The 57,671-nt window shown below is 33.7% G+C and carries 57 protein-coding genes, 1 tRNA gene, 1 rRNA gene and 1 other RNA gene (2 of these 60 cut by a window edge); 22 read left to right on the forward strand and 38 right to left on the reverse strand.

Going from position 1 to position 57,671, the window contains the following annotated elements:
• A 16S ribosomal RNA gene (locus tag A9D35_RS03860) occupies window positions 1-1,183 on the reverse strand; it reaches 337 nt to the left of the window's first position.
• Between the two features lie 821 nt (window positions 1,184-2,004).
• Here A9D35_RS03860 and A9D35_RS03865 point away from each other — a divergent pair.
• The 3 genes from A9D35_RS03865 to A9D35_RS03875 all read left to right on the forward strand — a co-directional run bounded on the left by A9D35_RS03865 (window position 2,005) and on the right by A9D35_RS03875 (window position 4,080).
• Window positions 2,005-2,673: a lysoplasmalogenase gene (locus tag A9D35_RS03865; protein WP_066219282.1), complete on the forward strand. Its 669-nt coding sequence runs from the start codon at window positions 2,005-2,007 to the stop codon at window positions 2,671-2,673.
• A 263-nt stretch (window positions 2,674-2,936) separates the two neighbouring features.
• Window positions 2,937-3,431, forward strand: a complete 495-nt coding sequence (locus tag A9D35_RS03870) for an RNA polymerase sigma factor (RefSeq protein ID WP_066219285.1) — start codon at window positions 2,937-2,939, stop codon at window positions 3,429-3,431.
• Window positions 3,432-3,435: 4 nt separating this feature from the next.
• Complete coding sequence (locus A9D35_RS03875) at window positions 3,436-4,080, forward strand: DUF8845 family protein (protein WP_066219287.1); 645 nt, start codon at window positions 3,436-3,438, stop codon at window positions 4,078-4,080.
• 194 nt (window positions 4,081-4,274) lie between these two features.
• On the opposite strand, the gene A9D35_RS03880 is transcribed toward A9D35_RS03875, so the two are convergent.
• Together A9D35_RS03880 and A9D35_RS03885 are read right to left on the reverse strand one after the other, a co-directional pair.
• Entirely contained in the window at window positions 4,275-5,072 is a 798-nt protein-coding gene (locus A9D35_RS03880) for a lysophospholipid acyltransferase family protein (RefSeq protein ID WP_066219290.1), read from the reverse strand.
• 45 nt (window positions 5,073-5,117) lie between these two features.
• Window positions 5,118-5,765 (reverse strand): NUDIX hydrolase, encoded by a 648-nt coding sequence (locus A9D35_RS03885; protein ID WP_066219293.1) that lies wholly within the window; start codon window positions 5,763-5,765, stop codon window positions 5,118-5,120.
• Between the two features lie 187 nt (window positions 5,766-5,952).
• Between A9D35_RS03885 and A9D35_RS03890 the strand changes: the two genes are divergently transcribed.
• Window positions 5,953-6,480: a peptidylprolyl isomerase gene (locus A9D35_RS03890; protein ID WP_141675466.1), complete on the forward strand. Its 528-nt coding sequence runs from the start codon at window positions 5,953-5,955 to the stop codon at window positions 6,478-6,480.
• On the opposite strand, the gene A9D35_RS03895 is transcribed toward A9D35_RS03890, so the two are convergent.
• Window positions 6,470-7,096 (reverse strand): trimeric intracellular cation channel family protein, encoded by a 627-nt coding sequence (locus A9D35_RS03895; protein WP_066219295.1) that lies wholly within the window; start codon window positions 7,094-7,096, stop codon window positions 6,470-6,472. The genes A9D35_RS03890 and A9D35_RS03895 overlap by 11 nt on opposite strands.
• A 132-nt stretch (window positions 7,097-7,228) precedes the next feature.
• The gene (locus tag A9D35_RS03900; protein ID WP_066219297.1) at window positions 7,229-7,711 is read right to left on the reverse strand and encodes a Dps family protein; all 483 of its coding nucleotides are present in this window, start codon (window positions 7,709-7,711) and stop codon (window positions 7,229-7,231) included.
• A gap of 107 nt (window positions 7,712-7,818) precedes the next feature.
• Here A9D35_RS03900 and A9D35_RS03905 point away from each other — a divergent pair, with 107 nt between their 5' ends.
• Together A9D35_RS03905 and A9D35_RS03910 are read left to right on the forward strand one after the other, a co-directional pair.
• Window positions 7,819-8,763, forward strand: coding sequence for a LysR substrate-binding domain-containing protein (locus tag A9D35_RS03905; protein ID WP_066219300.1), 945 nt, complete (start codon window positions 7,819-7,821; stop codon window positions 8,761-8,763).
• A 150-nt stretch (window positions 8,764-8,913) separates the two neighbouring features.
• A complete protein-coding gene (locus tag A9D35_RS03910) occupies window positions 8,914-10,752 on the forward strand; it encodes a MutS-related protein (RefSeq protein WP_066219302.1) in 1,839 nt (612 codons plus the stop codon).
• Between the two features lie 93 nt (window positions 10,753-10,845).
• On the opposite strand, the gene A9D35_RS03915 is transcribed toward A9D35_RS03910, so the two are convergent.
• The 3 genes from A9D35_RS03915 to A9D35_RS03925 all read right to left on the reverse strand — a co-directional run bounded on the left by A9D35_RS03915 (window position 10,846) and on the right by A9D35_RS03925 (window position 12,509).
• Window positions 10,846-11,043 carry a hypothetical protein gene (locus A9D35_RS03915; RefSeq protein ID WP_066219305.1) on the reverse strand — a complete coding sequence of 66 codons (198 nt, stop codon included), beginning with the start codon at window positions 11,041-11,043 and terminating at the stop codon, window positions 10,846-10,848.
• 128 nt (window positions 11,044-11,171) lie between these two features.
• Window positions 11,172-11,969 (reverse strand): TIGR00266 family protein, encoded by a 798-nt coding sequence (locus A9D35_RS03920; RefSeq protein ID WP_066219307.1) that lies wholly within the window; start codon window positions 11,967-11,969, stop codon window positions 11,172-11,174.
• Between the two features lie 84 nt (window positions 11,970-12,053).
• Window positions 12,054-12,509: a DUF4442 domain-containing protein gene (locus A9D35_RS03925; RefSeq protein WP_066225737.1), complete on the reverse strand. Its 456-nt coding sequence runs from the start codon at window positions 12,507-12,509 to the stop codon at window positions 12,054-12,056.
• A 113-nt stretch (window positions 12,510-12,622) separates the two neighbouring features.
• On the opposite strand from A9D35_RS03925, the gene A9D35_RS03930 reads away from it, so the two are divergent.
• The 3 genes from A9D35_RS03930 (at window position 12,623) to A9D35_RS03940 (ending at window position 15,339) form a co-directional block, all read left to right on the forward strand.
• A complete protein-coding gene (locus A9D35_RS03930; RefSeq protein WP_235817844.1) occupies window positions 12,623-13,099 on the forward strand; it encodes a DUF4870 domain-containing protein in 477 nt (158 codons plus the stop codon).
• Between the two features lie 130 nt (window positions 13,100-13,229).
• The gene (locus tag A9D35_RS03935; protein ID WP_066219313.1) at window positions 13,230-13,574 is read left to right on the forward strand and encodes a PadR family transcriptional regulator; all 345 of its coding nucleotides are present in this window, start codon (window positions 13,230-13,232) and stop codon (window positions 13,572-13,574) included.
• Window positions 13,567-15,339, forward strand: a complete 1,773-nt coding sequence (locus A9D35_RS03940) for a PspC domain-containing protein (RefSeq protein WP_066219317.1) — start codon at window positions 13,567-13,569, stop codon at window positions 15,337-15,339. Before A9D35_RS03935 ends, A9D35_RS03940 begins: the two co-directional genes overlap by 8 nt.
• A 162-nt stretch (window positions 15,340-15,501) precedes the next feature.
• Here A9D35_RS03940 and trxB read toward each other — a convergent pair whose 3' ends face one another.
• The 6 genes from trxB to A9D35_RS03970 form a co-directional block, all read right to left on the reverse strand.
• A complete protein-coding gene (gene trxB / locus A9D35_RS03945) occupies window positions 15,502-16,464 on the reverse strand; it encodes a thioredoxin-disulfide reductase (protein ID WP_066225739.1) in 963 nt (320 codons plus the stop codon).
• A gap of 186 nt (window positions 16,465-16,650) precedes the next feature.
• Window positions 16,651-16,812: a DUF1328 domain-containing protein gene (locus A9D35_RS03950; RefSeq protein WP_066219322.1), complete on the reverse strand. Its 162-nt coding sequence runs from the start codon at window positions 16,810-16,812 to the stop codon at window positions 16,651-16,653.
• Window positions 16,813-17,061: 249 nt separating this feature from the next.
• A complete protein-coding gene (locus A9D35_RS03955; RefSeq protein ID WP_066219325.1) occupies window positions 17,062-17,265 on the reverse strand; it encodes a DUF6327 family protein in 204 nt (67 codons plus the stop codon).
• A 3-nt stretch (window positions 17,266-17,268) separates the two neighbouring features.
• The gene (locus tag A9D35_RS03960) at window positions 17,269-17,619 is read right to left on the reverse strand and encodes a hypothetical protein (RefSeq protein ID WP_066219330.1); all 351 of its coding nucleotides are present in this window, start codon (window positions 17,617-17,619) and stop codon (window positions 17,269-17,271) included.
• 3 nt (window positions 17,620-17,622) lie between these two features.
• Complete coding sequence (locus A9D35_RS03965; RefSeq protein ID WP_066219332.1) at window positions 17,623-17,985, reverse strand: YtxH domain-containing protein; 363 nt, start codon at window positions 17,983-17,985, stop codon at window positions 17,623-17,625.
• Window positions 17,986-18,333: 348 nt separating this feature from the next.
• Window positions 18,334-19,035 (reverse strand): NUDIX hydrolase, encoded by a 702-nt coding sequence (locus tag A9D35_RS03970; RefSeq protein ID WP_066219334.1) that lies wholly within the window; start codon window positions 19,033-19,035, stop codon window positions 18,334-18,336.
• A gap of 97 nt (window positions 19,036-19,132) precedes the next feature.
• Between A9D35_RS03970 and galK the strand changes: the two genes are divergently transcribed.
• Window positions 19,133-20,284 carry a galactokinase gene (gene galK / locus A9D35_RS03975; protein WP_066219337.1) on the forward strand — a complete coding sequence of 384 codons (1,152 nt, stop codon included), beginning with the start codon at window positions 19,133-19,135 and terminating at the stop codon, window positions 20,282-20,284.
• A 14-nt stretch (window positions 20,285-20,298) separates the two neighbouring features.
• A complete protein-coding gene (locus A9D35_RS03980) occupies window positions 20,299-21,318 on the forward strand; it encodes a UDP-glucose--hexose-1-phosphate uridylyltransferase (RefSeq protein WP_066219341.1) in 1,020 nt (339 codons plus the stop codon).
• Window positions 21,319-21,406: 88 nt separating this feature from the next.
• Here A9D35_RS03980 and A9D35_RS03985 read toward each other — a convergent pair whose 3' ends face one another.
• The 7 genes from A9D35_RS03985 to A9D35_RS04015 all read right to left on the reverse strand — a co-directional run bounded on the left by A9D35_RS03985 (window position 21,407) and on the right by A9D35_RS04015 (window position 32,286).
• On the reverse strand, window positions 21,407-23,215 hold the full coding sequence (locus A9D35_RS03985) for a hypothetical protein (protein WP_066219348.1): 1,809 nt from the start codon (window positions 23,213-23,215) through the stop codon (window positions 21,407-21,409).
• A 535-nt stretch (window positions 23,216-23,750) separates the two neighbouring features.
• Complete coding sequence (locus A9D35_RS03990; RefSeq protein WP_218017720.1) at window positions 23,751-24,617, reverse strand: Gfo/Idh/MocA family protein; 867 nt, start codon at window positions 24,615-24,617, stop codon at window positions 23,751-23,753.
• 259 nt (window positions 24,618-24,876) lie between these two features.
• A complete protein-coding gene (locus A9D35_RS03995) occupies window positions 24,877-28,356 on the reverse strand; it encodes a PPi-type phosphoenolpyruvate carboxykinase family protein (protein WP_066219349.1) in 3,480 nt (1,159 codons plus the stop codon).
• 584 nt (window positions 28,357-28,940) lie between these two features.
• Window positions 28,941-29,014 (reverse strand) — tRNA-Arg (locus tag A9D35_RS04000).
• A 280-nt stretch (window positions 29,015-29,294) separates the two neighbouring features.
• A complete protein-coding gene (locus A9D35_RS04005) occupies window positions 29,295-29,963 on the reverse strand; it encodes a bifunctional 4-hydroxy-2-oxoglutarate aldolase/2-dehydro-3-deoxy-phosphogluconate aldolase (RefSeq protein WP_066219352.1) in 669 nt (222 codons plus the stop codon).
• 18 nt (window positions 29,964-29,981) lie between these two features.
• Window positions 29,982-31,199: a 6-phosphofructokinase gene (locus A9D35_RS04010; protein ID WP_066219354.1), complete on the reverse strand. Its 1,218-nt coding sequence runs from the start codon at window positions 31,197-31,199 to the stop codon at window positions 29,982-29,984.
• Window positions 31,200-31,239: 40 nt separating this feature from the next.
• On the reverse strand, window positions 31,240-32,286 hold the full coding sequence (locus A9D35_RS04015; RefSeq protein ID WP_066219359.1) for a sugar kinase: 1,047 nt from the start codon (window positions 32,284-32,286) through the stop codon (window positions 31,240-31,242).
• A gap of 227 nt (window positions 32,287-32,513) precedes the next feature.
• Here A9D35_RS04015 and A9D35_RS04020 point away from each other — a divergent pair, with 227 nt between their 5' ends.
• Complete coding sequence (locus tag A9D35_RS04020) at window positions 32,514-33,560, forward strand: LacI family DNA-binding transcriptional regulator (protein ID WP_066219365.1); 1,047 nt, start codon at window positions 32,514-32,516, stop codon at window positions 33,558-33,560.
• Between the two features lie 254 nt (window positions 33,561-33,814).
• Here the strand turns inward: A9D35_RS04020 and A9D35_RS04025 are convergent, their stop codons facing one another.
• Both A9D35_RS04025 and A9D35_RS04030 read right to left on the reverse strand, forming a co-directional pair.
• Window positions 33,815-35,221, reverse strand: a complete 1,407-nt coding sequence (locus A9D35_RS04025; protein ID WP_066219367.1) for a di-heme oxidoreductase family protein — start codon at window positions 35,219-35,221, stop codon at window positions 33,815-33,817.
• A 78-nt stretch (window positions 35,222-35,299) separates the two neighbouring features.
• Window positions 35,300-36,481: an imelysin family protein gene (locus tag A9D35_RS04030; protein WP_066219370.1), complete on the reverse strand. Its 1,182-nt coding sequence runs from the start codon at window positions 36,479-36,481 to the stop codon at window positions 35,300-35,302.
• Window positions 36,482-36,652: 171 nt separating this feature from the next.
• On the opposite strand from A9D35_RS04030, the gene A9D35_RS04035 reads away from it, so the two are divergent.
• From A9D35_RS04035 to A9D35_RS04045, 3 genes are read left to right on the forward strand one after another with little or no spacing between them, the layout of a single operon-like run.
• Window positions 36,653-37,768 (forward strand): imelysin family protein, encoded by a 1,116-nt coding sequence (locus tag A9D35_RS04035; RefSeq protein ID WP_066219372.1) that lies wholly within the window; start codon window positions 36,653-36,655, stop codon window positions 37,766-37,768.
• 6 nt (window positions 37,769-37,774) lie between these two features.
• Complete coding sequence (locus A9D35_RS04040) at window positions 37,775-39,157, forward strand: HTTM domain-containing protein (RefSeq protein WP_066219374.1); 1,383 nt, start codon at window positions 37,775-37,777, stop codon at window positions 39,155-39,157.
• On the forward strand, window positions 39,096-41,567 hold the full coding sequence (locus tag A9D35_RS04045) for a TonB-dependent receptor domain-containing protein (protein ID WP_066219376.1): 2,472 nt from the start codon (window positions 39,096-39,098) through the stop codon (window positions 41,565-41,567). The genes A9D35_RS04040 and A9D35_RS04045 overlap by 62 nt, the downstream gene beginning before the upstream one ends.
• A 161-nt stretch (window positions 41,568-41,728) precedes the next feature.
• Here A9D35_RS04045 and fsa read toward each other — a convergent pair whose 3' ends face one another.
• The 3 genes from fsa to ffs all read right to left on the reverse strand — a co-directional run bounded on the left by fsa (window position 41,729) and on the right by ffs (window position 43,477).
• A complete protein-coding gene (fsa, locus tag A9D35_RS04050) occupies window positions 41,729-42,382 on the reverse strand; it encodes a fructose-6-phosphate aldolase (protein WP_066219381.1) in 654 nt (217 codons plus the stop codon).
• A gap of 109 nt (window positions 42,383-42,491) precedes the next feature.
• A complete protein-coding gene (locus A9D35_RS04055) occupies window positions 42,492-43,295 on the reverse strand; it encodes an SDR family oxidoreductase (RefSeq protein ID WP_066219383.1) in 804 nt (267 codons plus the stop codon).
• A gap of 83 nt (window positions 43,296-43,378) precedes the next feature.
• Window positions 43,379-43,477, reverse strand: an RNA gene (ffs, locus tag A9D35_RS04060) — signal recognition particle sRNA small type.
• Window positions 43,478-43,564: 87 nt separating this feature from the next.
• On the opposite strand from ffs, the gene A9D35_RS04065 reads away from it, so the two are divergent.
• The 3 genes from A9D35_RS04065 (at window position 43,565) to A9D35_RS04075 (ending at window position 46,657) form a co-directional block, all read left to right on the forward strand.
• The gene (locus A9D35_RS04065) at window positions 43,565-44,602 is read left to right on the forward strand and encodes a glutaminyl-peptide cyclotransferase (RefSeq protein ID WP_066219386.1); all 1,038 of its coding nucleotides are present in this window, start codon (window positions 43,565-43,567) and stop codon (window positions 44,600-44,602) included.
• Window positions 44,603-44,605: 3 nt separating this feature from the next.
• Window positions 44,606-44,995: an acyl-CoA thioesterase gene (locus tag A9D35_RS04070; RefSeq protein ID WP_066219390.1), complete on the forward strand. Its 390-nt coding sequence runs from the start codon at window positions 44,606-44,608 to the stop codon at window positions 44,993-44,995.
• Window positions 44,996-45,100: 105 nt separating this feature from the next.
• Complete coding sequence (locus A9D35_RS04075; RefSeq protein ID WP_066219393.1) at window positions 45,101-46,657, forward strand: hypothetical protein; 1,557 nt, start codon at window positions 45,101-45,103, stop codon at window positions 46,655-46,657.
• 53 nt (window positions 46,658-46,710) lie between these two features.
• On the opposite strand, the gene A9D35_RS04080 is transcribed toward A9D35_RS04075, so the two are convergent.
• From A9D35_RS04080 to A9D35_RS04110, 7 genes are all read right to left on the reverse strand, one after another.
• Complete coding sequence (locus A9D35_RS04080; RefSeq protein ID WP_066219396.1) at window positions 46,711-47,253, reverse strand: DUF2867 domain-containing protein; 543 nt, start codon at window positions 47,251-47,253, stop codon at window positions 46,711-46,713.
• Between the two features lie 120 nt (window positions 47,254-47,373).
• Window positions 47,374-47,994, reverse strand: a complete 621-nt coding sequence (locus A9D35_RS04085; RefSeq protein WP_066219399.1) for an FEKKY domain-containing protein — start codon at window positions 47,992-47,994, stop codon at window positions 47,374-47,376.
• Between the two features lie 99 nt (window positions 47,995-48,093).
• The gene (locus tag A9D35_RS04090; RefSeq protein WP_083191603.1) at window positions 48,094-49,455 is read right to left on the reverse strand and encodes a metal-dependent hydrolase family protein; all 1,362 of its coding nucleotides are present in this window, start codon (window positions 49,453-49,455) and stop codon (window positions 48,094-48,096) included.
• Between the two features lie 334 nt (window positions 49,456-49,789).
• A complete protein-coding gene (locus A9D35_RS04095; RefSeq protein ID WP_066219404.1) occupies window positions 49,790-50,680 on the reverse strand; it encodes an arsenite methyltransferase in 891 nt (296 codons plus the stop codon).
• 41 nt (window positions 50,681-50,721) lie between these two features.
• Window positions 50,722-51,021: an ArsR/SmtB family transcription factor gene (locus A9D35_RS04100; RefSeq protein WP_235817845.1), complete on the reverse strand. Its 300-nt coding sequence runs from the start codon at window positions 51,019-51,021 to the stop codon at window positions 50,722-50,724.
• Between the two features lie 71 nt (window positions 51,022-51,092).
• The gene (locus A9D35_RS04105) at window positions 51,093-51,842 is read right to left on the reverse strand and encodes a Dph6-related ATP pyrophosphatase (RefSeq protein WP_066219409.1); all 750 of its coding nucleotides are present in this window, start codon (window positions 51,840-51,842) and stop codon (window positions 51,093-51,095) included.
• A 9-nt stretch (window positions 51,843-51,851) separates the two neighbouring features.
• Window positions 51,852-53,333: a GFO_1087 family putative carboxy terminal peptidase gene (locus A9D35_RS04110; RefSeq protein WP_066225745.1), complete on the reverse strand. Its 1,482-nt coding sequence runs from the start codon at window positions 53,331-53,333 to the stop codon at window positions 51,852-51,854.
• A 133-nt stretch (window positions 53,334-53,466) separates the two neighbouring features.
• On the opposite strand from A9D35_RS04110, the gene A9D35_RS04115 reads away from it, so the two are divergent.
• The 4 genes from A9D35_RS04115 to A9D35_RS04130 all read left to right on the forward strand — a co-directional run bounded on the left by A9D35_RS04115 (window position 53,467) and on the right by A9D35_RS04130 (window position 55,777).
• Window positions 53,467-53,976: a GFO_1088 family ECF-type sigma factor gene (locus tag A9D35_RS04115; RefSeq protein ID WP_066219412.1), complete on the forward strand. Its 510-nt coding sequence runs from the start codon at window positions 53,467-53,469 to the stop codon at window positions 53,974-53,976.
• The gene (locus tag A9D35_RS04120) at window positions 53,963-54,454 is read left to right on the forward strand and encodes a PG0215 family putative anti-sigma factor (protein WP_066219415.1); all 492 of its coding nucleotides are present in this window, start codon (window positions 53,963-53,965) and stop codon (window positions 54,452-54,454) included. Before A9D35_RS04115 ends, A9D35_RS04120 begins: the two co-directional genes overlap by 14 nt.
• A gap of 39 nt (window positions 54,455-54,493) precedes the next feature.
• The gene (locus A9D35_RS04125; protein WP_066219418.1) at window positions 54,494-55,054 is read left to right on the forward strand and encodes a GFO_1090 family protein; all 561 of its coding nucleotides are present in this window, start codon (window positions 54,494-54,496) and stop codon (window positions 55,052-55,054) included.
• Window positions 55,055-55,228: 174 nt separating this feature from the next.
• Entirely contained in the window at window positions 55,229-55,777 is a 549-nt protein-coding gene (locus A9D35_RS04130; protein ID WP_066219421.1) for a GFO_1091 family lipoprotein, read from the forward strand.
• A 114-nt stretch (window positions 55,778-55,891) separates the two neighbouring features.
• Here the strand turns inward: A9D35_RS04130 and A9D35_RS04135 are convergent, their stop codons facing one another.
• The 5 genes from A9D35_RS04135 to nusB all read right to left on the reverse strand — a co-directional run.
• The gene (locus A9D35_RS04135) at window positions 55,892-56,512 is read right to left on the reverse strand and encodes a GIN domain-containing protein (protein WP_066219423.1); all 621 of its coding nucleotides are present in this window, start codon (window positions 56,510-56,512) and stop codon (window positions 55,892-55,894) included.
• Window positions 56,513-56,683 carry a hypothetical protein gene (locus tag A9D35_RS18655; protein ID WP_159427037.1) on the reverse strand — a complete coding sequence of 57 codons (171 nt, stop codon included), beginning with the start codon at window positions 56,681-56,683 and terminating at the stop codon, window positions 56,513-56,515. It abuts the gene before it with no gap.
• A gap of 101 nt (window positions 56,684-56,784) precedes the next feature.
• The gene (gene yajC / locus A9D35_RS04140) at window positions 56,785-57,078 is read right to left on the reverse strand and encodes a preprotein translocase subunit YajC (protein ID WP_066219424.1); all 294 of its coding nucleotides are present in this window, start codon (window positions 57,076-57,078) and stop codon (window positions 56,785-56,787) included.
• Window positions 57,078-57,575, reverse strand: coding sequence for a DUF1573 domain-containing protein (locus A9D35_RS04145; protein ID WP_066225747.1), 498 nt, complete (start codon window positions 57,573-57,575; stop codon window positions 57,078-57,080). Before A9D35_RS04145 ends, yajC begins: the two co-directional genes overlap by 1 nt.
• Before the next feature lie 45 nt (window positions 57,576-57,620).
• Window positions 57,621-57,671: the 3' portion of a transcription antitermination factor NusB gene (gene nusB, locus A9D35_RS04150; RefSeq protein WP_235817847.1), read on the reverse strand. 894 nt of this gene lie beyond the right edge of the window; only the last 51 of its 945 coding nucleotides appear in the window; its start codon lies beyond the right edge, outside the window — the gene reads right to left on this strand; the stop codon is at window positions 57,621-57,623.

Raw genomic sequence — 57,671 nt, forward strand, 5'->3', positions numbered from 1 at the left:
TGACGTCATCCCCACCTTCCTCACAGTTTGCACTGGCAGTCTTGTTAGAGTTCCCGACACTACTCGCTGGCAACTAACAACAGGGGTTGCGCTCGTTATAGGACTTAACCTGACACCTCACGGCACGAGCTGACGACAACCATGCAGCACCTTGTAAATTGTCCGAAGAAAAGTCTATCTCTAAACCTGTCAATCTACATTTAAGCCCTGGTAAGGTTCCTCGCGTATCATCGAATTAAACCACATGCTCCACCGCTTGTGCGGGCCCCCGTCAATTCCTTTGAGTTTCATTCTTGCGAACGTACTCCCCAGGTGGGTTACTTATCACTTTCGCTTAGCCACTCAATCCGAAGATCGAACAGCTAGTAACCATCGTTTACGGCGTGGACTACCAGGGTATCTAATCCTGTTCGCTACCCACGCTTTCGTCCATCAGTGTCAGTGTATTATTAGTAATCTGCCTTCGCAATTGGTATTCTATGTAATATCTATGCATTTCACCGCTACACTACATATTCTAACTACTTCATAATAACTCAAGACAACCAGTATCAAAGGCAATTTTACAGTTGAGCTGCAAGATTTCACCTCTGACTTAATTGTCCACCTACGGACCCTTTAAACCCAATGATTCCGGATAACGCTTGGATCCTCCGTATTACCGCGGCTGCTGGCACGGAGTTAGCCGATCCTTATTCTTACAGTACCGTCAAGCTCCCTCACGAGGGAGTGTTTCTTCCTGTATAAAAGCAGTTTACAACCCATAGGGCAGTCTTCCTGCACGCGGCATGGCTGGATCAGGCTCTCGCCCATTGTCCAATATTCCTCACTGCTGCCTCCCGTAGGAGTCTGGTCCGTGTCTCAGTACCAGTGTGGGGGATCTCCCTCTCAGGACCCCTATCTATCGCAGTCTTGGTAAGCCGTTACCTTACCAACTAACTAATAGAACGCATGCTCATCTTTTACCGATAAATCTTTAATATAAAAATGATGCCATCTCTATATACTATGAAGTATTAATCCAAATTTCTCTGGGCTATCCTCCTGTAAAAGGTAGATTGCATACGCGTTACGCACCCGTGCGCCGGTCGTCATCTGTGCAAGCACAATGTTACCCCTCGACTTGCATGTGTTAGGCCTGCCGCTAGCGTTCATCCTGAGCCAGGATCAAACTCTTCATCGTTAAATTTTTAAGTGTTTCCACTTTTACTTTTAACAACTAATGGAATTAAATTTTGGTACTCAAAATGGTTTATTCTCTTTTTGTGATATTAACCGTTTCCAGTTAATATCTACGCTGTCAATTCAATATGTTAATGAACTTATTTCTCTTCTTATCTTAACGCGTTTCCTTGTTAAGCGGGTGCAAATATAAAACCCCTTTTTATTCCTTGCAATGTTTTTTGAAGTTTTTTTTAAATTGTTTTTGCAAACTTTCTAATCTCATTAAAACACTAGCCAAAGAACTTCTCTTGTCTAAAAACGTTGCCGTTTTTAGCGGCTGCAAACTTACAACCTTTTTTGTTCTTACAAAGCTTTTTCTAATCTTTTTTAAAACTTATTTTAAATCCGATTTTTTAACCTGTTAATGAACCTTTGCTTACTCTTCTTCCTAAACCCTCTCGCCGTAAGCGGGTGCAAATATACAACCTTTCCTTTTTATAAAACTAACTTTTTATAAGGTTTTTTTTGATTTGTTTTTAACACAAAGGAACACAACAGGTTAAGTAAATTCATCTCATAGTTTTCGATATAGCATATGATTTTTAACCACACCTCTACCTACTATTCAAACTGAAATAATAACAAGTTAGATCTAGATCAATCCATTTAAAAGCATATATATTGTTGTACATTAAATACAATCAACTATAGATTCTTGTTTAATCTCAAAATTCAAACACTTATATATATTAGGAGTTATTTCAAAAAATAATAAAAGAAAGCTCTACACTATTGTAGGTAATTTAAATATATTTGAGATAACCGACTAACCAATTACACATGCTTACTCCCATAGAACTAAAATTTACTAGGGTTTATATATTCATTTTAATATTAGAGATCATCTGCTCTAGCACTCCAAGCTTATACCCTTTGCACTATATTACAAAACCTGCACTTCTTATTAGTTTACTTCTATTCTTTATAAGTACTAATCAAAGATTATCTACTTCTACGAAACGATTAACCATACTAGCTTTAAGTTTTTCATTACTTGGAGACATCTTACTCATGTTTACCAACAACTCTCAAATGTTTTTCACTTTAGGGTTGGTTGCTTTTTTATTCGCGCACCTTATGTATATTTTAATATTTATTAAAGATAGAAGGTCTTTTAAAAAGGGCGTCTTTTTCTTAACCATATGCTTGTTATATGCTTTATTATTTATTCACTTTTTACAACCTCATTTAGGGTCACTTTTAACTCCTGTAATTATTTACATTATCGCTATATTATCGATGGTAACAACTGCTTTTTTGAGACACAAAAAAAACAATCCTCAAGCTTATTATTTCATTTTAACTGGCGCCATATTGTTTATGATTTCGGATAGCATACTCGCCATAAACAAATTTATAGCTCCAATTCCATTTGAAAGTATAGGCATTATGCTGCCTTATGGTTTAGCACAATTACTATTGGTTTTAGGCATAAAAAAAGCACTATAAATAAATTCTATGATTAAATATTAAAATAATATAAATCAAAATATTAGGAGTTAACAAGTAATCTTTTACTTTAACATAAGAACCACAAAAAAACCTTTAAGTAAGTTATCCATTTTTTACTATTTTTCAAGAAATTCATCATAAAAATTGCTAGCACATGGTCTTAAATTTCACAACATGTAATGCATTGCTCTAAACCTTTTTCACTACACTTGTAACAAATTCTAAACTATCTATACTTATAGATTACTTAACCATCTAAATTGAATAAAGAACTAGAACATAGTTTTATAAAATTGCTTGAAGAGCATCAAAATATAGTGCACAAAATTTGCCGATTGTACACCAATAATTATGATGCCCACAACGATTTATTCCAGGAGATTACCATACAGCTTTGGAATGCCTATCCGAAGTTTCGTGGTGATTCAAAATTCAGTACTTGGATGTATCGTGTTGGACTAAATACCGCCATAACCCTATATAGGAAATCGAAACGTAGTATACAGACTCAAGAATTTGATACCGTTCAATTTAAAATCTCTGCAGAAGATTATGACGACACCGAGGAACAACAATTAAAACTATTATACAGTGCTATTCATCAGTTAAACGATATTGAAAAAGCATTGGTTTTTCTGTATTTAGAAGACAAAAAGTATACTGAGATTAGTGAAACATTAGGGATTAGTGAAGTAAATGCCAGAGTGAAGATGAATCGCGTAAAAACAAAACTAAAAACCATTTTAAATCCGTAAGGCTATGGATGAATTAGATTTATTAAAAAAAGACTGGAATAAATCGGAAAACAAAAGTTTTCCGAAACTTTCCTATAACGACATATATAAGATGATTCTGAAAAAATCGTCTTCAATAGTAAAGTGGATTTTTATAATTAGTATTCTAGAATTTGTGTTTTGGACACTTATTTCCTTTGGTTTTAAAGGATTTGAGGGGTTTGAACGCTTTAAAGACACCGATGCTGAGTATATTATTAAAGGCTTATCGGTTATTGGTTACCTTGTTATATTCTACTTCTTTTATTTGTTCTTTAAAAACTACAAACGTATTTCTGTTACAGACAATGCTAAAGTGTTAATGGAAACCATATTAAAAACCAGAAAGACCGTTAGAAACTACGTGGCTTTTAACCTGATATTTACTGTAATTTCTACATGTATAGTTATCGTTATAGAATTTAACCAAGACAATAGATTAATTGCTAAGGTAAATGAAGCCGTAGCTAACGGAAACAAACTTTGGTTTTATATGCAATTTGCCTTAATTACAATTGCCATACTAGCTATAGCTATAGTTATATTATTAGGCTTTTACTATCTTATTTACGGGATTTTACTAAAACGATTAGATAAAAATTATAAAGAATTGAAAAAGATGGATTTGTAACCAGAAAAATCTTGTATTCCATTAACAGATTTGTGATCACTCCGATAATTGAAACTAGAGCTAGATCAATAGTCCAGATTCAAGACTTTACTTTAGAGAACTTTAAATACCTTTAATTTCTATTGAAGGATTGCAAACCTACCCTAAAAGACAATCTTAAAATTCAAGATTTTTTTTTAAACAATAGTTTATAACTAAAATTCTCTCTGCTTATTTAGCTCTTCTATGTCTTGCAGTTGTTCTTTAGTTAATACTTTTAAGAAAGAAGGATGTTGTTCTATGGCGTATTCAATTTTTTCAACAATACTATCTATCGTATCATTTTTATAATCAATCTCTAAAGGCTTCTTAATCTCTATAGATTGTAGGATATTCTTTTTCTTAATTCGTAGTCCTTTTTTATCGAAAGAACGTCTAAAACCATCAATAACCACCGGAACAACAATAGGTTCGTAGCGCTTAATAATATGAGCAGTTCCCTTTCTAATAGGTTTAAAAGGTGTTGTTGTTCCTTGCGGGAAAGTAATAACCCAACCGTCTTTTAAAGCTTTAGCGATACTAGAAATATCGCTCATTTTAACTTGTCGGTTAACATCTTGACCTTGCGCTCTCCACGTACGCTCTATACTAATAGAACCTGCGTAAGCAAACAGTTTTGGCAACAAACCTGCTTTCATGGTTTCTTTGGCCGCAACATAATACATATTAAGTTTAGGATGCCAGATATATCCTATGTTTTTAATAGAATCTTGTCGTCCGCTTAGACTAGCATTAAAAACATGAAACATAGCCACAACATCGGCAAAATAAGTTTGGTGATTGGAAATAAAAAGCACATTGGTATCCGGTAAATCCTTTATTATTTCTGAACCTTCAATTTGAAGCTCATTAAACCCACGAAAACGCCTATGGGTAATAATACCTAAACCTCTAATTATCCATTTTTTAAATAGTAATATATGTCCGAAAGGATTTCGTTTTAACAATCCCATGATAGTTCTCTGTTTTTTAAAATCGAATACAAATGTAGGAAAAACTCAATGATAACGCACTCCTTTTAAAATGTCTTTTATTTCGCTAAGCATCATGGCTGTTGCTCCCCATACCACATAACCTTGTAGCACAAACGCAGGAGCATCGGTTTTTGCTGCGTACGAGGTGGTTACCGATTTCGTTTCAACGTTTTTTTCGTTTAAAAACTCGGTTAAAGGCACTTCAATAATAGCATCTACCTCTTCATCTTGTTTAGAAAATGTAGGCGTTTCTGGTACGACTCCAATAAAAGGTTGTACTATAAAATGACTTGGCGGAATGTAAATATGAGTAAGTTTTCGCCAAACTTCTATATCCTGTTCTGGCACGCCTACCTCTTCGAAGGTTTCACGAATGGCCGCTGTTTTTAGTGAATCGTCTTCTGGCTCTAATTTTCCGCCCGGAAAACCAATCTGGGCAGAATGCACACCTTTGTAGGTATTTCGTAAAATTAAAACCAACATGGTTTCATGAGCTTCGTTAGGGTAAAACAAAGCCATAACCGCTGCTTTTCTAGCCGTTGTCATTTTAATTTTCATAGACTCCAACAGTTCTTTTCTAAACGGTGGCGACATTTTAAACTGAGATGCTTCGGCTGGAAGCGGTATATTTTCTATTTTTGATTTTAATTTTACAAAATCATCAAAATTCATTTATGAGATTCTTAATATACTGTTGTTTATGTATTACTCTTTTCAATTGTGAAGATACGCAATCTAAAAAAAATAATACTACAAATCCTGTAATAGTACCCCCAGTAAAACAAGCCGAAAAAAAGATAGTATTGTAGAACCTGTTGAAGAACAACGTGAATTCCCACTGCTTACAGATGATAATGCCATGGAGTTTTTTCTTCAATACGAAAAAAAGAATAAAGAAAACAAAGTACGAATTACAACCTCGTTCGGAATTATAGATATCTTACTCTTTAACGAAACAAAGTTTCACCGCGCAAACTTTATATTTCTAACGAAGCAAGGCTATTTTACAAATACCCAATTTTACAGAGTAGTGAAAAACTTTATTATTCAAGGCGGTAGTAGCGATGATCCTGAAATTGGAAAACGCCGCTATAATATTGGAAAATACCTCCTCCCAACAGATGCAAAACGCGGCTTTAAGCATGATCGCGGTGTAATTTCTATGCCTAGTAGCGATATAGAAAATCCATATAAATTGGCATCGCCTTATGAATTTTTTATCGTTCAAGCTGCCCATGGAGCTCACCACCTAGATGGTGACTACACTATTTTTGGGAAAGTGATTCGAGGAATGGATGTGGTTGATAAAATTTCGAATGTAGAAACCGATAATGCCGAGTGGCCTCTACACAATGTATATATTGAAAAGGTTGAAATTATAAATTAGCATCCTCGTCGGGTTCGTTTTTATACAAATTAGGTAAACTAATTTTAAATCGCACCGCCAACAAGCGTATAACGATAACTATTAGGCCCGAGGCTAAAAATATAAAATTACCTTCTAGCGGTAAAAGGCGTAATAAGAAATAAGATATCCCGCCAACTATACATGCTGTAGCATATATTTCTTTTCTAAATATAACCGGAATTTCGTTGCATAAAATATCGCGAGTAACCCCACCAAAACAAGCGGTCATGGTACCTAAAGCAATGCAAATAATAGGATGTAAACCTGCAGAAACACCTTTTTCTACTCCAACAAGGGTATATAGACCTATACCAATAGTATCGAACAAAAAAAGTGAAGTTCTTAAATAATCAATTTTTTTCTTAAATAAAACAGCAAAAACGGTAGAGCCTATAATAACGTAAACATAGGTCATATTTTGCATCCACCCCACTGGAGTATTCCCGATCAGTACATCTCTTAAAGTCCCTCCTCCAATAGCGGTTACAAAAGCAATAATTAAAATTCCGAAAGGATCCATGCGTTTACTTAATGCCACTAAAACACCAGAAATTGCAAATGCAATAGTTCCCAAAATATCAAGAGCATAAAACATACGCGACTGTTTAAATTGTACTTTCTAATAAGACATCAAATGTTGAAAATATATTGTGATTTACAAAACCTAAACCATAAAAAAACCCTTTAAAATACATTAAAGGGTTTTTATATTAGATTGATATTAGAATTAAACTGTAGTTTCTCCTAACCAAGCTTTCATCATCCAAACTGTTTTTTCTTGTTCGGTAATAAAGTCACTCATCATAGAGTTTGTACCTTCATCTCCGGCATCGCCAGATTTATCTAATAGATCTCTTTCAATTTGTAATAATACAGAAAGTGAATCTACAATAAGCTGAACTGCTTTTTCGTCGGCAGATACATTTTTCCCTACCGGTACTTTGGCTATAGATGCATAATCTTCAAAAGTATGTAACGGTGTTTCTCCTAATGTTAAAACACGTTCTGCTATTTCATCAACTTTTACATTAGCATCGGTATACAACTCTTCAAACTTAACATGTAATTCAAAGAATTGCTTTCCTTTAATATTCCAGTGAATTCCTCTTAAATTCTGATAATATGTCTGAAAGTTTGCTAATAAGTTATTTAAATCCTTTGCTAAATCTTTGGTTTTAGCAGCATCTAATCCTAATATATTAAGTCCCATAGTTATTTGTATTTATTTATTGTTACTGCAAATTTAGTCTATAATTAACACACATAACAATCAATTTTATCGATAGCTTTTATAACTTTATAGTCTAAATTTATAAGATGACAATTACACAATTATATTATGTTATGGCAGTTGCTGAAAATCAGAACTTCACGAAGGCCGCAGAGAAATGTTTTGTAACACAACCTACTTTAAGTATGCAAATTCAGAAATTAGAAGATGAATTAGATGTACTTATTTTTGATCGTAGTAAAAAACCGATTGAATTAACAGAAGTAGGTAAAAAAATTGTGAATCAGGCTAAAAATATAGTCAACGAATCGTATCGTATTCAAGATATTGTCGATCAACAAAAGGGATTTATAGGAGGAGAATTTAAATTAGGAATTATTCCTACAATTATGCCTACCCTATTACCTATGTTTTTAAATACCTTTATAAAAAAACACCCTAAAGTTAAACTTGTTATTGAAGAGTTAACCACGCAAGAAATTATTTCTAGACTACACGAAGGCCATTTAGATGCTGCCATTGCTGCAACACCTTTAGAATTAGAAAACATTAAGGAGCGTGTGTTATACTTTGAGCCATTTGTGGGTTATATCCCAAAAAACCACCGATTACATAAAGTTGAAAAGATCTCTGCAATTGATTTAGACATAGACGACATGTTACTGTTAGAGGACGGCCATTGTTTTAGAGATGGAATTTTAAATATCTGTAAATCTTTTAAAAAACATACCGACGATAATTTTCAATTAGAAAGCGGTAGTATTGAAACCTTAATTAAACTCTCTAACGAAGGCCTTGGTATGACCTTACTACCCTATTTACACACTTTAGATTTGAATGAAAAAGCCAAAGAAAACCTGAAGTTTTTTACCGAACCATCTCCTGCTAGAGAAGTTAGCTTGATTTACCCAAAAAGTGAACTAAAAATGCAAATTGTAGAAGCCCTTCAAACTGTAATTTCGGGAGTAATTAGAGGCGCCATTGCCTTCCAAAATGTTAAAATTATTAGTCCGATATCTAAAAAGAAGTAACTCATATTTAACGCTTTAAGTTGAAACCACAAAATCCACTGAATTTATAAACATAACGATTTTCATTTATAAATATTTATATATCTTGAGCCTTATACCACTATACTCAAGGCTAAACCTATATTTAAGGCTTAAACAACTATCAACCTAATGAAAATCTATTCGGATAACATAATAAAATACGATGCCAAATTACTACTGTTAACCCAGAAGTTAAAACAAGCATCTTTATTAAGATTATTCACCTTTTTAGGATTTATAGGAGTACTTATTTCTTTGTTTTATCTAAAACTATTTACCGCCTTCTTTATAGCAATTCCTATTAGCATATTAGGATTCGGATACGTTCTTAAACATCATGGGAGATTAGCATTTTTAAAGACACATACGGCCTTCTTAAAAAGGATAAACGAATGCGAAATTCTAAGATTAAATAACGAGTTGGAAGCGTTTGATAGCGGTGAAAAGTTTATAAACCCAAACCATCCCTACAGTTCTGACTTAGATATTTTTGGCCAACATTCTATATTTCAATTGGTGAATCGTACCACAACAGAATCGGGAGAAATACGCTTGTCTGAGTGGCTGTCTAAGCCGGCAAACAAAGCTGAAATATTAAACAGACAACACGCTATTAAAACATTGTCTAAAAAACTAGATTGGAGACAAAACTTTCAAGCATCGGGCATGCACTATTTAAATAAGAAAAGTAATTATGCCGACCTATTACATTGGGTAGAGCAACCTCTTGTCTTACTAAAAAAACAACCTATTTATAGGTTAATAGCCCTAGTTTCTCCAATCCTATTTTTTATAAGTACCTATTTCTTTTATTTGAATTTAGGACTACCGACAGCCTTTTTACATCTAACTTTTATGATAGTAGTTCTAGGCACAAACTATCTCATTATAAACAAATTAAAAAACTTATCTGAAGCCATAGTTGAAACCTCTAGCGCTAATCTAGAAACCTTACACGGATACCTTTCACTTATTAAAAACATTGAAACAGAAAGTTTTGAGGCTAAAAAACTACAAGATTTACAAGCTAAATTAACACAAGGCAATTACTCTGCTCATCACGAAATAAAACAGCTTTGTAGTCTGCTGGAATATGCCCAACAACGCCCCATAAAAAAGATTCCTATTGGAGGAAATTACATGTATCCGCTTTTAAACAGCATCCTACTATTAGATATCTATTTAATTTTAGGTACCGAAAAATGGAAATTAAAAAATAAAGCTATGATAACAACTTGGGCAGATGTGATAAGCGAGTTTGAGGCTATTAATAGTTTTGCTGGATTTCATTATTCAAACCCAACCTACAGCTTTCCAGTGATTACAGACACACAAAATTACGTGTATTTCGAAGCTTTAGGACATCCGCTACTAGAACATACCAAACGCGTTTGTAATGATTTTCACTCGGAAGAAGCTGGAGACGTTATTATGATTACGGGCTCTAATATGGCTGGAAAAAGCACATTTTTAAGAGCTGTAGGTGTAAATATTGTATTAGCATTAGCAGGTGCTCCATGTTGTGCAGTTCAGGGTAACCTATCTATACTTCAATTATATTCAAGCATGCGAATAGCAGATAATTTACAAAAAGGAATTTCTTCATTTTTTGCTGAATTAAAAAGAATTGAAAGCCTATTGAAACTCATTGAAACTAACAATAATGTATTTTTTCTTATAGACGAAATGTTTAAAGGCACTAACTCTGAAGACAGACACTTGGGAGGCTTTTCTTTTATTAATCAAGTTAGTAAACTTAACACTTCGGGTGTTATTGCAACTCATGATATCGAACTTGCTAAACGTGCTGGCAACCAAGACTTGGTGAGAAATTACAGTTTTAATAGCGAGATTAAAAATGAAGCCATGATCTTTAATTACAAACTAGACGCCATGATATGCCATGATTTTAATGCGAGCGCACTAATGAAAAGAAGTGGTATAAAAATTATATCTGAACCGAAGTAAAAGAAACACTAATGATTGGTTTTAAATTGTGACTATAAACTACATTATGACTTTTGAAAACACAAAAAGCAACCAAATGGTTGCTTTTCCTTTTTATGCTTTTAAATAAATTAAACATTTATCCAAATCGGGGTTTTGTTGTACAATAGATTCTATAAAAATCTTAAGTTCTTCAATTTCGTAAGGTAATAATCGTTGAAGCGCTTTTTGTACTTCTTTACAAAACAACGTAGTATCAAAACTAACTTTACTAAGTATCGTTTTTGTATACTCGAACATTGCTCTAGCCATAGGTATTAAGTTTAGGTTTAGTAATTTTTTAAAAGTAGATTTGTTTTATAGGCAACTATAACGTTTTAAATTCCTTCTAAAAATACTTTTTTTTATCTTAATATTATCTTAAAACCGAATATAATTTGTTAAAATCTGTTGTCTCCATCTAGTAAATCACCGAGGCTCCCAAGGATGCTTCCCTCACCTTTTTTATGCTTCCCTTTTGGTAGTGCAGCTAAAACTCTACCTGCCAATCTACTAAATGGTAGAGACTGCACATATACCGTACCCGGGCCCGTTAATGTGGCGAAAAACAAACCTTCTCCACCAAAAATACTATTAGTAATACCTCCTATAACTTCAACATCATAATCGATATCTTTAGTAAAACCAACAATACAGCCTGTGTCGACCCTTAACTTTTCTCCTGCTTTTAAATTTTTGGTTGCTAAAGTTCCACCAGCATGTACAAAAGCCATTCCGTTGCCTTCTAGTTTTTGCATGATAAAACCTTCTCCCCCAAATAAACCTCGTCCTAATCGTTTAGAAAATTCGATACCTACGCTAACACCTTTAGCAGCACATAAGAACGCATCTTTTTGGCAAATTACTTTACCTCCAAACTTAGTGAGATCTACCGCTAGTATTTTTCCAGGATAAGGCGATGCAAACGAAACCGACCGTTTTACCGATTGGGTATTGTAAAATGCTGTCATAAACAAACTTTCGCCGGTTAACAAACGTTTACCCGCTCCAAAGATGGAATCTAAAAGCGTTTGGTTTGGAGTAGAACCGTCTCCAAAAATAGTCTCCATTTTTATGCCTTCCTGCATCATCATAAAACTACCAGCTTCAGCTACAACACCTTCATTTTGATCTAATTCTATTTCAACATATTGCATTTCTTCACCATAAATATGATAATCTATTTCGTGTGCACTCATAATTTGAAACTTTAAGATTAAACAATATCTCGTATAACTAATTTACTGATTTTATTACAACTAAATCCGCAAAACAATCAATTCCTAATTTTTTACTTTTAGTGTCCATTCAAAATTAAAAGTAGATACCTCCACCCCTTCTTCGTTTGTACCAACAGATTTCATCCAAATGGTTTGTCCTTCACCACTAGCAATTGCTTTTTCAATAGCATCATTAATTTTGTAACCTTCGTCGCAAACAAATGTGATACGTCCTGTGGCTTTTTTTGTAAAACTGGCAGTGTTACTTAGTACCAACATGGAAATTTTTTTTCCGCTTTCGCTAATTTTAGACATCACCAATGCGCCCGTGGTTAATTCTGCTGCCATACCCTGGACAGCCCAAAACATAGATTTAAACGGATTTTGGTTTATCCATCTATGCTTTACAGTAACCATACATTTTTCGTTATTTATAAGTTTCGTACGCACCCCACAAAAGTAAGCTGCTGGCAGTTTTAGCATTAAAAAGCTATTTAATTTAGAAGGGGTTATGGCCATAGTAAGAGTTTTAGTTTCGGTAAAAATATCAAAAATAAACCACACTAAACTTGTTAATATTATGTTAAAATACACTACTATGTTTTGCATAATACCTTTTTTTAGACATATATTTGCATAAGAAACTATTATATGCTTTAAACATGTTAGACAACCATCAAAAAAATATAGCCACATTTATCCATCTATCTACCTTTTCAAGGTTTATTTTTCCATTAGGAAATTTTATTGCTCCGCTTGTGCTTTGGATTACAAACAAGGACAAATCGACCTTTATAGATAATCATGGAAAGGAAGCCATTAATTTTCAAATTAGCATTCTGCTGTATACGTTGGTATTAGGTATGATTACCGTTCCTTTTTTCTTATTCAATATATTTAGCGGAATACATTTTATCGATTTTAATCTGTTTGACAGCATCCATATTAATATCGGAAAACCATCTCCCCTGTTATATCTAGGAGGTGCTTTAGGCGGACTTGCAGTCGTTGGATTTATAGTTGAATTGGCGCTAATTGTTAGAGCTAGTTTAAAAGCTAAAGAAGGCGAAGCTTACCAGTACCCTTTTACCATACATTTCATCAAATAACATAACCATCATCAATCAAATCAAAAAATGAACAGTTTAAATTTAAAATGCATTAAAACATGACCCAAGTAATTTTAAATCTTTGTAATCCATCTCAGTGTTTCACACGCACTATTAAATACACAAACAGATGAAAATAGAAAACACAAAAGCACAAATGCGCAAAGGTGTTCTAGAATACTGCATCTTGTCTGTATTAAAAGATGACGACGCCTATGTAGCCGAAATTTTACAAACGCTAAAAGACGCCAAGATGTTAGTGGTAGAAGGTACCATTTACCCTTTACTAACACGATTAAAAAACGCCGGTCTTCTTAATTACCGTTGGGAAGAATCTACTTCGGGACCGCCACGTAAATATTACGGATTAACGGAAACCGGAAAATTATTTCTAAGTGAATTAAATACCACTTGGAGTGAATTACAACACGCAGTAAACCTAGTAACACGTCAAAAAAATAACAGCAATGAATAAAACAGTCAACATAAATTTAGCAGGTATATTTTTTCATATTGATGAAGATGCTTACCAAAAATTGCAACGCTATCTTGAGGCTATTAAACGTTCATTCACCGACTCTCAAGGCCGCTCTGAAATTATAGCCGATATTGAAGCTCGTATTGCCGAACTTTTTAACGAACGTGTTAAACACGACAAGCAAGTTATTGGAACAAAAGAAGTAGACGAAGTCATTTCTATTATGGGGCAACCTGAAGATTACTTGGTAGACGACGAGATTTTTGAAGACGAACCTAGTTACCACTCGCAACCAAAATCGACCAAAAAACTATTTAGAGACACCAGCAACTCTTATATTGGAGGTGTTGCTTCTGGACTAGCACATTATTTGGGTATAGATGCCATTTGGGTAAGACTAATTTGGGTGTTGTTAACTCTTGGTTCGGGCGGAACGTTTATATTTATTTATATCTTGTTTTGGATTCTGGTTCCAGAAGCGCTAACAACTGCCGAAAAACTAACCATGACCGGTGAGCCTGTTAATATTAGTAACATTGAAAAAAAAATTAAAAAAGGATTTGAAGGCGTTTCAGATACTGTAAAAAATGTGGATTACGAAAAATATGGCAGTAAGGTAAAGTCTACTTCAAAATCATTTTTCGATACTATTGGAGACATAATAATGTTTTTCTTAAAATTATTTGCCAAATTTATTGGTGTGCTTTTAGTAATATTTGGTGCCATGGCAATATTCGCTTTATTGGTTAGTGTACTATCCTTAGGAAGCTCATCGTTCTTTCATCCGTGGTGGATGGATTATCCAGATGCTGTTAACACCACAGGACTCCCAATTTGGCTAGGCTCTTTATTAGTATTTTTTACTGTAGGCATACCTTGTTTTTTCATCCTGTATCTAGGTCTTAAAATTCTAATTAACAATTTAAAATCTATTGGAAAACCTGCAAAATTCACCTTACTTGGTATCTGGTTAATTTCGCTAATTGGCTTAATAACTATAGGAATTAAACAAGCATCAGACCATGCCTTAGACTCTGTAGTCACTCAAAAAGATGCTCTTATATACAATACCAAAGACACGTTGCGAATTAGTATGGTGAAAAACAGTAAATTCAATAGAAATATACGTCGAAGTTCAGATTTTCAAATTGTGTATAATGATAACGACCAAAAAGTTATTTTTTCTAGAGACGTTACACTTCACATCCGATCTACTCAGGATAGTGTGGCAATGATTCAAATTGAAAAAGAATCTAAAGGGAAAAACTACTTGGAAGCTAAAGATCGTGCAGAAAAAATTGTGTACAACTATACACTTAAAAATAATCAGCTTTTATTAGACAGTTATTTATTAACCGATTATGAAAATAAATATAGAGAACAAAAAGTAGATATTATACTTTACCTACCGGAAGGATCTTATGTTGATTTAAACAGAAATTTACGATCGTATTTACCAGCATATAACTCGGCAGATAATATAATTACCTACAAACACTCGAACCACATCATGAAAATTTTAAATGATGATGCTTCCTGCATTAATTGTACTGAAGATGAAAACGATGAAGATTTTGACGATGATAACTTTATCGATTTAAATATAAATGATACTAATGGTTCTGTAAAAATTAATAAAAACGGCGTTAAAATTAAAAGTGACGACGTGAATATAGAAATAGACGCGAATGGTGTAAAAGCCAATGGAGAAGATGTAAATGTAGATATTAATGAAAACGGTATTAACATTATATCAGAATAAGTTTTAAGCTTTCATCAATCAAAAATCAATCACTATGGAAACGATCATCAAAATTATCACCACATTAATCCTTGATATCTTGTGTTAATAATTCCGTTTAAACCAAAAAAAACCTAGCAAATAATCGTGCTAGGTTTTTTTGTTTTATATAGTTTTTAAAGCTTAAGCTTCTACTTCAACCTCTTTCGATGCTAAATAACGCTCGGCATCTAACGCAGCCATACAACCCGTACCTGCAGCCGTAATTGCTTGTCTGTAAACATGGTCTGCCGCATCACCAGAAACAAACACTCCTTCTACATTTGTTTTAGCTGAACCAGGCTGATTAATAATGTAACCCGTTTCATCTAGCTCTAAATAATCTTTAAAAATATCTGTATTTGGTTTGTGACCAATAGCTACAAAAAATCCTGTTGCTGGGATTTCTTTTAACTCGTTTGTTTCGTTGTTTTTTACTAAAACTCCAGTAACCACTTGTCCGTCTCCTAAAACTTCTTCGGTTTCTGTATTGAACAAAATCTCTATGTTTTCTGTCTTTTTAACGCGATTTGCCATGATTTTAGACGCTCTAAACTCGTCACGTCTTACTAACATAGTCACTTTTTTACACAGCTTAGAAAGATAATGCGCTTCTTCGCAAGCAGAATCTCCTGCTCCAACAATTACTACTTCTTGGTTTCTATAGAAGAATCCGTCGCAAACAGCACAAGCCGAAACACCACCTCCTAATTGTAGGTATTTTTGTTCTGATGGTATTCCTAAATATTTTGCTGAAGCTCCAGTAGAAATAATTACAGTTTCTGCATGAATTTCATGTGTTTCATTAACCCAAACTTTATGAACATCTCCAGAAAAATCGACTTTAGTTACCCATCCATCACGAATATCAGAACCAAAACGCTTAGCTTGTTCTTGCAATTGAATCATCATTTCTGGACCTGTAATTCCATCTGGATACCCCGGAAAATTCTCTACTTCGTTAGTGGTCGTTAACTGTCCACCAGGTTGCATTCCTTGATATAACACAGGAAACATATTCGCTCTGGCAGCATAAATAGCAGCAGTATATCCTGCAGGACCAGACCCCACTATAAGGCACTTTACTTTCTCGATTGTTTCAGACATAACTTCTTTAAAATTTATTTCAAGCAAAAGTAAAATTTTTAGAGCAATCCTTACGCCTATTATTATTAAAAATTCTTATAATTAAATAAGTACTTATGATTTTAAAAATATTTAGCAATGTTTGAACATAAAAAAAAGGATTCCATAATAAATGAAATCCTTTTTTTATATAGTTTACTCTTAATTTTACTTACTAAGCAATCCTTTTAAAAGGGACAGCACAAAAAGTACAATAAAGATGTAAAACAATATTTTTGCAATTCCGGCCGAAGCCCCTGCAATACCACCAAAGCCTAAAACTCCCGCAATAACTGCAACTATAATAAAAATAATGGTCCAACGTAACATAATAATTTGTTTTTAAGGTTAATTATAATTTCGAATTCATCTTTACGTCATGCAAATATAAATTCAAGGTTTTTGTAATATTAAAGTTACAAAAAAAACAAATCAGATGCTTTATTTTATGTATTTATTTAATACATTCTCAATTATTATCTTAAAAAAATAAAAAAACCTAATTGAAATAAAAATATTACATCAACTAAGTTCCAACAATATCAAAAAAAGCGGTATAAATCAGTGCCTAGCTTTTCCTTATTTAAATAATTTTTTCATAAACATTAAAGACCCAATCTTCCCAGTATAATTAATAGCGGTATGCACCCAATTTAAAGGTTTCAAATCTTCTTGAACATCAATTTTTAGGGCTTTCATTTCTTCCCAAGCAATCTGACGTTCTAGATCTAAACGTTTTAATTCGTATTCAATTTCATCAAATGAATTGTAATCTTTTTTCATAAGCTATTTATCAAAGAATTTTTGTGACACTTTCTTTATAAAAAATTTATCTATACGGCGTCTTAGCAAATAGATTATTAACATGATTAAGATGAAGACACCCCCCATAATTAGCATTCCAATAGCTAAGTTATCTACCCAATAGCCTATAGCCACGGCAGCAGAAAGTGCTAAAAATAAAAGGGCTATAATCATCATGCCCCCTATCAATAACATCTTTCCAAACAAGCTTGAAAAAGAAGTAACTTGCTGGAATACCTTTAATTTTAAATATTGGTGAGAAGTCTCTACATACTTCTCACCAATATCTACTGCTTTATTTGAAGTCTCGTTTAAAGATTCAAAAACATTCATATATTATGATTTTTGAAATTTCTTGTTTTTAGCTTTAAGATCATTTAATTTTTTCTCAAGACTATTTATCACGTCGTCTGCTTTATGCGTAACATCAGTAACAATTTCATCTAATTGCTCATCTAAAGTTCCTTTTTTAGCAGCCATCGCGCTGTTTACTTTATCTTTTAAATCATGCGCACTACTGCTTACTTTATCTTTTAAGTCATTCGCACTATCATTCATTCTATCACGAGCAGCTAATGCCTCATCAGCTAAACGTTTTCTTGTTTTACTTCCTTCGTCTGGAGCATAAAGAATTCCAAATAATGCACCTATTGCTGTTCCTGCTAAAAGCCCTAATACAGCGTTTCCACTTTTACTCATAATTTTACTGTTTAATGGTTAAAAAAATATTTGATTAACATAAATATGTATATCAAATTTACACATTATTAAATGATAAATTATATTCTAATTTACAATTTTAAGTTAATACCTACATAATATTATCTTAAAATCTTAATTCTAACAGAAATGGACAACTTAACAAATCTATTAAAGTTTTTACTTGAAACCTATTTCAATAACACCGTAAGCGTTAGTAAATTAATAGATTGTATTACAATAATTATATTACAAATCCCTATTAAAAGTATATTTTACAATTAAAATTTTAGTTCAACATCGGTTCTATTGGTTTATGAAACTTTAAAAAAACAGACCACTAAAACTCTAAATCTCAAAATGATATCCTGAATTTAATAGTTTTTTATAATTTTTAGGATTGAATTTAAATAAAAACGCGCCACGCTTAGAGTTCGATTTGTCCTTTTCGTCTAATTTTTCTAAGACTTTTAAGGATAACACTTTTTTTCTGAAGTTTCCCGGATCAAAATCACGCTGATAAATAGCTTCATATAACTGTTGTAATTGCGGTATGGTAAACTTCTCTGGAAGCAATTCAAAACCAATGGGCTGATATTTTGCTTTACGTTTTAAAACTTCTAAAGCATCTTCTACCATAACATTATGATCTAAAGTTAATTGTGGTACGGCATTTAAATTACACCAGTACGCCCCGTGTTTCTCTACTAATTCCTTGTCATGATCGTCTATTCTAATTAAAGCATACTGTGCTATAGAAATACATCGCGCACCACTGTCTCTATCTACCTTTGTATAGGTTTTAAGTTGTTCTAAAAACACCTGGTCTAAGCCCGTTATATCTTTTAGAACCCGTTTTGCGGCAGTATTATCGTCTTCCTCTAGCTCTACAAAACTACCTACTAGCGACCAGCTTCCTTTATCGGGTTCTACCCGTCTTTTAAATATAAGTAATTTTAATTCGCCTTCATCAAATCCGAAAACAATACAATCTGAAGCCACATACATTTTATCGTGGGAAGCGTAATAATCTATCTGTTGTTTAACCATAATTATAAATAATACGTTAAAATTAATAAAAGTATAATTTACTTTTATTAATTTTAACTTCTATTTTCAAACATTCAACTAAAATACATCTTATCAAATGAAAAAACCACTATTAGAAGTAATATACACGGACTTTAAAATACGTTTTAAGCAAGAGCCTTTACTCGTATTTTCGCCTGGACGCATAAATATTATAGGAGAACATACAGATTATAATGATGGTTACGTGTTTCCTGCGGCTATAGACAAAGGTATTGCAGCGGCTATTCAAAAATCTGAAACCGACAATTGTATCGCTTATGCTTACGATTTAAATGAAGCTTACGAATTTAGTTTAAACAATATTAAACCTTTAGAAAACGGAGGTTGGAGAAATTATGTCATTGGTGTTGTAGCCGAGATTCAGAAGAAAAGCATTACCGTACCGCCATTTAATATTGTTTTTGGTGGTAATATTCCCGAAGGTGCTGGTTTATCTTCTTCGGCTGCTCTAGAAAATAGTATTGTTTATAGTTTAAATGAACTTTTTAATCTGGGTTTATCTAAATCTGAAATGATCTTAATTTCGCAAAAAGCCGAGCATAATTTTGCTGGTGTACGCTGCGGAATCATGGATCAATACGCAAGTATGTTTGGACAAAAAGACCATGCCTTGCTTTTAGATTGCCGAACACAAAAAGCCACACCATTTCATATCGATTTTAAAGACTATCAATTACTTTTAATAAATACCAATGTAAAACACGATTTATCTGAAGCGGCATATAACGATAGACGTCATGTTTGCGAGACGGTGAGCAGCTTACTAAAAATTCCTGCATTAAGAGACGCTACTGCTAGCGACTTGCTTAAAATAAAAACACAACTTTCTGAAGAAGATTACCAAAAAGCCCTTTATGTTATCGAAGAAAACGATCGTGCCCTAAAAGCTGTAGAAGCTATGAAAGCAAATCAGCTTGATCAATTGGGAGCGTTATTGTTTGGCTCTCATGATGGTTTACAACACCAATATCATGTTAGTTGCCCAGAATTAGATTTCTTAGTAGATTTTGCTAAAACAGATACACATATCATTGGAGCACGAATGATGGGAGGCGGTTTTGGAGGCTGTACCATTAATATAGTATTAAAATCTGCATTAGCCGAAGTTCAAGACACTATTGCAAAAAATTATAAGAATAAATTCAATAAGGACTGCTCGTTTTACAACGTGAATCTATCTCAAGGTACCCACGTAGTTACGCTTTAAATTAATTTCACAAAATGACAAATAATATTCAAGATTACTCGCATAAACGATTAAATATTTTAACTGGAGAGTGGGTTTTAGTCTCTCCACATCGTGCTAAACGTCCTTGGCAAGGTCAAAACGAAGAGGTCGCAAACGATACACGCCCATCACACGACGAAAGTTGCTACTTATGTTCGGGTAACACACGTGCAAATGGTGAAAAAAATCCAGATTATAAAGACGTATTTGTATTTACAAACGACTTTGCTGCCCTTCAAAAAGATTCGGAAACATTTAGCGTAAACGACGGTTTATTTAAAGCACAGAGCGAACAAGGCGTTTGTAAAGTTATTTGTTTTAGTCCAGATCACTCTAAAAGTTTAGCAAACATGTCTGTGCCAGATATTAATAAAGTAGTGAAAACATGGCAAAATGAATTTAAGACCTTAGGCGCTATGGACCTTATAAACTATGTTCAGATTTTTGAAAATAAAGGAGCCATAATGGGATGTAGCAATCCGCATCCTCATGGACAGGTTTGGAGTCAGTCTACGCTACCTAATGAGGTTTTCAAAAAAGACAATCAACAAAAAGCATATTTCGAGAGTAAGAAATCATCTTTATTAGGAGATTATTTAAATCAAGAATTAAACGCTAAAGAACGCATTATTTACGAAAATGATGCCTTTGTTGTACTGGTTCCTTTTTGGGCTATTTGGCCGTTCGAGACTATGATTGTGCCTAAAAAAGCTCAAGAAAACATTTTAGAAATGACCGATAAAGACACTGAATTATTTGCAGACGCTATTTCGGTAATTACTAAAACCTACGACAAGTTATTTAATATATCGTTCCCTTACTCAAGCGGTATTCATCAAGCGCCTACTAATAACCAGGACAATTCGCACTGGCATTGGCATATGAGTTTTTATCCGCCATTGTTACGCAGTGCTACCGTTAAAAAATTTATGGTAGGATACGAAATGTTTGGTTCCCCACAACGCGATATTACTGCAGAATGGGCTGCAAACAAATTAAAATCTCTACTATAAACAAAACTTATTTTATAAAAAAAGCCTTGCAAATAATGCAAGGCTTTATAGTAGAATTAGGCCACTATATAAAACGCTTTAAATAGAATTATGCGATTTGGGAAACTGCTTCTATTTTCACACTAAGCGCTTTTAATCGATTTAATTCTGTTTGTAAACCTTCGTAAATTGCATTTTTAGATGTTTCAAAATAATCTTTAGTATCATCTAAAAGACTTTCATAATAAGCGACTCCAGATTTTAAGTTTTCTATAAAACTTACAAAGTATTTCTCTTCTCTTTTATTAGAAATTACAGGCGTTTCGTTAAACTTGTTTGTAATATAATCGACGTAAATAGTCAATTCTTTTACAAACATATTGGGACGATTTGGCGACACTATATTTTTTATTTCTCCATAAATATGAGAAGTCATTTCTTTTAAACTCAAAATTCTAGAGAAATAAGCCATATTCGGACCAGGACAAACAGACACTCCGGTACCTTCGGTTTTAGTATCTAAATTATACTTTAATAATGCCGATGTTCCTAAACCAACACAAGTACAAGATTTTACTGTAATTTTATCAAGTGCTTTACTGTACTCGGTAACATCTAGATCTTGCTCGTCTAATTGCTTAATTTTTAAATGCTGATATTGTCTTGAAGCCGTACATAAACCTTCTTCGGAAAACTCTTTATTCAGGGCCACAAACTTTTTAGGGCAAGCACTTCCAGGTCTATTTTTATCGATGTTTCTGTATTTCTCTAAATCTTTAGTATTTCCTCTCAAACTATTAAAAGGCACACCTAGCGGCGAAATATCGCTTAAATACAAATCCTTTTCTTTGGCACCAATAAGTTGCTCCATAGTAGCATCGTCTACAGTTGTTGCTTCTGGAACTAATAAAAATGGAGTCCCCCAGCCTACAGAATCTAGGTTATATTTTTCCATTAAAAACTCGTGCTCTTCAGCAGTTCCTACACCACCCTGTGCTGTAATTTTAACAGGTAATACCGCTTCTGGAACAGGGTAATTCTTGGTTTCTAAGGCTTTAGTTAATAACCCGTGAAGCTCGGTTGTAAGCGCGGTTTTATTAACATTAAACTCATTTAAAATAGGTCCCATTAACAAACCATTAGTTGCAAAGGCATGTCCACCACAATTTAAACCTGATTCAATTCTGAATTCTGAAATCCAAATCCCTTTCTTTGCTAATATTTTTCCTTGAATTAAAGCTGATCTATAATCGCTTACCTTAAGAATAATTTTCTTCTTAATATACCCAGTAGCATCAGGATAGAAATCTTTAAAATTTTCTATATAACTGAATAAATGCGGATTCATACCAGCCGATAAAATTAAAGACGAACTTAAATTAGAATTCGCATACCCACGCAATGCTGCATGTGCATCGTTATATTCAACAGGTAATTGTTTTTTATCTTTAAAGTTATCTTTATCAACTTTAGTCATGATGTTTACATCAATACTACCTTTTACTAAATTATCTGATAAAAACTTTTTTGCTTTATCCATACTAAACTTACCAGAAATAGCATTTACAAACTGAGATTTTAGCTCTGAAGTGTTTGGCAATAAGTTTAAATAATTTTTTAAATCTTCTGTATAAGATTTGTTAACCGCTTTAAGTTGATTAAATTTTTCTTCGGTTACTTCGTGAACCATATTTAAATACGAGGTAATACGTTTCGCTCTATGGTCTGTTTCTGAACTGTCAATTTCTTCATAGGGTAATTCAAACATCTTACAGTACATTTTACGAAGTTTTTCAAGTAAAATATCGTCGACTAAAGATATGGCTGAATCAATTCCTAAATGAGATACTTTTAAAGGTGTATCTATGGTAAAACCAATTCCCATTACTGGGATATGGAAGGAATGTAATTTTTTCATTTTAATTGTTTTAGTTACTTTTTAGACAAAAAGATTTACAAAATTCCGATATTCTATTCAAATATTCTATGACATTTATCATGTTTAAAAACAGAATAAACACCATTTTAATTATTTGATTATTAAAAGAATACGAGATATCTTTTTTATTAATAAGTATTGTATTGCTATGAAACATACAAGCATTTAACATGCCAAACTCACTCCACTAAAAATTTATGAACTTAGGTTCAGCACAAAAAGAATCCTACAATTTTAGTTAATACAATTAAACCTATAGTTTATTAAAAAATTGATAGATACTACCTAAGAAAAACATCATGTTTCTCGAAAAAAGACATGAATATGAATGAATTAATAATTTCTACGATTTATAAAGAGCGGATTAAAGTGAAATTATTTTGCTTGAAAAATGTGTTAAAATGACTTTATTATTAAACCGTAAATGCGTCCATAATTTTTGCTACTTCAAAAGCTTCTTCTGCCGAACAGGGATTTTCTGCACGATCTAAAAAATAATCTACTACGGCAGAAATCATAGGTTCTTGTATATGTTCTGGATTTTAAAACGATACACTGTTTCCACACCATTTTTATAACACCTTACAACTTCACCAAAAAACGAAAAGACTATTTTACCTGCTGTACCATAAATTACACACTCATCTTTAGATTCAGATTCTGGCATATTAAAAGACCAAATTCCGCGACATTGCACGCCATTTTTAAACCGGATTATTCCATTAACTAGAGAGGCAGCAAACTCGTTTTCTTCCCTTTTAGAACACCCAAAAGCATCGGTATAGGATCCAAAATACTGCAACATTAAATCGAGTTGATGTGGCGCTAAATCATGAAAATATCCACCTCCAGAAATTGTAGGATTAAGTCTCCAAAATTCATCAGCATTCGCTATTAAATTAGACTTCCTCGCTTGTAAAATTTGAATATCGGCATACAATACTCGTCCTATTTCATGTTTTACAAGTAAGTCTTTCACTTTTAAAAAAGCAGGTAAATGTCTTCTGTAATGGGCTACAGTTAATTTTGATTTCGTGTCTTTTAAAGCTTCTACTATCTGTTTCGCTTCTAAAGCATTTAAAGCCATTGGTTTTTCTAAATACACATGCTTTCCGGCTTCTATGGCAGAAAGCGTATAGCTTAAATGAGACGAAGGCGGAGTTGCTATATATACAGCATTTATTTCGGGATCATTTAAAATAGCCTTGGCATCATCGAAAGCATAGGGCACGTTATGACGTTTGGCAAAATCTTGTGCCTTTGACAAATTACGGCGCATTACCGATTTTAATTCTGATTGTGCTAACTTATAAAAAGCTGGTCCGCTTTTAACTTCTGCAACATCACCACAGCCGATAATTCCCCAAACAATGTTATCCATAATACAGGTTTTATTTTTTATAATGCTGAATTAGCACCAATTTAAAAAGCCTTAATCCTCCATAAATCTACTATAATGATTACAGAAAACGAAAAAGAGGCTGTTCAAAAAGTGTTAAATCCGTCATTCTGAATGTATTTCAGAATCTCATCACATGGAAAACGAAACATGTGAGAACCTGAAACGAGTTCAGGTTGACGAAAACTCAACTTTTTAAACAGCCCCTTTTATAGCTCTGTACTAAAATAAGTATTCAGAATTATTTGCGGTATAACGGATCTGCTCCGATAGTTCCTTCTAATCCTTTTAAATACTCATCTGTATGTGCATCGTTATACAAATCTTTTACTGTTTGTAAACGCTCATGTAATCCCATTTCTTCAACCAATTGTTTGTTTCCTGGGTTAGACATAAATGTTTCTAAATAATTAATTTGTTTTGTATAAAACTTGATGTCTTTTTCTTGTTTAAGTTTCAATCTCTCTTTATACCAATCGCTATTAATTACATAGTCTCTAGTAAAGAATCCTCTTAATTCTGGATCGCTCATTTCTTTACCTTCGTAATGTCCGTAAGCCATCATGTGTAATAGAATTTGTAATGGTGGGATGGCCGCATCAATACTTCCATCTTCAAAATATCTAAGTGCAACTTTTTGTTGTGCTTCAACGATATTGTTAATTCCGTCTACGTAGTCTTCCATACCTTGTAATTCTGGCTTCAACATTTTTTCGTTAAATACAGCATTAGGTTCGTCGAAAATACGGTTTAAACATCTTAAAGAGAATTGTTTAGTAATACGATATCCTAATCTACTGGCTAGAATCTTTTTACCATTATATTCAAAATCTTCAAGTTTTTCTAAAGCCCCATCATTAATTAAGAAATTAGGATCTCTATCTTGTGGTTCTAAACGTGCCCAGATTTCAGGAATTAAAATACTAATATCGTGATCTACTTTATTTTCTCCTCCTACATAACCAGCTGCCGTACTAAATGCATTAGATTCTGTTAAGATATGAGATAGTAAAGCATTATTTAAATCGGTAGTAGGCGTTAACATATTGAAAGGTCCTTTTGTTAAGGCTCCTTCTGAACCAGCTCCTGTTGTAGATGGCGACTTACCTGTTAAGCTACAAATAAAGTCCATAAACAATTCTGGAGTTTCCTGATAATGGATTGGGTTATACACGGCAAGAGCACGAATTCCCGCTTTAGTATCTGCTGGGTTATTACGTCTTCCTGGTAATACTGCATTTACAACATCAATAACAGGATCTTGAGATTCTACTTTTCTAAATAAACGTGTACCTACTTCTGCTAAATAGCTATCTTCAGTTTCATTTTTAAAGATATTTCGCTCTAAATAACGAGGGTTTTTTGTTGGCTCACCACTCACAATTCTTGTATGAGATGGTAATACAAAATACTCCTCATCTTTTTTACTGTTTACAACACTTTCAATTAAATCTTTAACGGGTTGCGTGTATTTATCGAAGTTGATAGTATCTTCATAAATTTCGATAGCATCCTGCTTAGTTAACAATTCGTAGTTAGTTAAGAATACATTATCTCCTACGATATCGCGTTCTGCACCTTTATCGTAACCACGAATAATTGCTTCATCTGGTCTTTGGAATAAATGTGCTTCACAATTTGTTACCACTTTTAAACTCTTATTGGTGTATTCTGGGTTTAAGTTTTTAAAATCTTTACGTGGTAATGTTATAGACGCTGAAATATCGTCTTCTTTCTGAATTTTTAAACTTGCAGAAAAATCTGAACGTAATTTATTTAGTAACCAATTTCCGTCTTGGTTAAAACCTATACGCACATAACTACCTACAACAGGATTATTAAAATACTTAAGACCAGTACCTTTTTGTCCGTTAATAATATCTACAGATACACAATCTTTCCAGTTTAAAGCACCGTGATCTTGACGATATAAACGCTTAATAAACAACACTAAAGATCTGATATGCACAGGAATATTAGTAACAAATTCGTTATATTCATCTGAAAACACATCTAAAGGTTGTAATAATCTTACTGCAGAACCTAATGTTCTTTTAGAACTTAAAAATGGTTCTGAAGGTGGTAACGTTGGATCGAAATTTCTCCATCTTTTAGAGTAATCGTATTCTATAATTTCATCTGCTTTCTTGAAATCTTCATCGATATCTATAATATTAAAAGCACTATAAGTAATAGCATTTTTCATTGATTTAGAAATCTCAGATTTTCCTCCACCAGATACCGTACATGGTTTATGGCAGAATACACCTTCTGGAGCAGTATTCACAATACGCCATAGGGCAATTGTATCGTGTTTTTCTAATTTAAACTTATTACCCGTTGGGTGTACATAGGTTTTTGTTGGATTTAAAACAATTCGTTGATCTTTACCGTTGTATGTCCAAGTAATATCGTTTGTATTGGTGTTGATATAAGCATTTTCTGGTAAGTAAACAATATTTGGATATTTCTTATCTACCGCATAGTATTCCGCTTTCACTTCTATTCTATCGCCTAAATATTTTTTAACATCCTCGAACGTGTACTTATTATTGAATTTTTTAGAGAATCCTTTTCCATCAACAATATCACCCATCACACCTCTTGGGTAAGCAACCGCTCCTCCAGAATGCTCCTCTTCTACTAATCCGAATAGGTTAGCAGAATAACTAATTTGAGTTTTAATTTCTTTCTTAGAATATCCGAAATAGTTATCGGCAATAAGCGTAACAACTACCCCTCTATCATCTCTACATGTTAATTTAAATGCACCACCATCGTTATAAAGTTCATTCTCATCTTTCCAGCACATGCCATCATTTCTTTGGCGCTCGGTAGCATCATCGTAATGTGGTAAACCAACATCTTTCTTCTTTAAAGTTTTTAATTGCGGAGCAAGAATAATACATCCTGTATGCCCTGTCCAATGTTCTGTATCTAAAGCCGCATCATTTTGAACTAACGACGGATCGCCTGCATTTCCAAAAATTGCTTCTACGAAATCTAAGTTACTTACTAAAGACCCTGGAGCGAAAAAACGAACTTCAAGACTCTTTTCTGTAATGACACCTTTAACTTCTGGACATACCACTGGTCTTAATAACATAGACACCATTAATTTGGCTCCATTTTCTTGTTTCGATGTAAAAGGCAATGTTTTTAACTCCTCTGAAGGATTAAAAGCAGCCTTTAAAAAATGAGCAAAAGTAACTTTAGGCACTTCAAACTTATCTAAAGGCACAGGTAAACTTCCTTCTACAATATGAAATGTTCCTTTAGTGGTACGTTTGTCGTGAATTGGATTATTTAAAACCCCTTGCTTCACTCTATACGAAGTGATATCTTCACTTACAAACTTGTCTGCGTTTGGCGGTAAACTTACTTCACGAGCATGTCCGGCCTGATTTAAAACTAAAGTGTCATTCGGAATAGCTAAATCATCATCAAAAGGAACATCCTTTAAATAGTCGTTAATAAAAGATTGAATTCGATTATCGACAGGAGATAAATGATGTGATAATAATCTAGATTTTTCTTTAAAACTCTTGATCAATCCGTTTGTTAATTGCTGAAATTTAGGATTACTAAATTCTACTTCAGCATTTTCATCATCTTGATAGATAGGTTGTCCTAAAGCAGCTAATTGAAGATTAATATACTGAATCGTATCTTTTCTACTTTGCTTTACAGAACTTTTACTCGTTTTCTTTTCTTTACTCATTTTATATGAAAATTTAAATCGATAATACGTTAATAACTATAATAACACACCACAAAACATCCTTAGCAAATGCTTTTTTTTACGTCCAAAATTTAGAACTTTAGAAGCATTCGATTACTGAATTTGTTTTTAAATACAACACTAATTTTTGGTATGAATTTTTCAGGATTCGATTACTATTTTTTTATGCAACTGCACAAAAAAATATTTTATTTTTTCCCATGTAAATTTAGTTAATACTTAAGAAAAAAACTAATAATTTTCACTAATATATCCACGTAAACCTACTAAAAACAAGAGACTTAACTAAATTATAATCATTCTAAATAACAATTATCAAATCTCAAAATCTTTCAATCGTTTGCGTATAATTGATTAAAAAACAACCTTTATTAAACAAAAATTTAACATGATTTTAAGTTCGATTTAGTAGTAAAATTTTGAATATAAAACGTGTAAAATAACTAGCTTTTTTAGATGGAATATTAGAAGCCTTTTGGAGTATTTGGTTTTAAGAAAAAACAATGAAAAAGTTAAACGTAGATAAAACAAAAAAAGCTCCTGATTTCTCAGAAGCTTTTTTGTGATGGCAGAAGGATTCGAACCTTCGACCGCCTGCTTAGAAGGCAGGTGCTCTATCCAACTGAGCTATGCCACCATTCAAGAACACGATGTGTTCTGATTTTGCTTTTTTGAAACATTTTTAATTTCTCAAAAGCTGTGCAAATATAAGTAGGATTACGAAACTACACAAAATAAAAAGCGATTAATTTTAAAATAATTTTCACGCCAAACTTATCCATTTTAATTGCTAAAAAAATTTGAAGTTTAGCTCCTTAATTACGAGGTAGATCCGGGAAACTCACGAGTGTTTTCAACAAAAAAAAAGGACAATCTTTTTACAGATTGTCCTTTTCTAGTTATATGTTGAAAATTAATTATTTTCTAACTTTCTTTACAATAGCCATAGCATTTTTTACATCCTGCTCTAACTTTGCATAATCTTTATTTGCGATTATGTCTTTAGAAATTAATTGAGATCCCATACCAACACAAGTAACACCAGCATCAAACCATCCTTTTAAGTTTTCTTCTGTTGGAGAAACACCACCTGTAGGCATAACGCTTGTCCAAGGTTGTGGGCCTTTAATTCCTTTTACAAATTGAGGTCCGTAAATATCACCAGGGAATAATTTTACGATTTCGCATCCTAATTCTTCTGCTCTAGTAATTTCTGTTAAGGTACCACATCCTGGAGACCATAATACTTTTTTACGGTTACAAGCAATTGCAATATCTTCTCTTAACACTGGAGTTACAATAAAATTAGCTCCTAAAGCCATATATAAAGATGCTGCAGCTCCGTCTGTAACAGACCCTACACCCATAATCATACCTGGTAATTCTTTAACGGCATATTTAGTTAACTCACCAAAAACTTCGTGAGCGAAATCACCACGTGCAGTGAATTCCATTAATCTTGCTCCACCATCGTAACAAGCTTTTAATACTTTTTTACTTAACTCAATATCGCTATGAAAAAATAAAGGAATCATTCCTGTGTCTTTCATTGCCTGAGCAACTTCTAATCTTGAAAATTGTGCCATGTTATTATTTTTAAATTTTTAATTCCAGTTTAAGATCTTTTTGAAATCGTATGCTTCTGGATTTGGTAAATATTTTTTTGCTTTTTCGTAATCTTTCTCCTGAATATAGAACAAATTATTAATAAAAAGCTGCGCCATATCTGAATTGATATCGACTAATCTTGGTGGAATTTTTCCGCTTTCATCTTCAAAATCCTTTAAAAATAAAGGCGTAATATCACCATTAGAATTTGCACTAACTATACAACCCGAAAATCCTTGATCGTATAATTTTTTAACCCCGATTCCTAATAAAGAACAAAGTGTTAAATCGAATGCTATAGGGTTACAACATCTTAATTCGTAACCTAATTCTACAGGTCTTGTTTTTACTTTTAATCCAATCTCTTTTAATTTTAATTGTAGTAAATAATTAAAAATATGAGATTTACTTACATTTCCTAATTCAGGATGACCATGATCGTCGTAAGTGAAATTAATTCCGGAATTTATTATTTCCGATTCATCCATAAAATGAAAAACGCCTTCACTTACCATAGCTACTCCATACTCAACACCTTTAATTTTACATTTAACGATAGAAGACACTATCATATTGATAAGCTTATCGAATGTAATTTTAGTTTTGTTAAACATTTCAGGAATAATCATCATTTGAAAATGACATGCTGAAGCAATTCCGAATGCTAAATGACCTGCAGATCGTCCCATTGCAGATACCACGAACCAATTTTCGCTAGTACGGGCATCTTCATACACTGTATTACCAATTCTAACACCTTCGTCTTTAGCTGTATGAAAGCCAAAAGTTGGATTTCTATCTGGTAAAGGTAAATCGTTATCTATAGTTTTAGGAACGTGTACATGAGCTACATCTAGCTCCTGCGATTGAAGAAATTTGGTTAATCTATTGGCGGTCGATGCTGTATCGTCTCCGCCAATAGTTACCAATAATTTTACATTATTATCTTTGAAAAAATCTGATTTAAAATCACTGTCTTTTGGTTTAAATCTACTCATTATTAAAGTAGAACCTCCACGACTAAAAATACGATCGGCATGATGAAAGTCAAATACTTTAACTTCCGGTTTGTCTGAAAGCAATCCTTGATATCCGTGATGTACGCCTATTACCTTGTAGCCATCTTTCATAAATGTTTTAGCTACTGTACTAATTACTGTATTAATACCTGGTGCAGGACCGCCACCACAAATAATTGCAATTGATTTTTTCATGTACTAATCGTGCTTTTTATAATTTTAAAATTTGAATTTATTATCTAGCAACACGACCTGAAGCGTCTCCGCCCATAAGTTTGTTTACTTCGTCTACTGTTACTAAATTAGCATCTCCTTTAATAGTGTGTTTTAAACAAGAAGCTGCAACAGCGAAATCTAATGCATTTTGATCGTTATCTGGGTACGTTAATAAACCGTAGATTAAACCTCCCATGAAAGAATCTCCACCACCTACTCTATCTACGATATCTGTAATTTGGTATTGACGAGTTTCGAACATTTTAGTACCATCGTATAAAACTCCAGCCCAAGTGTTATGAGATGCAGAAATAGAACCTCTTAATGTAGTAATAACTTTTTTAGCTTTAGGGAATTTTTCCATCATTTGCTTACAAACAGATAAGAACGCTTCAGCTTTTACATCATGACCTTGAGTTTGTACAGTAATACCTTCTGGCTTAATACCAAAGTGCATTTCAGCATCTTCTTCGTTTCCTAAAACAACATCACAGTAAGATGTTAATTCAGTCATGATTTCTTCTCTTTTCGCTGCATCACAGAATTGCCATAATTTAGCTCTATAATTTAAATCTGTAGAAATAGTAATTCCTTTTGCACTAGCAGCTTTAACAGCTTCTAAACAAACGTCTGCAGAACTTTGAGAAATCGCTGGCGTAATACCTGTCCAGTGGAACCACTCAACACCTTCGAAAACAGAATCCCAATCAATCATTCCTGATTGAATTGTAGACATTGAAGAGTATGCTCTATCGTAAACCACTTTACTACCTCTAGATACTGCCCCTGTTTCTAAGAAATAGATTCCTAAACGATCTCCACCCCAAACAATTTTATCAACACCAACGCCTCTTTTGCGCATTTCCATCATGGCACATTCTCCAATATCATTCTTTGGTAAACGTGTTACAAAATCACAAGAAATACCATAATTAGCTAATGATACTGCTACGTTAGATTCACCACCACCATAAACAACATCAAAATTGTTAGCTTGAGAAAATCTTAAAAATCCCTGTGGAGCTAATCTTAACATGATTTCTCCAAACGTTACTACTTTACTCATTTTTTTATTTATTAATTAAGTTTATTTTCTATAAAGAATACTTCTATTCTCCTACTGTTTTTCAATGACAAAATTATAACATTTTAGTCATTAGGACAAACGTTTGAACAAATTTTTAATCTTTTAACCTGTAATACTTTAAAAATATTTAATTTAAAATTTTTATCAGAAAAATATTAAAAAAAGAATACCTTTGTACAAACGATTGAACAAAATTACATAAAATTTTGAAAAACAAAAAAAAAACAACCATAAAAGATATTGCTAATGTGTTAAACATTACGCCTTCGGCTGTTTCTAGAGCGCTACATAACCATCCTAGAATCAGCGACAAAACTAAAGCTGCCGTAAAAAAAGTGGCCGAAGAGTTGGAATATCAGCCTAACCATTTGGCTTCTGCCCTTAGAAGTGGTAAAAGCAAATTGGTTGGTATTATTGTCGCTAAAACGAACAGTTACTTTTTTTCTTCGGTTGTTGAAAACATAGAAAATGAATTAAATAAAAAAGGATATAACCTAATTATTACCCAATCGAATGAGTCTTACGAAAAAGAATGTAGAAATATCGATACACTTTTAAAAACCCAAGTAGATGGTATTATTGCGTCTTTAGCTAACGAAACGGTAGACTTTGATTATTACGAGAAAATTAAGGCCAAAGGTATTCCCTTAATTTTATTCGATCGTGGAGAAAATAATATAGGTGTAGATTATATAGGTATAGACGATTACCAAAGTAGTCATATTGTTGTAAATCATTTAGTAGAACAAGGTTGCAAACGCATTGCGCATATTGCTGGATATAGCCATACCCGTATTTATAAAAACAGAATTAGAGGATATAAAGACGCTTTAAAGGAACATAAACTTCCGGAAGATGACCATTTGTTATTAGAAAGTGGATTAACCATAGAGGACGGAAGAGCAAAAATGGCAGAACTTTTAGAACTTTCTGAATTACCAGACGCCGTTTATGCTGCTGGAGATTATGCCGCCTTGGGTGCCTTACAAGTGTTACAAGAAAACCATATTAAAGTACCAGAACAAATAGCACTTGTGGGCTTTAGTAACGAACCTTTTACCTCTTTAGTGACGCCGTCTATTACCTCCATTTACCAACATAATAAACATATTGGAAAACTTGTTGCTAAACAGTTTTTACTACGTGTTAAAGACAAACATTACAAACCGGAACTCCATAAAATTATCTTAGAACCCGAACTAATTATTCGTGATTCATCAAGAAAAATAAAAGAGGAGGTTGAAAAGGAGTAATAAAACCATGTATTTATTTGAAAATGTATCGATTTGAAGATTTGAAAATGATTAAAACTTTTACTGTCCTTAATTAACAAAAAGCTTTTAAAACTAACTGTTTTCAGAGCTATTTAGTAATCCATATAATGATAGTTTCAAGCTAACCATGTCCTTATTGTAGTTCTTTTTGAACTACATTCTTTTTCATAAAAAAACTCCCAACAAATCAATTAGAATTGAAATATTAGGAGTTAAAATATATGTTTAATTGTTTATAACGAATTTATAAAAGCCAGTACATCTTCTCGGTCTTGAGTAGATAATTGTTTAAATTTTTCTTTTGCAACTTCGGCTTCCCCACCATGCCATAGAATAGCTTCGGTTACATTTCGTGCCCGACCATCATGTAACAAATTAGTATGTTTATTTACAGTATTTATTAAACCTATTCCCCATAAAGGCGGTGTACGCCATTCGCTGCCTGATGCTTGAAAATCGGGAGCATTATCGGCTAAACCATCCCCCATGTCATGCAACAATAAATCGGTGTAAGGTCTAATGGTTTGATTTCTAAATCCGGCAATATAATAATCATTGCCTGTTTCCATTTTAGGAATGTGGCAACTAGTACAAGCCATATCATTAAAAATAGCTTTACCGTTTAATACATTCTGATCGTCGAAATCACGTCGAATAGGCACCGATAGAGATTGAGAATACAAAACGACTCTATCAAAATTGTCATTCGTAATTTCTGGAGACCCTCCATTCGGGATATTATCGCAGTCTACATTTGGTGGACAGTTTTCATTTGGAAATAAATACGATGTAATCCCCATATCACCCAAAAAAGCAGCACCAACTTGTTGTTTTATACTCGGCTGATTGGCTTTCCATCCAAAACGTCCCATTTTTTGTGATTGGCTTTCCTCATCGTACACGTAATTTGGTCTTCCAGAAATGCCGTCTGCATCGGTATCAAATTCGTCTGCAAAAGCAAGGATTGTAGCCTCTGGAACCGCTTCTAGCATCCCCAGTCCAACCATTTGCCCAGCAATTCGCGGCGAGACTAAAACCCCTGGAACTAAAGATCCATATCCCAAATTTTCAATGGTATATATAGGTTTTTGCAAGGTAACGGTAGTACCGTCGGCTAAAGTTTCTGTACTAGTTTCGTATGTTATTCTATAAGTTCCTTTTTTGTCTACCCCCAAAATAGAAGCATCTTGTAATTGGTTACCATACACAGGATCTACATGCGCTGCGCCGTTGTCTTGTGTTCCCGGTAAACTTAAACGCAATAACAAGCCTTCTCCAAATTCACCATCGAAAGCAGGTGGTCTGCCTCGGCCATCTTTAAAATGACAAGACGAACATGTTACAGCATTAAAAAAAGGACCTAGCCCATCTCGTGCCGTTGTAGATGCCGGTGCTGAAACCCAACTCTGCCTAAAAAAAGAATTCCCTACTCCAAAATCTACTTGTTCTCTTGCCGTTAAAGCTTGACTTGCAAACCCGAATGCTTCTTCTGATGCATTTACGACAGTGGATACACCCCCACCGTATTGCTCACCATCTTCTGCAACCAGGACAACATAATCATTTTCGTTAGAATTACATGCCGTTAAGACTAATAATCCTAGTAAAAAAATAATCCCGTTTTTACCTTTAATATTCATGATACCATTTTAAACATCAAAAAAGTGCCACTAAAAATGCAGCACTTTTTTTTCACTAATATATAATTCACTTAAAAATTATCCATTCACTGTAATTCCTATTGCAGAAGCACCTGCTAATAAAAATTTACCAAGATCTTGTAATTCATCAATCGCATCTTGAACTTTAGCGCCTTCAGCAGAATCTTCACCTCCCATAATAGCATAATCAAAAGGAATATACATTTCAGACACTTTTTCTACCGCCTCATCTATAGAATCTGCAGTATCGTTATAAGTTTCTTCATTAGCCTCTTTAACTAAACTTGCTAAAGATGGTCCAGAAATCGTTCCATATTTACCTTCGTAAACATTAATAATCCCTTGAAGATTTAGAGCGATATCTCTATGTGTATTATCGCTAAAACAAGAATGCTCGTCCTCTTGATCGGCATTAATTAAAGCAACAGACATACGTTCTACAGGTAACTCAGCAGAAACCAAAGTAGTAATTCCTAAGTATATATTTTTAAGGGCTTCATCTTCATCTAAATTTAAAAATGTAGCTCTATACTCTCCACTTGGTGCCCAAAGATCTACTAAATACGTCAGGTTATCAATAATTAAATCGGCGCAAATATCAAGATAAGCACGACGTCTGTCTTGGTTTAAAGCTGTACCTCCGTCAACAAAATCGGTATAAGGTCTTTGCCCTGGTAATAAGGCATCTGGCGAAGTTAAATCTTGTCCCCAAAGTAAAAACTCAATCGCGTGATAGCCTACACTAATATTTTTTTCTCCTCCGTTTTCATTTAGACCTTCTAAAACCTCTTTTGTAATTTCTGGATAATCATCAAGACTATTTACAATTCCTCCGTTAACAACAGTACCACCATTATCTACGTAATCGATAAAATTTTCATCTAATGGCCATGCATTTAATAAGCCTTCTGGACCATTTTCATCATCGATTGGACCGTTGGCAAAACGAAAAGCTTCGGTAGTACCATAGCTTTCTCTAGACACTAACCAAGCTGTTTTAGATAGTTCGAATCGCTCTTCTGATGGATTTTCTGTAAATGCATTTATAGCCGTTTTTAAGGCCACGGCATCTTCTAAAGCATCTTGATAATTAGCATATACTATATCTGCGTAATTTTCTACAACTTCGGTTTTAGCTGTATCGTCTGTTGTAGTTCCTGAATCATCATCGTTATTACATGCTACTAAAAAAAGTGCAAGTAAAGCAAATGCTGAACCGGTAAGAATTGTTTTTTTCATATTAATTTTAGTTTATTTAGACTGATTAAAAACAATGCAAATGTAATAACTTTGAAAACCTATCCAAAAAAAACACTAATTATTTATGACAAATATCATAAAAACAGAAATTATTTAGAATAAATAAACATAATAGGATTGAGTTTTATACTTTTGAAAAAATTTTTTTCCATGAAGCATTCACTTTTCTTAATAGCAATTGTTCTGGTATGTTTTGGTTGTTCGTCTGATAACGGCAATAGCAAAGAGCAAAATACTGCCGATTATGATACCCAAGCCATGTTAACGAGTTGGGCCGATAACCTTATTATACCAGCGTTTTCAGATTATCAAGAAAAAACAGAGGCTCTAAACACAGAAGCTTCAGCATTTGTAGCAAATCCAACGCAAACAACTCTTAGTGAATTAAGAAATGCTTGGTTAGCGGCTTACAAAACGTATCAGCATGTTGGTATTTACGATTTAGGAAAAGCAACAGAACTTCACCTTTTAGAAACAGCTAACATCTACCCTACCAATGCCACAACCATTGATGCAAATATTGCTTCTGGCGATTACAACTTGGGTGCACAGACACAATTTGCGAGTCAAGGTTTTCCTGCTCTAGATTATTTATTATATGGTTTAGCTTCTACAGACGAAGATATACTAGCCTTTTACACCACGCACAACAACGCTGCAAACTATAAAGTATATATTACTGATTTAACCTCTAAATTGAACAGCATTGCCGAAGCCATTGTAGCAGATTGGGAGGGAACGTATCGCGATTCTTTTATTAGCAACTCGAATGCGGTAACAGGATCTGTAAATCAGACGGCCAATAACTTTGTTAAAAATTTAGAAAAAGATGTAAGGGCTCCTAAAGTAGGTATACCTGCAGGAGTATTTAGCGACGGTACTCTATTTACAGATAAAGTTGAAGCTTTTTATAAAAACGATATTAGTAAGGACTTATTAATTGAAGCTATCACAGCTTCACGCGACTTTTTTCAAGGAAAAACTTACGGAACTAACACCTCTGGACCAGGCTTAAAAGCATTTTTAGATGCTGTTGATGCGGAAGCCAGTGGGACAAGTTTAAGCAGTATTATAGTAGATCAATATGCTGAAATTCTAACGACTACTTCTGCTTTAGACAATAGTTTTAGCGAGCAAATTACTACCGATAATAGTAAAATGTTAGATACTTACGACGCCATTCAACAAAATGTAGTGTACTTAAAAGTAGATATGATTAGCGCACTTGGCCTAACTATAGATTATGTAGATGGTGATGGCGATTAATTAACCATGAACCATAAAATACAAGCATATCTCAATACCTATACAGATGCTGCCCCTCTAGCCTTTTACAGATTGGCATTCGGACTCATGATGTTTTTTAGCATCCTGCGGTTTGCATATAACGGTTGGATTAGCAAGTTTTATATAGACCCCATTTTTCACTTTACATATTACGGTTTTGGTTGGGTTAAACCTATTGGCGTATACACCTATTTATTGTTTATTATTTGTGGTATATCGGCCCTCATGGTAGCCTTTGGTTATAAGTATCGTTTAGGGATTTTACTGTTTTTCTTGAGTTTCACTTACATCGAACTCATGGATAAAACCACCTATTTAAATCATTATTATTTTATTTCTATAGTGAGTTTTGTGCTACTGTTTTTACCTGCAAATGTGTTGTTTTCTGTAGATGCCAAACAAAATAAAGTCGACCGCAGTCAAGTAGTTCCACGATACACTATAGATATTTTAAAAGTATTATTAGCTATAGTTTACATATATGCTGGTGTTGCCAAACTTAATTCAGATTGGTTGTTTCATGCCATGCCGTTAAAAATTTGGTTACCATCAAAAGCTAGTTTACCTATTATTGGCCACTTGTTAGGTTACGACTGGGTTGCCTATGCTTTTAGTTGGTTTGGTGCCATTTACGATTTGGGCATTGTATTTTTACTCCTTTATAAACCCACACGATTATTTGGATTTATCCTTGTTGTAATATTTCATGTTATGACGCGTATTTTGTTCCCTATCGGAATATTTCCGTTTGTTATGATTATTTCAACACTCTTATTTTTTAGTCCACAATTTCATAGAAAAGCGCTGCAACTTTTTTCAAAAATCTTTAGAATAGATCGCGTAATTTCAGAATCGCCAACTCCTAAAACCGTGGCTTCGCAATCTAACCCAACACGAACTTCGCCTAAATTAGTTCCTATACTGTTAGGTGTATTCCTCATGATACAATTAGTATTTCCATTCCGATATTTACTGTATCCTGGCGAATTATTTTGGACCGAAGAAGGTTACCGCTTTTCCTGGCGCGTCATGCTTATGGAAAAAGCAGGTTATACCGAATTCACAGTTTCCGATAAAGCTACCGGTCAATTTAAAGTTGTAGACAACACAGAATTCTTGACCAAATTTCAGATCAAGCAAATGTCTTTTCAACCCGATTTTATTTTAGAATATGCACACTTCCTTCATGAGTATTATCAGAAGCAAGGCATGACAGATCCTGAAGTAAAAGTAAATTGCCACGTGGCACTAAACGGCAGATTAAGTCAGAAATATATCGATCCTAACGTAAACTTAGCAAAGCAATATGAATCTTTTAAACACAAAACCTGGATACTCCCTTTTAACGATACTATCAAAGGGTTTTAGTTTTATTCTAATACTCTTTAGTTCAACTTTTTTTGCACAAACGTCCTTTCAGGGCCAAGTTCAAAATGAAAATGGCTCTCCTATTTCTGGTGTAGAAGTTATAGAAGTAGCCTCAGGGAAATCGGTGTTAACGAATGCCGAAGGGCACTTCGATATCGCCGTAAACCAGGATAAATTTTCCTTGATGTTTTATAAGGAAGCCTACCCGTTAAAAGAGCAACCATTCACCACAAGCACCAGCAATGTCACTGTGATTTTAGAAGAAATGGTGGTCTTAAATGAGGTTGTCATTCAAAAAAACAGGGAACGTGTTTTTGCTTTAAGGCATTTAAAAGATATTGAAGAAACCGCTATTTATGCTGGTAAAAAAACCGAAATGGTCGACATAAACACCTTGGTAGTAAACAAATCGATTAATACTGCCCGACAAGTTTATGCTCAAGTTGCAGGTATTACGTTTAACGAAAATGCCGATGGCGGATTACAATTAAATATTGGTGGCCGCGGACTAAACCCTAATCGAACTAGTAATTTTAATACGCGCCAAAATGGTTACGATATTAGTGCCGATGTGTTAGGTTACCCAGAAAGTTATTACACCCCACCTACCGAAGGCCTGAAGGAAATTCAAGTGATTCGCGGTGCGGCCTCCTTACAATATGGTACCCAGTTTGGTGGCTTGGTTAATTTTAAAATGCAAGAACCAACTACTAAACCTATCGAATTAATTACCAGAAATACAGTAGGCTCTTACGGTCTTTTTACAAATTTTACGAGTTTAAGCGGCACCAATGGGAAGTTTAGTTATTATACCTTTTTTAATTATAAACAAGGAGATGGTTTTAGACCAAATTCCCAGTTTAACAGTCGTAACTTTTTTGTGAATTTAAATTATCAGTTCAACGAAAAAACCTCCTTACATTTCGATTATACCTTGTTCGATTATTTGGCCAAACAACCTGGTGGACTTACAGATTACATGTTCAATGAAGATATGTTTCAAAGCAACCGCGAGCGTAATTGGTTCGATGTCAATTGGAATTTATTCGCCTTACGTTTTAAACATGAGTTCACAGAACAAGCAAATTTCTCCTTACAATTATTTGGGTTAGATGCTAGTAGAAGTGCTTTAGGCTACTTATCTAATCGCGTGAGTAATGCCGATGTCCCTGGAACCGTTAGAGATTTAATTTTAGGTGATTTTGTAAATTGGGGAGCCGAAGCACGCTTTCTTCAAAAATATAATTTAGGAGGAAAAAGCAGTGCCTTATTGTTAGGTGCAAAGTATTATCAAGCACGAAACACGTCTATTCAAGGTCCAGGAAGTAGTGGTAGCGGACCCGATTTTAATCTGGCAACAGACGAATTTCCCAATTATGCCAACCAGAGTGATTTTACCTACCCTAACAGAAACCTGACTTTCTTTGGTGAAAATATATTCCGATTATCCTCTACATTTACGGTAACTCCAGGATTCCGTTTCGAAAACATCGTAACTCAAGCTGATGGCTATTGGCGAAACATAAATACCGATCAGGCCGGAAATGTAATCTTCGACGAGCTCGTTGATGAAAATGTCGACAAAAAACGAAACTTTCTATTGTTAGGCGTTGGACTAAGTTACAAGCCACTAACTTCGATAGAAGTTTACGGAAACATTTCGCAAAACTACCGCTCGGTAACTTTTAGCGATATCCGTACGGTGAGTCCGAGTTTGGTAATCGATCCTGATATTACAGATGAAAAAGGTTTTACTTCCGATATCGGAATTCGAGGCAAAGTGCGTAATATTCTTAACTACGACACCAGTATTTACGCCTTACTTTATAATGATAAAATTGGTGAATACACCACAAAAAATCCAAATGGCTCGGCTGCAGTAGTACGCTACAGAAGTAATATAGGAACAGCCTTAACCTATGGCTGGGAGGCTTTAGTAGACTGGAGTATTAGTAATACTTTTTTTACCGATAATCACAATTTTTCATGGAATGTATTTTTAAACAATGCCATTACAGGAAGCGACTATTTAAAATCTGATGTAGAACATATTGAAGGTAATAAGGTAGAATTTGTACCGCTATTTAATATAAAAACAGGGACGCGATTGGGTTATAAAAATTTAAAAGTTAGTCTTCAACTCACCTATTTATCGTCTCAATTCAGCGATAGTAATAACACCAAAACCGATGTTAACGAGAATACCTTTGGAATCTACGGTGAAATTCCAGCTTATTATGTTGCCGACTTTTCTGCAGCCTACACCTGGCGTAGATTTACTTTAGAAGCGGGCTTAAATAATTTTACAAACAACTATTATTTTACAAGACGTGCTACAGGTTATCCTGGGCCAGGAATCTTACCTAGCGAACCTATCACCTTTTATACCACGCTACAGATAAAGATTTAAGGGAGATTTAATGAACTGACTTTATATTTTGTAAATGATTCGAAGAGTAGAAAAATTGCCTACAATTCTATTTATTTGAAGTTAAATTAGAAAACTCAAAATCAACAAAAAAATCCCCAACGCAAGCGTTGGGGATTTTAATACTTATTATCTATTAGGAATTAATTTCCTTTTTTATAATCTTCTAAAAATTTTGCTAAACCACTATCTGTTAAAGGGTGCTTTAATAAGCCTTCAATAGCACTTAACGGACCTGTCATAACATCTGCTCCTAATTTAGCACAGTCTATAACATGCATAGTATGACGTACAGAGGCAGCAAGAATTTCAGTTTCGAAATTATAGTTATCGTAAATATGACGAATTTCTGCAATTAGGTTTAACCCATCGGTAGAAATATCATCTAAACGACCAATAAATGGAGACACATAAGTTGCTCCTGCTTTAGCGGCTAACAAAGCTTGACCTGGTGAAAACACCAAAGTTACATTTGTTCTAATTCCTTTATCAGAAAAATATTTACAAGCTTTTACACCATCCTTTATCATTGGTAATTTTACAACAATTTGCTCGTGTAATTCAGCTAATGCTTCACCTTCTCTAATCATCCCTTCAAAATCGGTAGAAATAACTTCAGCACTAACATCTCCTTCAACAATATTACAAATGTCTACGTAATGTTTTAAAATATTATCATGTCCTGTAATACCTTCTTTCGCCATTAAAGATGGGTTTGTAGTCACGCCATCAAGAACTCCTAATTCTTGAGCTTCTTTAATTTGAGCAAGGTTTGCTGTATCAATAAAAAATTTCATTATTTTAAATTTAATTTGTTCAATATTTGGTGCTAATTTACAATAATATGGTATTCTAATCTGTCATTTTAACAAAATAACACCAATTATTTACTTAAACGTTTACGCCCTATAGTTTATAATGATTAATCAATAATTTCTCATACATTTTATCTGGTAAAATGCGTTTTAACACGATGGAAAATTTTTGCATAAACTCCCCTACTTTATAGTGTATTTTTGGGTTTTCGGTTTGTATAACTTTTAAAATAGCCTCGGCCATAATTTTAGGATCTTTACCCGAATCTACATGGCTATCCATTAATTTTAAGGTATTTCCGTATGGCGTTTTATAAGGAGATTCTTGGTTAACGGGCGCATGAAAACGTCCGGCAGCAATATTTGTAGCAAAATCGCCAGGCGCTACATTAGTCATTTTAATATTAAAATCTTTCAGCTCCATTCTGTAAGCTTCGGTCACCAATTCTAATGCTCCTTTACTCGCACTATAAATCCCGCGATACGGTAAACCCATGTATCCTGCAATAGAAGTTACGTTTATTATTAAACCCGATTTTTGTTTTCGCATTTGTGGCAATACGGCTTTGATAACTTCTAAAGGGCCAAAAAAATTGGTATCGAAATGACTTTTCATTTCTTCTAAAGGTATTTCCTCGATTGGTCCCGTTATTCCTACTCCAGCATTATTAATTAGCACATCTAGGCGAGACTCCCGTTCTATGAGAGATTGTACACATAGGGAGATCGTCGCTACGTCCTTAACATCTAATTTTAAAATGGGAAATTTACTTTCTGGATAGCGTTCTGGGGATCGGCTGGTGCCATATACTTTAAATCCGTTTTCGGTTAAAAATTCACCAATAGATTTTCCTATTCCAGAAGAACCTCCTGTAATTAATACAACTTTAGACATAAAATAAGACTGTGTTTAGGATGCCAAAAATACAATTTTAAGATGTAAAGCGAAGAGAATTTTACGAAACTATAAGGCATAAAAAATGGCAAGCTACCTACATCACACCGCTACGACCATTTACCTTTGCTGCGTTCCCGCCCTGGAGGATTCAACAGGAGCTGGTTGTGTAGGACTTGCCGCTGCAAAGATACATTCTTTTTATTTTTTCGCAATGATTTTTTAAACTGATTTTAAATAAATAACTTGCTTAAAATTAATTTTTACAAATGAAAGCAACCAACATATTCATTATCATGTTTTTAACCGCAGCTTTAATTTCTTGCGGTAGTAGCTCTAACGACAAAAAAAGTGACTTTTCTTTAAAAACTAATGCTCCTGGCAACGGAATTTCACTTCATGAGACCCTAAATTTGAGTATAAAAAATCCGAAAAATCTAGAAATCGATTCTATTGCTTACTTTATTAACGACGAAAAAGTTTCAGAAAAAATAGAATTAAATCAACAAAAATTAGGGAAACAACATTTAAAAGCGATTGTTTACACTGCTGGTGAATCGCAAACCGTTACGCAACCCTTACTTATTTTAAACGATAAACACCCTGAAGTTTATACTTTCGAACTATTAAACGCCTTTCCTCACGATATTACTTCGTATACCCAAGGTTTAGAATTTCATAATGGGGTGATGTACGAAAGCACCGGACAATACAAAGAATCTAAACTAAGGAAAGTAGATTTTGAAACTGGCGACGTGATTCAGAATGTAAAATTAGCCGACGAATATTTTGGTGAAGGCTTAACTGTTTTGAATGATAAATTATATCAATTAACCTGGCAAAAGGGTGTCGGATTTGTTTACGATGTGAATACCTTAGAAAAGCAAAGTAGTTTTAAATACAACAATAGTAAAGAAGGTTGGGGCCTATGCAACGATGGCAAGGTATTATACAAAAGTGACGGCACGGAAAAGATTTGGATTTTAGACCCAAACACCTTAGAAGAAAAAGATTATATACAAGTATACACCAATAAAGGTAAAATTGGACGTGTGAATGAATTAGAATGGATCGATGGGAAAATATACGCCAATATTTATCAAAAAGATGGTGTCGCTATAATCAACCCTAGAAACGGTGCTGTAGAAGGTGTTATCGATTTTACTCCGCTTAAAAAGAAAGTGACACAACACCAAGGGCTAGATGTTTTAAATGGTATGGCTTACAACCCGAGTACTAAAACCCTATTTGTTACAGGAAAACGTTGGGACAAATTGTTTGAAGTGACTGTAAAGCCAAAACAATAACCTATGCAAACTTTCCAGCTTAAGGTTACTGTTACACCAGACGATTTAGACGAATTACAGCATGTAAACAACGTTAGGTATGTGCAGTGGATTCAGGATGTGGCCAAAGGTCATTGGCAACATACAGCAACACCAAGCATGCAAGATCTTTATATTTGGGTGGTAATAGAACATCATATTTTTTATAAAGGTGAAGCCGTTTTACACGACAATCTCATCCTTAAAACCTATATTAAAAGAGCTGAAGGTGTAAAATCTATTCGTGTTGTAGAAGTCTATCATGAAGCTACAAACAAGTTACTTTTAAAAGCCGAAACACATTGGTGCCTTATACATAATAAAACCAAACGTCCTACCCGTATTCCCGAAGACGTTAAAGCTATTTTTCAATAATTAAAATTACCAGATTTGTGAAAGAGCGTGGTAATTAATTTCTCGATTATCGCGTAAAAGTTATATTTTTATCAAATATCCCAATTCGGGCATTAGTCTATTATTATGAAGCGTATTTTTTACTTTATTATCTGCTGTCTTTTTTTAACTCTTTGGAGCTCTTGTCGGAAAGATTTTGAGTTTACCCCTAGCAACGGTACCCTAACCTTCTCTAAAGACACCGTGTATTTAGATACTGTTTTTACTAATATTGGTTCTAGTACTTACAATCTTAAAGTCTACAACAACAGTAATGAAGATATACTAATCCCGTCGCTTAAACTTGCTCAAGGCGAAGCTTCATCTTACCGTTTAAATGTAGATGGAATGTCTGGTAAAGTTTTTCAGAATGTAGAAATTTTAGCTAAAGACAGCATGTATGTTTTTATAGAAACAACTATAGATTATAACGATTTTATAAACCCTGAAGGCACATATTTATATACCGATGAAATAGAATTTGTATCTGGAACAAGCTCGCAAAAAGTAGATTTGGTAACTTTAGTTAAAGATGCTGTTTTTATTTATCCGAGTAAAGACGACGAAGGCATCATAGAAACCTTAACATTAGATATAGATGGACAACAGGTTCAAACCGAAATACAAGGGCGTTATTTAAATCCAGATGAATTACACTTTACCAATACAAAACCTTATGTAATTTATGGCTATGCGGCTGTACCTAACTACGAAACCCTAACTATAGATGCCGGATCTCGATTACATTTCCATACTAATTCTGGTTTATTTGTAGGCGAAGGCGCTTCGCTTCAAGTTAATGGAAGCTATAGCCAAGATCGTAAAACCCTAGACAACGAAGTTATATTTGAAGGCGACCGCTTAGAACCTTCCTTTTCCGATATTCCTGGACAATGGGGAACCATCTGGTTATTTCAAAACAGCAGATCAAATCATTTTAATTATGCCACCATTAAAAATGCTACTGTAGGTATTTTAAGCGAAGGCAACCCAAACAGCACCAAACTTACGCTTAATAACACACAAATTTATAACAGTAGTAATTTTGGCGTTTTAGGAAGAAACACCTCTATAACAGCCGAAAATGTAGTCATAAACAACTCTGGACAATCATCGTTCGCAGGTACTTTAGGCGGAACCTATAATGTAACGCATGCCACTATAGCTAATTATTGGACAAATAGCTACAGACAGTATCCAGCATTATTACTTAACAATTATCAACTAGATGAAGATAACACAGCCTTTTTAGCCGATTTAACAGAAGCCAATTTTAACAACTGTATTATTTACGGAAACGATAATCCTGAATTTCTTTTAGATGAATTAGAAGATGAGCAAGTGGTTTTCAATTTTAAATTCACCAATTGTTTGGCGCGGTTTCAGAAAACCTCAAATACAAACTACGAGGGAAAAAACTACGATTTTGAAGATGATACACATTACGAAAACATGATTTTCAATACCGATCCAGAATTTAAAGACACTTCTAGCAATCAATTAATTATTGGAGAAGATTCTCCTGCCAACAATCAAGGAAACATCGAATTTGCAAACCAAGTTCCATTCGATCTGTTAAATAAAAACAGAACGTCGTCTCCAGATTTAGGAGCTTATCAACATACCATTTTCGAAGAAAATTAAGGGCAATTGATTCGTTAAATTATACTTGATATTAGTGTGATTGGGTTATGTTACTAGTTTTGTTTTTCTAATTCTTTAATAATCCCTTTCAACATTATTGGAATAATTAGTTTATGAAACGGATTTACAATTAAAAAGTACAACTTCCCTAGCCTATTATTAAACGCAACTAGAGTTGAAATAATGAATGCTTTAGTTGTAGTGTCTTCGACTTGTAGGTGTAAAAACAACGACACTCTAAAATTTAAATGTTTATCGTCTTCTCCTAAAATAATTTCGTTCTCTGTTTTAGCCAATACTTTAAAAAGACCTAGTTGTGCTCCAACATCACAATTGAAATTTTCTAGTTGTTCTGTTCTATTTTTAATAGGATCAGAAGTTTTTAATCCGAAAATAGAAACTATTTTATTTCGAAGGGCAAATAAATATTCTACCCATTTTGGTCCACTTGAAAAAAAAGCCATCCCCATATCTGTGGCAGTAAACTTGTTTTCTTTATCATGAATAACACCCTGAAAACTGTCTATATGTTTATATTCTTTGTTATAAACATTCAATAAAGACGAACTTGGAAGGTTAGTTCTACTAGTTTTCATACCTTAACTTATGCCACATTTAAATTTATAGACAAACCCATTTTAGTTTTTTAATTTTTAAAAAAACGCCCATTTTTGTCTATAACCTTTACAGCAAAGACCATGTGATTTATACGTTTTTTATTTAATTCCGATGGGTTTTGATTTCAATGCTTTCTGCCATTCGGTTCCATATTTACTATTTAAATACTCAAAAATTAATTGATTATTTTTAGTGGCTTTTTTGAAAGCCAAAGGGTCTATAACACAATTTTCTATTATTAGGCCTATTCCATATTTATTTTTAAAACAGACATATTCTTCCGGTATTGAAGCATTAATTCCGTTCATTATAAAGTTTAAATTTTCAGCTACTATTCGTTTTTCAAATTGTTCATCGGTTAAATTAGTTTCCAAGTATATCGGGAAAGCATAAGTTTCACGATTTTTAAAATTAGGTTTTTCTGTTAATCGTATTGTAATTATGTTATTGCTTTTATTTATTCGTACTGGATAAAAAGTATATGCAATAAAGTCGACACTTGCGAAACTAAAATGGTATTTCCCCTTTTCTGGCAAAGTAATTTTGAAACTTTCATCCGATTTAATTTCAGTCTTTACATTTAAGTCGATGATTGTAAATTCACCTGAAATCATTTCCTTTTTTGTTAAGTTTTCAAAGACAACAGTCACTTCAATTTCAGTCGCAAAAGCTATAGCTGTATATAGTGCTAACGTCAATGTTAAAATTAATTTTATCATAAGTTGTATTTTTCAAAAGACGATATCCAATCTCTTATGTTGCAAAATTAGGTTCACATAATTCCATTCACAATAACATACTCTGTATTGAATACACTACTATTTCATTTTGTTTTTATAAATGACACCATCTTTCATAATGACCAAAAATTTATTATCTGTCTGTGCGAGTAAGTCAATATTAGTAAGCGGATTTCCATCTATTAATATCAAATCTGCTAAAGCACCTGCTTCTATCACCCCAAGTTTTCCTGCATACGGACTTCTTTTTCCTGAAAGCGCTAACAGCTGTGCATTATCATGAGTCACCATTTTAAGAATTTCAAAAGGCGTAAACCATGCTTTTAATTTAACTATATATTCATTTTGCGTATCATTAATTTCAGGTTCAAATAGAAAATCTGTTCCCCAAGCTAATTTAAGTTTCATTTTTTTCGCCAAGGGCCATAATTTTTCTTGCCCTTCTAAAATAGGTTTACGTTTTTCTCTCCTTAAAGGGTCCATGGCTTCTGTATCTGCCATTAAAATTTGAGTGCTTAACCATATATCTTTGTCCTTCATATATTGTAGCGTGGCCTCATCTAATAATTGACCATGTTCCACACATTTTACACCTGCATCTATAGCTCTTTTTATAGCACGTGGCGTATAAGCATGAACGGTAACATAAGTTCCCCAATCCTCTGCGGCTTCTACAGCGGCCTTCATTTCATCGAAAGTATATTGGGTTACATCTACAGGATCGTATGCCGAAGACGTCCCTCCGCCTGCCATTAGTTTAATTTGACTTGCTCCAAAACGTAAATTTTCCCTTGTGGCGGTTAGTACTTCATCCCTACCATCTGCTATAAAGGTTGCTCCAAAAGATTCGGCTTTAGAAGGTTTTCCAAAAAATCGTCTAGATTTTTCATCTGGAGTACGCATATCTCCATGTCCGGCAGTCTGACTTATAGTTGCGCCCGACGGCCAAATACGAGGCCCCTTAATTTGTCCTTTATCAATACCACTTTTTAATAAAAATGAAGGACCGCCAACATCCCGAACTGCTGTAAATCCGCGCATAAGCATTTTTTCTGCCTGTACCGAAGCGTTCTTCATAATTACGTCTTGACTAAGATCTGGAGATAATAAATCACTCATACTCATGGCTGTAAAAATCATGTGCACATGAACATCTATTAATCCTGGAATTAATGTTTTTCCTTTACCCTTAATTACAGTCATACCCGATGTTTTTGTAATGGGTGAAGAAGACATAGAAATAATTTTATTCCCTTCTATTAGTACATTTTGATTCTTAATAAGTTGCGCTGTCTTCCCATCAAAAACATTCACTTGCTCAAACACAATTTTAGTGTTTGTGATATTTTGGGCAACTAAATGATTTTCTACTAAAATAAACTGTAAAACGATTAAGCTGAAAGCACTTACTAATTTTACAATCTGAATGTTATTGAACATAATGTAATTCTTTAAAGGATACTAATAGACTAGTTTATAATGTGATTAAACTTTCGAGAATTAAATTTAACAAATTAAAATAGTAATTAAAATAAGAAGTTTTATGAATTTGAGTTACAAGGCAATACTTTCGAACAAGCCCATATATTCCGGTATTTACACTCTAATGTTTTTCTGTTTACATATAAAATTCACCATTTTACAGATACTATAGTTTATTTATAACACTCCTAAAACTTATCATTTCATTAGGTAAAAAGTTACCTTGCTATAAAAACAAACCCGCCAACTAATACGTTTAGTTGGCGGGTTTCTATAAAATTTCAATTAAAATTTAACAACATCCTGTGCTGGCATCGCAACTCCCTGCGGTGGCCTGAATATCACTAAGTTTTACTTTTGGCTTTTCTAATTTTGCACCACCTTTTTCTGCGTAAACTGTAATACTGAAAATTCCAGTGTTACCCGTTTTAAATTGAGTCAACTCTTCGGGATTAAGATATGTCTCTAAAATATCATCTGGAATGCTAATAGGTTTTTCCTTTTGAATTGTAACCGACTTAAATCCGCTATCATCTATAAATTGTAAATACTCTGATTTCTGAATCGCTCCAGCCACACAGCCGGCATACATTTCGGCATCGTTACGCAGACCTTCTGGAAGCTCTCCTACTAGTACGACATCGGAAATACTAAAATGTCCTCCTGGTTTTAATACTCTAAAAATTTCAGAAATAACTTTTTGTTTATTTGGTACTAAATTAAGTACACAATTGCTTACTACAACATCGGCTACATTATCATTTACAGGCATATCATCTATATCGCCTTCTCTAAATTCTACATTATTATACCCTAATTTCTCTGCATTAACTCGTGCTTTTTCAACCATAATAGGCGTGAAATCTATGCCTATTACTTTACCTTCGTGTCCTACTTCATGACGTGCAACAAAACAATCGTTTCCTGCTCCCGAACCTAAATCTATAACTGTATCTCCGTTTTGAATTTTAGCAAATTGTGTTGGCAAACCACAACCTAAACCTAAATCGGCATCTGGCATATACCCTTCTGTTTTAGAGTAGTCATCCATCATAATATTATACACTTTATTTGTTGGTGGCGTAGCTCCGCAACATGATGAGGCATTAACCACTTTATTTTGTTCTGCAATTTTGGTATAATTTGCTTTTACAATATCCTTTAATTCTTGTTCTTTTTTCATAATATATAAATTTATGATTTCACGTATATGATTAATTATCGCTATAAAGCGAAGAGTTTTTTAAAGAGTTGTTGGGCTTCTTTCCAGTTTTCGGGGTGAATGCAATACCTTACTTTAGGGGCTTCTATTTCACCTTGAATAAGCCCTGCTTTTTTTAATTCTTTTAAATGTTGCGACAAGGTAGATTTAGCAATTGGAAAAACATCACTTAAATCGCCACTGTAACAACAACTTTGTTTAGAAAGTAAGTCTAACACATGCATACGAATAGGATGTCCCATCGCTTTAGCATAGCGTGCCATTTGCTCCTGCTCTGTAGAAATAATGTCTTGAGTTTTCAATTGTTCGTAAATTTACGAACAAAGATACTGCAACATTAAAGGATACTCAAAATTTTCACAAAACTATAACGTTAGCTTCCAGAATTGATGTTAAAATTGCTTCTATCTAGACTGTGGTCACTTTTTTCCATAGGCATTAAATCACAGTACCAAAACCCGACTGGCTTGGAGCTTTCATTAGGAGCAGGATATTCTCGATACGTTTTCTCCCCTACCTCAAAAGGAATTGGAGCTTTAAATAAGGGACCATCGAAACAAAAGGTGTGGAATTCGCCATTTTCACCGCAAGGATCGACACCTTCTGGTAGATTTTCAATTACATCTAAACTAAGTACAGACCCAACAAAATCTTCATTAAAATATTTAGCATCGGCACATACCACGATGGCTTTAAATCCTAAATTAAGAAATTCCAAAATTAACTGTTTCGTATTCCGTTTCCATAGTGGAAATACAGCTTTTAGCCCCACTTCCATTAACTGAAACTCTCTGTAAAACTTTAAATCTTCTAAAAAAATATCGCCAAAAGCGGCATGCGTAAACCCTTCTGTTTTTAACTGAGTTGTAGCCAAAGTCATGATGCTATTATAGTCGTCCATGTTAGGCTGTTCTGGCAATTCGATATATTGAACTGGGAGTCCGATAGCTTCCGTTTGTGCTTTCAGTAATTCTACACGTAAGCCGTGCATAGACACACGATTATAATGTGAATTAACGGTGGTTACTAATTTCTTTATACTATAGGTTTTATCCTGCAACATCTCGTGTAAAGCCAAAGCAGAATCTTTCCCGGTACTCCAATTAAAATAGGTGATATTCATACGCAAACATTAATCTACATACATGGCATTAGGTAACGGTATATTAGATTTACTGTTACTTAATTCTTCTAATCCAAAAGTTTCCTTGGTATACACTTTTCTGCTAGTACCCCTAATATCTTGAAGAGCAGCCTCTAATAAAGGTTCTTTTACATCGCCTAAAACACCCAAGTTTCCATAATCTTCTTTTAAAGGAATATCTGGATCTAAACCTTCATAATAATCAGTTTTACCGGCAGCGTTTAACGATTTAAAAATTAAAGGTTGCATGGCGTACGTATGGGTAGGATTAACTTCGGATTTGCTATAGGTAGGAGAATCGTAAAGTGTTCTAGAAGCTTGATATTTACCCACGGTAACATCTCCTACTTGTACCACATCAATATAAGGCTCTAGTCCGTTTATAACAAGCTCGCTCGCAGAAGCTGTACTTTGCGTAGTAATAACGTACACTTTATTTAAATTTAAATGATTTAAGGTTTCGCTAAATACCACCGAATTTGAGGAATTTCGTTTTTCCATAACATCGGTAAACGGATTTTTTAAAGACTCCGGACTATTAGCTTCAAAATACGATTGCCAATCACTATTCCATTGTTCTTGTACAAATACTTCTCCCGTATACTGTCCCGTAATCATAGACGCTAACCACGTAGCCGTACTTACCGATCCTCCTGGGTTATAGCGTAAATCGAGTACCAAATCGGTTACTCCTCCAGATCTAAACGATCCGAAAGTAGCGTTTAATTGAGAATCGAAAGCATTTGTTCCTGTAAAACCATTGTACATTAAATACCCTACTTTTTTACCGTTAATGTCTAAAATTTTCTGATCGTGAATTGGGTTTTCTGTGTAGCTCGATTTTGTCAAGGCAATTTCATCTGCAATACTTTCAACGGTATCGTCGCTCTTATCTTCTGTACCTTGATTATTATAAGTTGCCAAACCTATAGTATAACTGCTACCTTGCATAAGATCTATATTGGAATCTAAAGGTGAGTTATAATACAAATTTTCTCCATTAACACGGTTAAAAAGATCCCCACGTTTTATCCCTTTACGTTCGGCATCGGTATTCGGCATAACGTAACGCACATAACCAAAAACAGCACTTCCAGACGATAATTTTACCAAACCATATTCCATACCGTGCGTTATATACTCACCACTAAACTGTTGCTCTAAAGCAATATAATCATCGGTTATCCAACTAAAGCGATCTTCAAGTTGTCTGTTATATAATAGGTTGTAAAATAAATCTTCTGGATTAGAAAAAGAGTTTAAATAACTCTGATATTCTGAATTAGAATTAAATCGAGTATCGGCCAAGTCTGGTACGTCGTCTTTGTATAAGTAAAACACGTTCATTCCTTTCCAAACAAAATCGTTAATTTCAGAATTGGTAACTGGAAAATCGTCTTGGTCTTTAGAGCAGTTAGTAAGGCAGCACATTAGCACACCTAAATACAGAAATGGTTTAAAGTATTGCATAGTAATTTGGGTATATTGGCTAAATTTACTTGAAATAATTTCAGCTTTAAAATTTTTTTGTAACAAATTATACGATGTATCGTCGTAATATCAAATAACCACTAGTAGAAAAACCAGAAGCGACCAATACACCATGACGCAGTCAGAATTTTTAAATATTGTAATGCCTTTTAAAGATAAGGTTTACCGTTTGGCCAAACGTCTGCTGGTATCTAATGAAGAGGCCGAAGATGCAACGCAGGAAGTGCTGTTAAAATTATGGTCTAATAAAAAGCAAATGGAAGCCTATAAAAACGTAGAAGCGTTTTCTATGACCATGACAAAGAATTTATGTTACGATAAATTAAAATCGAAACAAGCACAAAATTTAAAAATTGTACATAGTAATTACGAAGACCACAAAACAAGTCTTCAAAAACAAATTGAAACTGAAGATAGCCTAGATTGGGTTGGAAAAATTATAGAAACCTTGCCAGAACAACAACGTATGGTTATACAGTTACGAGATATTGAACAATACGATTTAGAAGAAATTGCAGAGATGCTAAATATGAAAAACACAGCGGTTAGAGTCGCTCTATCTAGAGCACGAAAAGCCATACGAGAACAATTAACTAATACACATAACTATGGTATTAAATAATATAGAACAGTTACTTGAAAAGTACGAAAACGGAGAAACTACGCTTCAAGAAGAACATCAATTAAGAGCTTATTTTTCGCAAGACCATATAGCTCCGCATTTAGAGGTTTACAAACCTTTATTTGCCTATTTTAATGCGAGTAAAAAAGAAACCTTTACAAAGGATATTCCTTTAAAGACTAAAAAATCTATACCATATTCATGGTTAGCTGTTGCCGCCGTAATAGCATTAATGCTTGGGTTTTACTTGAATTCGAACAAAAATATAACAACTACAGAAAATGATTTAGGCACTATTCAAGATCCGCAATTGGCTTACGAGGAAGTGGTACGGTCTTTAGAGCTTATATCGAAATCGTTTAACAAAGGAGCTTCAACAGTAGGCTATTTAAAATCGTATAATAAAGGTGTAGCCACAGTAGGTTATATCGATCAACTAGAACAATCCTCAAATATAATATTCAATAATACTAAATAAAAAACTATGAAAACGATACACAATTATAACTCCAAAACAATGACTAAACATGTAATGCTCTTCGCTATTGTGATGCTTTTACTTCCTGCAAGTATGATGGCCCAAACTATTTTTGATAAGTATAGCGAAAACCCAAATGTAACTTATGTAAACATTAAACCTAGAATGTTTCAAATGTTGGCGAAATTAGATATTAGTACCAACGATCCCGAGTCTCAAGCCTATTTAAATATGGTAAATAGCATTACCAGTTTTAAAACTATTATTACCGACGACAAAGCTATTGCTGAAGATATTTCGGCTTGGATGAAATCTAAAAAAGGAGGCTTAGACGAACTTATGGAAGTAAAAGATGATGGAAAAGAAATGAAATTTTACGTAAAAGAAGGTCGTGATGCCGACCACGTAAAAGAACTTCTAATCTTTGTTAACGGTATTGGCGACTTAACCAAAGAAGCTAATATTGAATTGAATGGCAAACCTCGTGAAATTGAAACTGTAGTAGCCCTTTTAACTGGAGATATTAATTTAAACGAAATCTCTAAACTAACCAGTAAAATGAATATCCCTGGAGGAGAACATTTAAAGAATAAAAAATAAAGTAAAAGTGTAGTTACGTAAAATAAAGTTGAAAAGAATCGTCATCCAGAACTCGTTTCAGAATCATACATGACTGTAAATCAGTGGTACACAGTGAATTCCTAAAATTAAAAAGATGACGATATCGACTCTAACAATCACATTCTCGAAAATTCAAATAAAATAAAATTAACCATGAAATCTTTTAAATACATCCTTACCATAACGGTTTGTTTCGGCTTATTACTTACCAGTTGTAAATCTGAACCAACGCTGCAAACCTATATTGTAGACCATCAAGAAACTCCAAATTTTACAACTGTAGATTTACCTCTCTCGGTTTTAAATTTAGATGAATCGAAACTAAACGAAGACCAAAAAGAGGCGTATAAATCTATAAAACGATTAAATTTTTTAGGATACAAAAAAGAGGCGAATCAGTTGGAAGCCTATCAAGCCGAAAAATCTAAAGTAGAACAAATTTTAAACGACAACATTTACAAGGAGCTTATGGTAATTAATAACCACGGCGGAAAATTCACTTTAAAATATATAGGCGATGACGATGATTCTATAGACGAACTTATTGTTTATGGAAACTCTAATGATGCAGGTTTTGGTATTTTAAGAGTCCTTGGAAAAAACATGAAACCAGAGCAAATTGTTGCCTTGGCTAAGACAATAGAAGAAGGCGATATAGACACCTCTAAACTAAAAGATGCTTTAAATTTCTTAGAAAACTAAAACGCTACTATATTCTGAAAAAAATAGCCCTGTTCGGTTTTTAAAACCAACAGGGCTGTTTTTTTTGTTATATTCAAACAACATGTAACTTGTTATTCCTATAATAAATAAAGCTTAAAAATCTTTTCTAGACACGGTACCACCATTAATCTCTGTAATATTTAACACCTTAGGTTCGCCTTGATAAAAAATTGAACTTCCGTTATTAGCTGTTGCTGTTAATGTATTTACTGCTTGTACCCAACCATTACCGCCGTTGTCGGTCGTGATATTACAAGTTACCCCGCGAATGGGCGCAATAACCTCCCAACCCGCGTATGGAAAATCTAAATTAAAACGACACCCGTTATTTAAATTGATGTATTGTTCGGTTGCAAAGCCTTCCATATTACATCGGCTTCCATCAGATAATTGCACGTAAAGTTCATTGGCTTCCACATCTACCAAGGCCATTTTAGCGGCATTTTCTAAAGCGACATCTAACACAGCAACATCTAAAGAAAAGGCATTATAAATTTCGGCAGCATCATAACCACGAATGATTAAATCTGACGAAGAGGTTACAAAATTATTATCAAATTCTAAGGTTCCGTTGTTTTGCACAACTATAGAACTTATATCGGGATGTTGAACAAAAACGACCACCTGGCTAGCACTAGCACTAACATCAGACATATTTAATTGTCCGTTTTCTACATATAAATCTACTGTTTTTAAATTGCCATCGCCATACAATTATACAATTTGGTTGGGTCCAGACTGCAACACCAAAGTCACATTCCCTTGTACATTTAAACTATCGAAATAAGGAAAATCTATATTATAACCATCATCGGTTGAAGAGTCGCAAGACACTATTAAGAAAAATAAAACTAGACCTAAAGTCGACACTAATTTTTTCAACATAATACCTGTTTTTGTTTAGATAAATATATTACAAAAATATACCCCAACAAAAAAAGCTACCCAAATTGGATAGCTTTTCATATTGTATTTTAACCTCTGGGTTATTTTACCGTTTCTGGCTTATTTAAAGCTGAACTCATTTCCATAGAAATAGAAGAACGTTCAAATTTAATTTTACCTGCAAGTGTTTCAATAACACAAGTATTGTCTTTATCGAATAAATCGACAATCTTTCCGTGCATACCACTTTTAGTTATAACACGATCGCCACGTTTTAACTCGCTAGCGAATTTTTTTTCTTTTTTCTGACGTTTCATTTGTGGTGCAATCATAAAGAAATACACAACCACAAACATTAATACAAACGGCAATAATGAACCAATACCTTCTGTCATTATGATTGAATTTGAGGAGTTGCTAATTGATTTGTTGCACCTGCAGCATTAGGATCTGGCTTAACAAAAGCTTTAATCTTAACTAAATCTTTACCTGCTTCGGTATTAGATGTTACGGTAATTGTTTTTGTAACACTATTTGCACCAGAACCATTAAATTTAACTGTAAATTTCCCTGTCTCTCCTGGAGCTAAAGGTGCTTTACTCCAATCTTGAGGTACTGTACAACCACAAGAACTCGTAATACTTGAAATTACTAATGGAGCGTCTCCTGTATTTTTATATTCGAAAACCGTTTCTACTTCTGTTTTAGATTCTATAGTCCCGAAATCATGTTCTGTTTCTGTAAACTCTATTTTAGGGAATTTAGATGAATTTGCATCACGTTCTGCAGCAACTGCTACATTTTCTTCATTTACTTTTTTAGAAGCGTCTTCCTTACAAGATGTAAAAGCGATTAAGCAAACTGCGCTTAATCCTAGCATTATTTTTTTCATAATAAATATATTTTTTAAAGGGATAAATGTACTAATAATTTCCAACTACATCAACCCTCTCCCGACTTTATTTAAAGTTCCTTTTTCTTGATATTC

This window comes from Formosa haliotis (genome assembly GCF_001685485.1).
Lineage (GTDB): Bacteria > Bacteroidota > Bacteroidia > Flavobacteriales > Flavobacteriaceae > Formosa > Formosa haliotis.

What these genes read in the sequence shown, in the direction of transcription:
- A9D35_RS03965 (WP_066219332.1), bottom strand. Translation starts at nt 17,985, where the DNA reads ATGAGTAAAAGTGGAAACGCTGTATTAGGGCTTTTAGCAGGAACAGCA.
- A9D35_RS03985 (WP_066219348.1), bottom strand. Translation starts at nt 23,215, where the DNA reads ATGAAAAAATTACATTCCTTCCATATCCCAGTAATGGGAATTGGTTTT.
- A9D35_RS04080 (WP_066219396.1), bottom strand. Translation starts at nt 47,253, where the DNA reads ATGAAAACTAGTAGAACTAACCTTCCAAGTTCGTCTTTATTGAATGTT.
- A9D35_RS04005 (WP_066219352.1), bottom strand. Translation starts at nt 29,963, where the DNA reads ATGGCACAATTTTCAAGATTAGAAGTTGCTCAGGCAATGAAAGACACA.
- A9D35_RS04065 (WP_066219386.1), top strand. Translation starts at nt 43,565, where the DNA reads ATGAAAGCAACCAACATATTCATTATCATGTTTTTAACCGCAGCTTTA.
- A9D35_RS04110 (WP_066225745.1), bottom strand. Translation starts at nt 53,333, where the DNA reads ATGCAATACTTTAAACCATTTCTGTATTTAGGTGTGCTAATGTGCTGC.
- A9D35_RS04095 (WP_066219404.1), bottom strand. Translation starts at nt 50,680, where the DNA reads ATGAAAAAAGAACAAGAATTAAAGGATATTGTAAAAGCAAATTATACC.
- A9D35_RS03970 (WP_066219334.1), bottom strand. Translation starts at nt 19,035, where the DNA reads ATGGTTAAACAACAGATAGATTATTACGCTTCCCACGATAAAATGTAT.
- A9D35_RS04010 (WP_066219354.1), bottom strand. Translation starts at nt 31,199, where the DNA reads ATGAAAAAATCAATTGCAATTATTTGTGGTGGCGGTCCTGCACCAGGT.
- A9D35_RS04130 (WP_066219421.1), top strand. Translation starts at nt 55,229, where the DNA reads ATGAAATCTTTTAAATACATCCTTACCATAACGGTTTGTTTCGGCTTA.
- A9D35_RS04035 (WP_066219372.1), top strand. Translation starts at nt 36,653, where the DNA reads ATGAAGCATTCACTTTTCTTAATAGCAATTGTTCTGGTATGTTTTGGT.
- A9D35_RS03880 (WP_066219290.1), bottom strand. Translation starts at nt 5,072, where the DNA reads ATGGGATTGTTAAAACGAAATCCTTTCGGACATATATTACTATTTAAA.
- A9D35_RS03890 (WP_141675466.1), top strand. Translation starts at nt 5,953, where the DNA reads ATGGAGTTTTTTCTTCAATACGAAAAAAAGAATAAAGAAAACAAAGTA.
- A9D35_RS03875 (WP_066219287.1), top strand. Translation starts at nt 3,436, where the DNA reads ATGGATGAATTAGATTTATTAAAAAAAGACTGGAATAAATCGGAAAAC.
- A9D35_RS03960 (WP_066219330.1), bottom strand. Translation starts at nt 17,619, where the DNA reads ATGAATGTTTTTGAATCTTTAAACGAGACTTCAAATAAAGCAGTAGAT.
- A9D35_RS04045 (WP_066219376.1), top strand. Translation starts at nt 39,096, where the DNA reads ATGAATCTTTTAAACACAAAACCTGGATACTCCCTTTTAACGATACTA.
- A9D35_RS03905 (WP_066219300.1), top strand. Translation starts at nt 7,819, where the DNA reads ATGACAATTACACAATTATATTATGTTATGGCAGTTGCTGAAAATCAG.
- fsa (WP_066219381.1), bottom strand. Translation starts at nt 42,382, where the DNA reads ATGAAATTTTTTATTGATACAGCAAACCTTGCTCAAATTAAAGAAGCT.
- A9D35_RS03950 (WP_066219322.1), bottom strand. Translation starts at nt 16,812, where the DNA reads ATGTTACGTTGGACCATTATTTTTATTATAGTTGCAGTTATTGCGGGA.
- A9D35_RS03865 (WP_066219282.1), top strand. Translation starts at nt 2,005, where the DNA reads ATGCTTACTCCCATAGAACTAAAATTTACTAGGGTTTATATATTCATT.
- A9D35_RS03925 (WP_066225737.1), bottom strand. Translation starts at nt 12,509, where the DNA reads ATGGCCATAACCCCTTCTAAATTAAATAGCTTTTTAATGCTAAAACTG.
- A9D35_RS03915 (WP_066219305.1), bottom strand. Translation starts at nt 11,043, where the DNA reads ATGGCTAGAGCAATGTTCGAGTATACAAAAACGATACTTAGTAAAGTT.
- yajC (WP_066219424.1), bottom strand. Translation starts at nt 57,078, where the DNA reads ATGACAGAAGGTATTGGTTCATTATTGCCGTTTGTATTAATGTTTGTG.
- galK (WP_066219337.1), top strand. Translation starts at nt 19,133, where the DNA reads ATGAAAAAACCACTATTAGAAGTAATATACACGGACTTTAAAATACGT.
- A9D35_RS04055 (WP_066219383.1), bottom strand. Translation starts at nt 43,295, where the DNA reads ATGTCTAAAGTTGTATTAATTACAGGAGGTTCTTCTGGAATAGGAAAA.
- A9D35_RS04120 (WP_066219415.1), top strand. Translation starts at nt 53,963, where the DNA reads ATGGTATTAAATAATATAGAACAGTTACTTGAAAAGTACGAAAACGGA.
- A9D35_RS03955 (WP_066219325.1), bottom strand. Translation starts at nt 17,265, where the DNA reads ATGAAAAAAGATTACAATTCATTTGATGAAATTGAATACGAATTAAAA.
- A9D35_RS03895 (WP_066219295.1), bottom strand. Translation starts at nt 7,096, where the DNA reads ATGTTTTATGCTCTTGATATTTTGGGAACTATTGCATTTGCAATTTCT.
- A9D35_RS04085 (WP_066219399.1), bottom strand. Translation starts at nt 47,994, where the DNA reads ATGATAAAATTAATTTTAACATTGACGTTAGCACTATATACAGCTATA.
- A9D35_RS03940 (WP_066219317.1), top strand. Translation starts at nt 13,567, where the DNA reads ATGAATAAAACAGTCAACATAAATTTAGCAGGTATATTTTTTCATATT.
- A9D35_RS04090 (WP_083191603.1), bottom strand. Translation starts at nt 49,455, where the DNA reads ATGTTCAATAACATTCAGATTGTAAAATTAGTAAGTGCTTTCAGCTTA.
- A9D35_RS04070 (WP_066219390.1), top strand. Translation starts at nt 44,606, where the DNA reads ATGCAAACTTTCCAGCTTAAGGTTACTGTTACACCAGACGATTTAGAC.
- A9D35_RS04105 (WP_066219409.1), bottom strand. Translation starts at nt 51,842, where the DNA reads ATGAATATCACCTATTTTAATTGGAGTACCGGGAAAGATTCTGCTTTG.
- A9D35_RS04075 (WP_066219393.1), top strand. Translation starts at nt 45,101, where the DNA reads ATGAAGCGTATTTTTTACTTTATTATCTGCTGTCTTTTTTTAACTCTT.
- A9D35_RS04125 (WP_066219418.1), top strand. Translation starts at nt 54,494, where the DNA reads ATGACTAAACATGTAATGCTCTTCGCTATTGTGATGCTTTTACTTCCT.
- A9D35_RS03980 (WP_066219341.1), top strand. Translation starts at nt 20,299, where the DNA reads ATGACAAATAATATTCAAGATTACTCGCATAAACGATTAAATATTTTA.
- A9D35_RS03995 (WP_066219349.1), bottom strand. Translation starts at nt 28,356, where the DNA reads ATGAGTAAAGAAAAGAAAACGAGTAAAAGTTCTGTAAAGCAAAGTAGA.
- A9D35_RS04025 (WP_066219367.1), bottom strand. Translation starts at nt 35,221, where the DNA reads ATGAATATTAAAGGTAAAAACGGGATTATTTTTTTACTAGGATTATTA.
- A9D35_RS04015 (WP_066219359.1), bottom strand. Translation starts at nt 32,286, where the DNA reads ATGAGTAAAGTAGTAACGTTTGGAGAAATCATGTTAAGATTAGCTCCA.
- A9D35_RS03990 (WP_218017720.1), bottom strand. Translation starts at nt 24,617, where the DNA reads ATGGATAACATTGTTTGGGGAATTATCGGCTGTGGTGATGTTGCAGAA.
- A9D35_RS04030 (WP_066219370.1), bottom strand. Translation starts at nt 36,481, where the DNA reads ATGAAAAAAACAATTCTTACCGGTTCAGCATTTGCTTTACTTGCACTT.
- A9D35_RS03935 (WP_066219313.1), top strand. Translation starts at nt 13,230, where the DNA reads ATGAAAATAGAAAACACAAAAGCACAAATGCGCAAAGGTGTTCTAGAA.
- A9D35_RS03920 (WP_066219307.1), bottom strand. Translation starts at nt 11,969, where the DNA reads ATGAGTGCACACGAAATAGATTATCATATTTATGGTGAAGAAATGCAA.
- A9D35_RS03900 (WP_066219297.1), bottom strand. Translation starts at nt 7,711, where the DNA reads ATGGGACTTAATATATTAGGATTAGATGCTGCTAAAACCAAAGATTTA.
- A9D35_RS04040 (WP_066219374.1), top strand. Translation starts at nt 37,775, where the DNA reads ATGAACCATAAAATACAAGCATATCTCAATACCTATACAGATGCTGCC.
- trxB (WP_066225739.1), bottom strand. Translation starts at nt 16,464, where the DNA reads ATGTCTGAAACAATCGAGAAAGTAAAGTGCCTTATAGTGGGGTCTGGT.
- A9D35_RS04115 (WP_066219412.1), top strand. Translation starts at nt 53,467, where the DNA reads ATGACGCAGTCAGAATTTTTAAATATTGTAATGCCTTTTAAAGATAAG.
- A9D35_RS03910 (WP_066219302.1), top strand. Translation starts at nt 8,914, where the DNA reads ATGAAAATCTATTCGGATAACATAATAAAATACGATGCCAAATTACTA.
- A9D35_RS03885 (WP_066219293.1), bottom strand. Translation starts at nt 5,765, where the DNA reads ATGAATTTTGATGATTTTGTAAAATTAAAATCAAAAATAGAAAATATA.
- A9D35_RS18655 (WP_159427037.1), bottom strand. Translation starts at nt 56,683, where the DNA reads ATGTTGAAAAAATTAGTGTCGACTTTAGGTCTAGTTTTATTTTTCTTA.
- A9D35_RS04145 (WP_066225747.1), bottom strand. Translation starts at nt 57,575, where the DNA reads ATGAAAAAAATAATGCTAGGATTAAGCGCAGTTTGCTTAATCGCTTTT.